At 68.8% G+C, this 48,580-nt stretch carries 44 protein-coding genes; 26 read left to right on the top strand and 18 right to left on the bottom strand.

Annotated features, from left to right (window positions below; translation table 11 throughout):
- Positions 1-50: 50 nt before the first annotated feature.
- From ACIRRA_RS38305 to ACIRRA_RS38280, 6 genes are all read right to left on the bottom strand, one after another.
- On the bottom strand, positions 51-266 hold the full coding sequence (locus ACIRRA_RS38305) for a hypothetical protein (protein ID WP_402778804.1): 216 nt from the start codon (positions 264-266) through the stop codon (positions 51-53).
- A gap of 603 nt (positions 267-869) precedes the next feature.
- Positions 870-1,172: a WXG100 family type VII secretion target gene (locus ACIRRA_RS38300; RefSeq protein WP_402778801.1), complete on the bottom strand. Its 303-nt coding sequence runs from the start codon at positions 1,170-1,172 to the stop codon at positions 870-872.
- Between the two features lie 48 nt (positions 1,173-1,220).
- Entirely contained in the window at positions 1,221-1,550 is a 330-nt protein-coding gene (locus ACIRRA_RS38295) for a WXG100 family type VII secretion target (RefSeq protein WP_402778798.1), read from the bottom strand.
- 102 nt (positions 1,551-1,652) lie between these two features.
- Positions 1,653-2,876, bottom strand: a complete 1,224-nt coding sequence (locus ACIRRA_RS38290; protein WP_402778795.1) for a hypothetical protein — start codon at positions 2,874-2,876, stop codon at positions 1,653-1,655.
- A 15-nt stretch (positions 2,877-2,891) separates the two neighbouring features.
- On the bottom strand, positions 2,892-4,127 hold the full coding sequence (locus ACIRRA_RS38285; protein ID WP_402778792.1) for a hypothetical protein: 1,236 nt from the start codon (positions 4,125-4,127) through the stop codon (positions 2,892-2,894).
- 34 nt (positions 4,128-4,161) lie between these two features.
- Positions 4,162-5,745 (bottom strand): serine/threonine-protein kinase, encoded by a 1,584-nt coding sequence (locus ACIRRA_RS38280; RefSeq protein ID WP_402778789.1) that lies wholly within the window; start codon positions 5,743-5,745, stop codon positions 4,162-4,164.
- A 278-nt stretch (positions 5,746-6,023) separates the two neighbouring features.
- On the opposite strand from ACIRRA_RS38280, the gene ACIRRA_RS38275 reads away from it, so the two are divergent.
- Positions 6,024-7,361 carry an FHA domain-containing protein gene (locus ACIRRA_RS38275; RefSeq protein WP_402778786.1) on the top strand — a complete coding sequence of 446 codons (1,338 nt, stop codon included), beginning with the start codon at positions 6,024-6,026 and terminating at the stop codon, positions 7,359-7,361.
- 213 nt (positions 7,362-7,574) lie between these two features.
- On the opposite strand, the gene ACIRRA_RS38270 is transcribed toward ACIRRA_RS38275, so the two are convergent.
- Positions 7,575-9,011, bottom strand: coding sequence for a metallopeptidase (locus tag ACIRRA_RS38270; protein WP_402778817.1), 1,437 nt, complete (start codon positions 9,009-9,011; stop codon positions 7,575-7,577).
- 148 nt (positions 9,012-9,159) lie between these two features.
- Between ACIRRA_RS38270 and ACIRRA_RS38265 the strand changes: the two genes are divergently transcribed.
- Together ACIRRA_RS38265 and ACIRRA_RS38260 are read left to right on the top strand one after the other, a co-directional pair.
- Complete coding sequence (locus ACIRRA_RS38265; protein WP_402778783.1) at positions 9,160-11,904, top strand: ATP-binding cassette domain-containing protein; 2,745 nt, start codon at positions 9,160-9,162, stop codon at positions 11,902-11,904.
- Positions 11,905-11,983: 79 nt separating this feature from the next.
- On the top strand, positions 11,984-14,581 hold the full coding sequence (locus ACIRRA_RS38260) for a hypothetical protein (protein ID WP_402778780.1): 2,598 nt from the start codon (positions 11,984-11,986) through the stop codon (positions 14,579-14,581).
- On the opposite strand, the gene ACIRRA_RS38255 is transcribed toward ACIRRA_RS38260, so the two are convergent.
- The gene (locus ACIRRA_RS38255) at positions 14,498-15,127 is read right to left on the bottom strand and encodes a hypothetical protein (RefSeq protein WP_402778777.1); all 630 of its coding nucleotides are present in this window, start codon (positions 15,125-15,127) and stop codon (positions 14,498-14,500) included. The two genes, ACIRRA_RS38260 and ACIRRA_RS38255, sit on opposite strands and share 84 nt — an antisense overlap.
- Positions 15,128-15,428: 301 nt before the next feature.
- Here ACIRRA_RS38255 and rplM point away from each other — a divergent pair, with 301 nt between their 5' ends.
- The 3 genes from rplM to glmM all read left to right on the top strand — a co-directional run bounded on the left by rplM (position 15,429) and on the right by glmM (position 17,927).
- Positions 15,429-15,872, top strand: a complete 444-nt coding sequence (gene rplM, locus ACIRRA_RS38250; protein WP_326309446.1) for a 50S ribosomal protein L13 — start codon at positions 15,429-15,431, stop codon at positions 15,870-15,872.
- Entirely contained in the window at positions 15,869-16,387 is a 519-nt protein-coding gene (gene rpsI, locus ACIRRA_RS38245; RefSeq protein WP_402778771.1) for a 30S ribosomal protein S9, read from the top strand. The genes rplM and rpsI overlap by 4 nt, the downstream gene beginning before the upstream one ends.
- Positions 16,388-16,550: 163 nt before the next feature.
- A complete protein-coding gene (gene glmM / locus ACIRRA_RS38240) occupies positions 16,551-17,927 on the top strand; it encodes a phosphoglucosamine mutase (RefSeq protein ID WP_402778768.1) in 1,377 nt (458 codons plus the stop codon).
- 49 nt (positions 17,928-17,976) lie between these two features.
- On the opposite strand, the gene ACIRRA_RS38235 is transcribed toward glmM, so the two are convergent.
- Positions 17,977-19,620, bottom strand: a complete 1,644-nt coding sequence (locus ACIRRA_RS38235) for an ABC-F family ATP-binding cassette domain-containing protein (protein WP_402778765.1) — start codon at positions 19,618-19,620, stop codon at positions 17,977-17,979.
- A 117-nt stretch (positions 19,621-19,737) separates the two neighbouring features.
- Between ACIRRA_RS38235 and ACIRRA_RS38230 the strand changes: the two genes are divergently transcribed.
- The 6 genes from ACIRRA_RS38230 to ACIRRA_RS38205 all read left to right on the top strand — a co-directional run bounded on the left by ACIRRA_RS38230 (position 19,738) and on the right by ACIRRA_RS38205 (position 24,783).
- Positions 19,738-19,944 carry a PspC domain-containing protein gene (locus tag ACIRRA_RS38230; protein ID WP_402778762.1) on the top strand — a complete coding sequence of 69 codons (207 nt, stop codon included), beginning with the start codon at positions 19,738-19,740 and terminating at the stop codon, positions 19,942-19,944.
- Positions 19,945-20,049: 105 nt separating this feature from the next.
- Positions 20,050-20,361, top strand: coding sequence for a DUF6802 family protein (locus ACIRRA_RS38225; protein ID WP_356997091.1), 312 nt, complete (start codon positions 20,050-20,052; stop codon positions 20,359-20,361).
- Positions 20,362-20,407: 46 nt separating this feature from the next.
- Positions 20,408-20,728, top strand: coding sequence for a hypothetical protein (locus tag ACIRRA_RS38220; RefSeq protein ID WP_402778757.1), 321 nt, complete (start codon positions 20,408-20,410; stop codon positions 20,726-20,728).
- A complete protein-coding gene (locus ACIRRA_RS38215) occupies positions 20,725-22,692 on the top strand; it encodes a hypothetical protein (RefSeq protein ID WP_402778754.1) in 1,968 nt (655 codons plus the stop codon). Before ACIRRA_RS38220 ends, ACIRRA_RS38215 begins: the two co-directional genes overlap by 4 nt.
- 421 nt (positions 22,693-23,113) lie before the next feature.
- Entirely contained in the window at positions 23,114-23,587 is a 474-nt protein-coding gene (locus ACIRRA_RS38210) for a GbsR/MarR family transcriptional regulator (protein ID WP_402778751.1), read from the top strand.
- A complete protein-coding gene (locus ACIRRA_RS38205; protein ID WP_402778748.1) occupies positions 23,584-24,783 on the top strand; it encodes an FAD-dependent monooxygenase in 1,200 nt (399 codons plus the stop codon). The genes ACIRRA_RS38210 and ACIRRA_RS38205 overlap by 4 nt, the downstream gene beginning before the upstream one ends.
- A 159-nt stretch (positions 24,784-24,942) precedes the next feature.
- Here ACIRRA_RS38205 and ACIRRA_RS38200 read toward each other — a convergent pair whose 3' ends face one another.
- Positions 24,943-25,806, bottom strand: a complete 864-nt coding sequence (locus ACIRRA_RS38200; RefSeq protein ID WP_402778745.1) for a dienelactone hydrolase family protein — start codon at positions 25,804-25,806, stop codon at positions 24,943-24,945.
- Positions 25,807-25,996: 190 nt separating this feature from the next.
- Here ACIRRA_RS38200 and glmS point away from each other — a divergent pair, with 190 nt between their 5' ends.
- Positions 25,997-27,865, top strand: coding sequence for a glutamine--fructose-6-phosphate transaminase (isomerizing) (gene glmS, locus ACIRRA_RS38195; RefSeq protein ID WP_402778743.1), 1,869 nt, complete (start codon positions 25,997-25,999; stop codon positions 27,863-27,865).
- Between the two features lie 8 nt (positions 27,866-27,873).
- Here the strand turns inward: glmS and ACIRRA_RS38190 are convergent, their stop codons facing one another.
- The gene (locus ACIRRA_RS38190) at positions 27,874-28,299 is read right to left on the bottom strand and encodes a plastocyanin/azurin family copper-binding protein (RefSeq protein WP_402778741.1); all 426 of its coding nucleotides are present in this window, start codon (positions 28,297-28,299) and stop codon (positions 27,874-27,876) included.
- A 117-nt stretch (positions 28,300-28,416) separates the two neighbouring features.
- Between ACIRRA_RS38190 and ACIRRA_RS38185 the strand changes: the two genes are divergently transcribed.
- Positions 28,417-29,964: an NAD(P)H-hydrate dehydratase gene (locus ACIRRA_RS38185; protein ID WP_402778738.1), complete on the top strand. Its 1,548-nt coding sequence runs from the start codon at positions 28,417-28,419 to the stop codon at positions 29,962-29,964.
- Between the two features lie 90 nt (positions 29,965-30,054).
- Here ACIRRA_RS38185 and ACIRRA_RS38180 read toward each other — a convergent pair whose 3' ends face one another.
- Entirely contained in the window at positions 30,055-30,930 is an 876-nt protein-coding gene (locus tag ACIRRA_RS38180) for a LysR substrate-binding domain-containing protein (protein ID WP_402778735.1), read from the bottom strand.
- Positions 30,931-31,000: 70 nt separating this feature from the next.
- On the opposite strand from ACIRRA_RS38180, the gene dapA reads away from it, so the two are divergent.
- From dapA to tsaD, 6 genes are all read left to right on the top strand, one after another.
- Positions 31,001-31,906, top strand: coding sequence for a 4-hydroxy-tetrahydrodipicolinate synthase (gene dapA / locus ACIRRA_RS38175; protein ID WP_402778731.1), 906 nt, complete (start codon positions 31,001-31,003; stop codon positions 31,904-31,906).
- Positions 31,907-32,029: 123 nt separating this feature from the next.
- Positions 32,030-33,166, top strand: a complete 1,137-nt coding sequence (gene alr, locus ACIRRA_RS38170) for an alanine racemase (protein ID WP_402778728.1) — start codon at positions 32,030-32,032, stop codon at positions 33,164-33,166.
- A gap of 11 nt (positions 33,167-33,177) precedes the next feature.
- Complete coding sequence (gene tsaE / locus ACIRRA_RS38165) at positions 33,178-33,609, top strand: tRNA (adenosine(37)-N6)-threonylcarbamoyltransferase complex ATPase subunit type 1 TsaE (protein WP_402778814.1); 432 nt, start codon at positions 33,178-33,180, stop codon at positions 33,607-33,609.
- A gap of 215 nt (positions 33,610-33,824) precedes the next feature.
- Complete coding sequence (tsaB, locus tag ACIRRA_RS38160) at positions 33,825-34,535, top strand: tRNA (adenosine(37)-N6)-threonylcarbamoyltransferase complex dimerization subunit type 1 TsaB (RefSeq protein ID WP_402778725.1); 711 nt, start codon at positions 33,825-33,827, stop codon at positions 34,533-34,535.
- Positions 34,532-35,041 carry a ribosomal protein S18-alanine N-acetyltransferase gene (gene rimI / locus ACIRRA_RS38155; protein ID WP_356997103.1) on the top strand — a complete coding sequence of 170 codons (510 nt, stop codon included), beginning with the start codon at positions 34,532-34,534 and terminating at the stop codon, positions 35,039-35,041. The genes tsaB and rimI overlap by 4 nt, the downstream gene beginning before the upstream one ends.
- Positions 35,038-36,069: a tRNA (adenosine(37)-N6)-threonylcarbamoyltransferase complex transferase subunit TsaD gene (gene tsaD, locus ACIRRA_RS38150; protein WP_402778720.1), complete on the top strand. Its 1,032-nt coding sequence runs from the start codon at positions 35,038-35,040 to the stop codon at positions 36,067-36,069. The genes rimI and tsaD overlap by 4 nt, the downstream gene beginning before the upstream one ends.
- 199 nt (positions 36,070-36,268) lie before the next feature.
- Here tsaD and ACIRRA_RS38145 read toward each other — a convergent pair whose 3' ends face one another.
- Entirely contained in the window at positions 36,269-37,666 is a 1,398-nt protein-coding gene (locus ACIRRA_RS38145; protein ID WP_402778717.1) for an Hsp70 family protein, read from the bottom strand.
- A 636-nt stretch (positions 37,667-38,302) separates the two neighbouring features.
- Here ACIRRA_RS38145 and groES point away from each other — a divergent pair.
- Both groES and groL read left to right on the top strand, forming a co-directional pair.
- Positions 38,303-38,605, top strand: coding sequence for a co-chaperone GroES (gene groES / locus ACIRRA_RS38140; protein WP_033086015.1), 303 nt, complete (start codon positions 38,303-38,305; stop codon positions 38,603-38,605).
- A gap of 152 nt (positions 38,606-38,757) precedes the next feature.
- On the top strand, positions 38,758-40,365 hold the full coding sequence (gene groL, locus ACIRRA_RS38135; protein ID WP_402778714.1) for a chaperonin GroEL: 1,608 nt from the start codon (positions 38,758-38,760) through the stop codon (positions 40,363-40,365).
- A gap of 332 nt (positions 40,366-40,697) precedes the next feature.
- Here groL and ACIRRA_RS38130 read toward each other — a convergent pair whose 3' ends face one another.
- The 4 genes from ACIRRA_RS38130 to ACIRRA_RS38115 form a co-directional block, all read right to left on the bottom strand.
- Positions 40,698-40,937 (bottom strand): hypothetical protein, encoded by a 240-nt coding sequence (locus tag ACIRRA_RS38130; protein WP_402778711.1) that lies wholly within the window; start codon positions 40,935-40,937, stop codon positions 40,698-40,700.
- A gap of 125 nt (positions 40,938-41,062) precedes the next feature.
- Positions 41,063-41,377, bottom strand: a complete 315-nt coding sequence (locus ACIRRA_RS38125) for a hypothetical protein (RefSeq protein WP_402778709.1) — start codon at positions 41,375-41,377, stop codon at positions 41,063-41,065.
- Position 41,378: 1 nt separating this feature from the next.
- Positions 41,379-41,954 (bottom strand): sigma-70 family RNA polymerase sigma factor, encoded by a 576-nt coding sequence (locus ACIRRA_RS38120; RefSeq protein WP_356997109.1) that lies wholly within the window; start codon positions 41,952-41,954, stop codon positions 41,379-41,381.
- Positions 41,955-42,342: 388 nt separating this feature from the next.
- Entirely contained in the window at positions 42,343-42,636 is a 294-nt protein-coding gene (locus ACIRRA_RS38115; RefSeq protein ID WP_040855647.1) for a WhiB family transcriptional regulator, read from the bottom strand.
- A gap of 610 nt (positions 42,637-43,246) precedes the next feature.
- On the opposite strand from ACIRRA_RS38115, the gene ACIRRA_RS38110 reads away from it, so the two are divergent.
- The 3 genes from ACIRRA_RS38110 (at position 43,247) to ACIRRA_RS38100 (ending at position 46,073) form a co-directional block, all read left to right on the top strand.
- Positions 43,247-44,191, top strand: coding sequence for a hypothetical protein (locus tag ACIRRA_RS38110; protein WP_402778704.1), 945 nt, complete (start codon positions 43,247-43,249; stop codon positions 44,189-44,191).
- A 159-nt stretch (positions 44,192-44,350) separates the two neighbouring features.
- On the top strand, positions 44,351-44,932 hold the full coding sequence (locus ACIRRA_RS38105; RefSeq protein ID WP_213557917.1) for a sigma-70 family RNA polymerase sigma factor: 582 nt from the start codon (positions 44,351-44,353) through the stop codon (positions 44,930-44,932).
- Complete coding sequence (locus ACIRRA_RS38100) at positions 44,925-46,073, top strand: anti-sigma-D factor RsdA (protein ID WP_402778699.1); 1,149 nt, start codon at positions 44,925-44,927, stop codon at positions 46,071-46,073. The genes ACIRRA_RS38105 and ACIRRA_RS38100 overlap by 8 nt, the downstream gene beginning before the upstream one ends.
- 124 nt (positions 46,074-46,197) lie before the next feature.
- Here ACIRRA_RS38100 and ACIRRA_RS38095 read toward each other — a convergent pair whose 3' ends face one another.
- Complete coding sequence (locus ACIRRA_RS38095) at positions 46,198-46,611, bottom strand: DUF5319 domain-containing protein (RefSeq protein ID WP_029923780.1); 414 nt, start codon at positions 46,609-46,611, stop codon at positions 46,198-46,200.
- A 391-nt stretch (positions 46,612-47,002) separates the two neighbouring features.
- On the opposite strand from ACIRRA_RS38095, the gene guaB reads away from it, so the two are divergent.
- Positions 47,003-48,547: an IMP dehydrogenase gene (guaB, locus tag ACIRRA_RS38090; RefSeq protein ID WP_402778694.1), complete on the top strand. Its 1,545-nt coding sequence runs from the start codon at positions 47,003-47,005 to the stop codon at positions 48,545-48,547.
- Positions 48,548-48,580 lie beyond the last annotated feature (33 nt).

The raw sequence follows: 48,580 nt of genomic DNA, 5'->3' as shown, positions 1-48,580 counted from the left end.
GTGCCGAGCCGCGCGCATGGTGGTAGTGCTCGGCCGGCGAGCGCCGACGATCATGACGCCCGCACCAGGGCGCTCGCGTCGACACCGCACTGACGCGCCCAGATGTAGTGGGATCTGAGCGAAGGTGATTCGAGCATGGCGTCCTGGTGATTTAAGGCGATCGTCGCCGTCAGGCTCTGTCGGCTTTTCTCCTGTGCCAACCGTTCGACGATCTCGACGGCATCAGTTGCGTCCAGGGCCTGGATCAATTCCACAAATTCGGTCACTGCCTCGCCTCTCGTGGAGTCCCTGCGGTCAGGGACACACTGTGATGACCGAATCGAACGGCAGAACGCTGCCGAGATCGAGGAGTCTGCTTATACGGGTATTGGCACCACCGGGGTACCACTAGTGTGATATCCGCGCAGGCTCCAGTGCTCGGCGACGCGGCCGAAATCGTTGCGTCACTGATCCCCGTGCCGTCGACCGCTGGCGACGCACTTGTCGTGGTCATGCCCTCAGTCTGTGCGACCGTTCTGGCAAAACGCTGTCAGCGCGCTGGCACCGGCGCGGGCCCGCGCCGCCGCTTTCCCACATCGGCTGCAGCGCAGGCTGATACGAGAAGTGGTGCAAATATCGAAACCGGACCGATCACTGCCCAGACAACAGCGATCATCCCAGCCTGAAGGACACTGTTCTCATTTATCGATCCACCGACGGGCACAGCCCGTCGGTGGATCGAGGATCAGCCGCTGCCGCAGGCATTCTCGGCCGCCTGGACCTCGCGGGCCGTCCAAAATGGGTTCGGTTCCGGACCGTCGGCATGGATGCGCGAAAGTCGACGGCTCTCGGCCGCCCGCCGCGCGGAGAGGCAGGCGCGGGGAGGCGGGTCAGAACAGGCCGGCCAAGGCGGTGTCTTTGGCCTGGAGCTCGGCGTTGCCGGTGCGGACGAGGGTGGCTGCGCCGTTGAGGGTGGTGTTGAGCTGGAGGACGTGTTGGTTCCACGTGCGCTGGAGGTCGGCGAACGCGTCGTTGGCGTCACCCTTCCAGCTGTTCTGCACGAACTCCTCCACACTGCGGTGGAAGGCCTCGAGTTCGTCGCGGATGACCTCCGCGCGGCGGATGATCGAATTCGCGCCGTCGGCGACGCCTTCGAAGTGGGCGGAGATGATCTGGCCGTCCACTGCTGCCATGGTGAATTCCTTTGCCACTGGTAGGAATAGAGGGGGAGGCCGAATCGGCTAGACGGCCGGGAGGTCCAGGCTGGAGATCTGCGCGTCGACCTTGGATTCGTAATTCCGGTCGTGCTCTTCGTAGTTGGAGCCGACCTTGATCAGGGTCTCGGCGGTGTGCATCAGCTTGTCGTTGAGCTTGTCGGCCTGGAAGTAGTACCGCTGCATGAACGCATTGAAGGCGTCGGCCGCGCCGCCCCTCCAGTTCGATCCGGCGACCATGCTGTCCTCGTCGCGCTTCAGATCGGTGATGGCGTGCATCAGCATGTCGTGGGTCTGCTGGAACTCCTGGGCCTTGGCCTGAATGAGCTCATTGCTGGCTTCGAATGCACCGGCCATGGTGTCTCCTCTCGATTCGCGGGCGGACGACCTCTCAGTGCTATTGGACGTAGGTCACGACCCGCCGGTTCCACCCCGCTCAGCTGTTCGCCACCAAACCGACTACCAGGTGCTGTTCGCCAGTAAGGCGTACTGTGCGGCCGCCCGCTGATGGGCGTCGGCGAGCTGATTCGACTCGACCGCACCCGTGTAGCGGCGGTAGCTGATCATGCACCGAAAGCGCTTGGCGCCACTGTTCCGGTTCTGGTCGCTGGTCTCACCGCATTTCGCGTTCGGCACCCCGGCGGGCGGATCCGCGACGCTGGAATAGCCGTGCCCGAGAATGGCGGCGGACAAACGCTCGGCGGCCTGCGCGTCCCGCGCGCGGAAGAGCATGCTGACGCCGTCGTACGACGCACCGGAGGTGGCGAATCGATCCATGCCGCTGTCGGCGATCAGCCGCCCCCAGAAATCCTGGTCACTCACCCGATTCAGGAATCCACGCGGTCCGGCGACCGCCTGGTTGGCGAAGTCGGGCGCGAAATAGACCTGTGTGGCGAGGGTCCGCCGCAGCATTCCGTCCGCGTCGAAGGGCAGCCGCAGGACGCCCTCGCGGTCCAGGGGCGGCAGTGAATCCAGCAGCGGCAGTTGCGCGTCGTAGACTTTTTCGGCGAGGGCTGTCAACTTCGACAGGTCCGGATCCTTCACCCCGAGATAGGTGTCCACGACATAGCTGCCGTGCGCCATGGTCGACCCGATGCTGGCCACACCGGGGCGCCAATGGCTGTGGGCGTCAGGGTATTTCGATAGCGACACGTGCTGATTCACATCGGCCGCCACCCCGAAATCGGCATTCTCCAAGTCCGTGGCCGCCTTCGATGCCGCCGCGGCATCGGGGAACTGCATCACCGTCACCGTGGTGAACGCGCTGTCGTCGGGCGCCTTGCCGTACTTGTCCGGCTGTTTCACGCTGTGCCCCACCGCGACACCGAACATCATCTTGCCGGCGTCGAGGATCGGCGCGGTGACCTTCGCCAGTATGCCAGTGGCCCCGTCCGAATCCTTGAAGGGCTGAACGCCGGTGCTGTACTTGAATTCCGGATCCACGTCTGCCGCGTTGACGACGTGGTCCGCCAGTCGTTGCTCGGCCAGTTCGAAACCCTTGGCCATGTCGGGGGAGTACTCGTAGCGCAATTCCAGCGGATCGGTGGAGTACTTGCCGACATCCAGTGTGCGGACGTCGATTTCCCCGGGTCGGGCGCCGCCCTGCACGGTCGTGCCACACCCCGCCACGGCGGCGGCGGTCAGCGCGAGCAGGGCGATCGCTCGAAGTTTGTGCGACAGCATGGTTTCCGTTCCCCCTCAGTGTTCCGCGTTGACCAGCAGGGCGTACTGCGCCGAGATGCGCTGCTGGGCATCGAGGAGCTGATTCGCCGAGACCTCGGCGGCGAAGCGACCGTGCCTGACGTAGCAGTAGTAGGAGATCGCGAAGTGCTCGGGACCGGTGTACTTGCGGCACTGGGCATTCGGCAGGTTCGCCGGAGACTCGGCGGGCCGGAAGGTGCGTGAGGTCTCGCTGCGCGCGGCGACGATCGCGTCGGCGCCTACGGCGTCGCGGGCGCGGAAGACGGTGCCGCCGTTGAACGCCACCCGGTCGACACCCGCCTTGTCGAACAGTGCCGCGTTGTCGTCGCCGGGGAACAGTTGCAGTCCGCCGTGCCGGTCGTAGACGCCGGGAATGCCGCGCTCGGATTCATCGTCGTACACGGTCGGCAGCGTGCGCCCGAGGACTCCGTCCATATCGACGGGCTGTTCGGTCAGCTGGTCCTGGGGGATGACCGGGACCTTGGCGAGGGCGGGCGGGATGGCATCGAGGCCGAGCTGCGCCCGGGCGGTGAGCTTGGCCGGATCGCTCACCCCCGTCTCGGCCATCACGTCGTCCCAGATGTAGGTGAAGAGGACGAATCTACCTGTGGCATACCAGGATCGGACGGTGGCATTGAAGTTGTACCGGGTGTCGAGGTAGACGAACGCGTCCGGATACTTCTCGATCCGCAGGCGCTGACTGCCCGGGACGGCGTCGAAGTCGGTCTGGCCGAGGGCCTTGGCGGCGGCGCTCGCCGCGGCGTCATCGGTGAACATCAGCACGACGTTCGAGTACTCGTAGGCCAGGGCACCCTGCTTGTCGGAGTCGCCGGTGGTGACGAAGCCCGATATGAAACCCGGGGCCGCGGCCTTCAGAGCATCGGCTTCGGCGTTGGCGCGCAGTTTCATCGCGCCCGAACCGAAATCTATGAACGGGTGGATGGCGCCGTTCACTGCGGCTGCCGGGTACCTGACCTGAGGATTCACCTCGGACGGCAGGGGAATGTAGTTGGCCAGCCGTTCGGCCTGTACAGCGCGCGCCAGGTCGGGATCGGCCGCCTTGTCGTAGTGCTTGGGCTGGGTGGGCAGATTGCCGGTGTCCAGCTTGGACAGGTCGATTGCGGGCTCGGCGGGCTCGACCGGGCCGGGCGCGGCATCGGAGCCGCAGGCGGCTGTGCCCGCCATCGTCGCGGCGACAACTACGGACACGACGGCGCGTGCGAGCTTGCGCATGGTTCCCCCGGCAAACGAACGATCGGTCGCCACCCTACTTGATCCTGTTGTGCAGCACCGGAACCAGCTTGCCGACCAGGGTCTGCGACGAATCCGGGGTCCAGCCGCGCAGCGCGGCCACTGCGGCCGGATCGTCGAGCGGAACGACGACGGCGCGCGAGCTGGTGATCTCGTTCGGCAGGCCGAGCAGCCCACCGCCACCGGCCTTTTCGTCGCTGCGCACCGCGATGATGTAGGAATCGTCGGGCACGGTCAGCGATCCGTAGCCCTCGGAGGGGCGGGGAGAGGATTCATCGCCCTTGGGCTGGTACTCGTTGTTATAGACGAAGCCGAGGCTCTCCAGGAACTTCGCCTGCGGGGTGCCGGCCAGATAGATGCTGTATTTGGTGTTGAACTGAGCTCCGGTCACGTCGACCATGGTGACGGTCTTGCCCGCGAAGGCGGGATTGTCCTTGCGCGCCTTGTCCACCGGGCTCAGATTGGGATCCACCGCGGTGGTTGCGGCGGGGCCGGCGCTGGAGGCCGTTGCGGCGGAGTTGGTCTCGCCGCCGCCTGTGGCAACGATCCCGATGCCCACGGCCAGCGCGACCGCCACCACCGCCGCGCCGATCCCGATGTAGAGCCGGTTGCGGTTGCGCGGGGCCTGCCCCGTCTCGGTCGACTCGGACGCGGAAAGCGGTATGCCGCCCGTGGTTTCGCCGCCAGGTAGCAGCATGCTCAATGGCGCGACCTGGATCGGATAGGTCGGCGAGGTGGTGGTGGAGACCGGGTTGTAGCCGGGCACCAGTGCGGCCGTGGCGGCCTCGGTGAACTCGCGGCAGGAGTTGAAGCGCTCGGCCGGGTTCTTCGCCATGGCCCGCGCGAAGACCTCGTCCAGCGTCGCGGGCAGGTGCGGGTTGGCCTCGGTGGCGCGCGGCGGCGGCTCGTGCAGGTGGCCCATCATGACCAGTGCCGGTTGCGTTGCGGGATAAGGGTTCCGGCCGGTCAGCAGCTTGAAGAAGGAGCAGCCGAGGCTGTAGATGTCGGCGCGGTGGTCCAGCGGCCGGCCGGAAAGCTGTTCCGGCGGCGCGTAGGCGATGGTGGCGACGAAGCTGCCGGTCTGGGTGAGCTCGGTGGTGTCCTCGGTGGACTTGGCGACGCCGAAGTCGGCGAGCAGGGCGCGCTCGTCCTCGCCGTCGACGCTGGAGAGCAGGAAGTTGGCGGGCTTCACATCCCGGTGCAGCAGGCCGCGGCGGTGCGCGTAGTCCAGGCCGCGGCCGATCTGGGTGACGATGGACAGCGCGCGCAGCGGGGGCACCGCGGCCGGATCACGCTTGAGCTCGGCCGAGGCGTCGGTGCCCTCGACATACTGCATGGCGATCCACAGCCGGCCGTTCTCCTCGCCGCGATTGTGGACCGAGACGATATTCGGGTGGTCCATGCCCGCAACCACATTCGCCTCGCGTTCGAAGCGGCCGCGGAACTCCTCGTTGGCGGTCAGATCGGAGGAGAGCACCTTGAGCGCGTCCATGCGTGGCAGTTTGGGATGCTTGGCCAGGTAGACCGTGCCCATGCCGCCGGATCCGAGCACGCGGACGATCCGATACCCGCCGACGATGGTGCCGGGACTCAGCGCCATTCCGCCTCCCCGTGACTGCCGCTCCGCCTCTCCGCGCGGCGGGCCGCTGAGAGCTGTGGGCTGTCGCGTACCTGTGCCGGCGGCCCGGTGCCGAACCGATTTTGGACGTACCCGGGAGTTACCCCATCGGTACGAGATCATTGGCCACTTTGGCATACGACGACTCGTCAGTCGAATGGACCGAGGGATGGGCGGCCATGTGGTCCGGGGCCGGGACGTAACCTGGGTGCTGTGCTGAACAATCCCCGCCATGTGCTCTCCGGGAGCCGGTTCCCTTGATGGATCGGCAGGTCGAGGTGGTCGCGGGCGGCCATGTGGTGAGCCGGGTGGCGGGCGCGGTCATCCTGGTGGCGCATCGGGAGCCGGGGGCGCTCACGCCGCGATCGCGGGCCGTGGTGGCGGCGCGGGCGCTGGGCGAGCTGGTCGCGGACGCGACGGACCAGGCCCCGGACGGGCCGGGCCGGCTGGTCGCGCGGCACGCCACCCGCTGGCTGATGAAGGACGCCGAGCGCATCTCGCCCGGTGCGCCCATCGAATTCGGCATCCTGACCGCCGCCGACACCGGTGGCCTGGCGATCTTCCTGCACGGGTCGGTAACGGCGCTGCTGGCCGGATCCGCGGTCGAGTACTACCGCGGCAGCGACGCCGCCTTCACCGTGGACCGGGTGGCCGAGCCGCCCGCGCGGGCGGCCGCCCTGTTCATCGATGGGAACCGGCCGCCGGAGCTACCCGGGCGCGGAATCGGTTCGCTCATCGAGGGACTCGCACCGGCTGCGGGCGCGGTGGTGTGGTTCGAGGGCGAGCCGGTGGTGTCGCGACGGCCCGGGCGCCCGGCCGGGGCGCGGCAGCGGGTCGTGGAACCGCCGCCGCCGACCGCGGCGTTCGACGCGGAGCGGGAGCCGGAGCCGGAGGCGACTCCCCTGGACCCCAACCTGATTCCGACCCGCACCTCCAATCGCATTCCGGCGAGCCTGGACCCGGAACCCGCCCCGGTGGATCCGGACACCGAGGGCATCGACCTGCACCGTGCGCCGACCGAGATGGGCGGCGCCCGGGAGGCGAACGGCACCAACCCCGCGCCCAAACCCGACCCGGATCTGCAGCGCCGCCTGGAGGCCACCGCCAAGGCCACCGCGCTCACCGTGAAGGTGCTCGGATTCAAATGCGCGCGTGCCCATCCCAGCGATCCGCGGGCGGCCTTCTGCACCGTGTGCGGCATGCCCGTGGATCAGACCCAGCAGACCGCCGAGGTGATCCGGCCGCCGCTGGGCATGCTGGTGCTCGATGACGGCATGACCTACATGGTGGCCGCCGACGCCGTGGTCGGCCGCGACCCCGAGCACTCCGATCCGGTGCGAGCGGGCCTGCTGCCCTTGCGAGTCGACGACAATTCCGGCGGCATGTCCCGCGTCCACGCCGAGATCCGCTTGGTGAACTGGGACATCACGATCATCGACCACGGCTCCACCAACGGCACCCGGGTCCGCCCGCACGGCTACCGGGATTGGATTCGGCTACAACCGAATCAGCCTTTCACCCTGACCGCCGGCACCGAGATCATGCTCGGCAACCGGGTGCTGCGGCTCGAGCCGGTAGCGCCCCCACCCTTCGGATGAGGGTTCTTCGTATGCAACGGGACAACTGATTTCGCACCGTCCGGGTAACTCACCGGGTACGCCCAGAATCGGTTCGGCTCCCAACCGCCGGCACGGGTGCACGACTGTTCACGGCACTCGGCCGTCCGCTGAAGGCGCGGAGAGGCGGGACTGCGAGGCGGGACTGCGAGGCGGGACTGCGAGGCGGGACTGCGAGGCGGGACTGCGGGACAGTTATGTGTAGCGGGAGTAGCAGGTGTCCTGGGTGCCGAGGACACCGGCGCGGAAGGCGTCGACCCGGGAGAAGCCGCTGGGCACCGTCTTGCCGTCGGTGTCGCTGGCGGCCAGGCCGTCGGAGAGCAGACCGGAGACCGCCTCGTCGATATCGCCCGAGGTGAGTGTGATGGTTCCCTGCGACTTGTTTCGGCTCGGGTCGGCCAGTTTCGCGGTGATCACACCCGACAGACAGGCCGCCCGCAGGCCCGTCTTGGCGCCGGTGAGCGCCTGCCCAGCCGCGTGCTGCACGGCCAGGGCGTACCGGGAGATGAAGACGATATAGGCGGTGTAACTGCCGGTCACATTGGCGGGCAGGCCATCCTGGTCGTCGGCGTTGGAGACACCGCGGTCGTGCAGCGCGGGCACGTCGGTGCCGATCAGATTGGTGGCCGGACAGTACGTGACCGGTGCGGTGTCGGCGGCGTTGCGGCAGTTCAGTTTCGCGGTCTGATAGTTGTATTTCGGTTCGTCCGGGATGGGCAGGATCGAGGCCATCGCCTTGGCCAGGTCCTCCAGATTGGCCTGGTTCACCTCGGGTTCGGCCTGTGTGGCATCGCCGTTGCCCTGCGGCAGATTGACACTGCGACGGTCGATCTCGTTCTGATCGATCGCCTTGCATCCCCTGGGCCCTTCGGTGAAGCCGATCTGCACCGCCGTCACCCGCTGGAACGCCGAACCGTGCACGCTTTGCGGATCGTCCGGATTCTCGTCGCGGAAGGCCACCGTGGCGGCCAGCACCGCGTTCAATCCGTCGGAGGTGTTGATGGTGAAGTGCTCGGCCTTCCCCTCGGCCACATTCCGGATGAACGCCCCCGCGAAACAGTCCGCCTGCTGCTCCTTGACGATGGTCGGGGTGCGGCGGCCGACGAGCTTGGCCATCTCCTGGATGGCGTGCCCGTACTCGTGGGCCAGCACCATCACCACCGACATCTTTCCGAACTCGTCGGCCACCGCGGGCAGCAGCGCGCCGCGATCCCAGCCGATGGATCCGTCCAGGCGGCAGTAGGCGGCATTGACGAGCCGGTAGCTGGACTCCCCGCAGAACTGCCCGGCCTGCGAGCGCGGCGTCTTGGCGCTCCACGAGATGAACTTGCCGACCGGGGTGAAGACGCCGGCGAACTCGAGCGGGAACTCGCCCTGCCAATAGGTCTGGATATCGTCGAGGGCGTTGAGAACCAGCCGGTCGATCTGGCCGCCGTCGGAATCCTGCGCGGTCAGCGTCGAATCCGGGGCGCCCGCGCGCGGACCGCTGGGGCCGCTGGTGGTGGGCAGACCGGCCACCTTGAACGGGTCGTCGTAGATTGAAACCGCGCGACCGTGAACAGTTCGTGTACATCCGGACACGAGTGCGACCGCGAGCACCAGTACCCCCGCCACCACGACCATGCGGTGCATCCCCCCGGACCGGCGCGTGCGCACCGCCTCCCCCTGGCGTCTCGCCACGTGCACTCCCTCGCAGGCCGATTCGATCTTCGTCCCGTTATCGGGCGGGCGGCCGATGAGCGCAACGCCGGACTCCGGGGGCTTCGCTTATTATCCAGCCATGTCTTCACCGGGGGCGCAGCAGATCACTGTGCGTCATGAAGGAACCGAGCGGGTCTTCGACGCGACCCAGCAGATCACCATGGGCAGGGCGCCGGAGGTGACGCTGTTCGTCGACAGCCCGCTGGTGTCCCGGCTGCACGCGACCCTCAGCTACGAGGCCGGGTCGTGGATGCTCAGCGACAACGGCAGCACCAATGGCGTCTTCGTGGACGCCCGCCGCCTGACCACGCCATTGGTCATCAACCGGCCCACCCAGGTGCGGCTCGGCGATGCCATCACCGGGCCGCTGCTGCACCTGCTGCCGCAGACCAGCCGGGGCGGTGGCACGCCGCAGCCGCAGCAGCGCCCGGGCATGATGCCGCCGCCGAATCGGCCACCGTCGCGGCCGATGCCGCAGGCGGGTCAGCCGCAGCAGGCTCAGCAGCCGCCGGTGCCGCTCTACGCGCAGCGCCCGCCGGTGCAGCAGCGGCCCAATCCGCAACAGCCCTGGCCCAACCCGGCCCAGCCCAACCCGGCCCAGCCCAACCCGAATCTCGCGCAGCGGCCGCCGGTGAACCGGCCGGCGTCCGGGCCGCAGCATCAGCTGCCGCACCCGGCACTGCACCAGCAGCCGAATCCCCCGCAGCAGCGGCAGACTCCGCCTCCGGTCACCTCGGCGACGCCGAATGTGCCGCGCCCGCCGGTGAATACGCTGCCCCCGGCCTCCGGTGACAACATCAACATGACCACCAAGGCGGACACCTCCGCGCTGCCGCCGATCCGCGCCCGCGCCTCCACCGCGGCCATCGCGCGCGCCGACCGGATTCCGCGCGACGGCCTCAACATCGGCCGCACCAGCGACAACCAGATCGTGGTCAACGACCCGATGGCCTCCCGCCGGCACGCCCGCCTGGTGCCGGACCGGCAGGGCCTGGCGATCGAGGACCTGGGCTCGGCCAACGGCACCTTCGTCAACGGCCGCCGCGAACAGCGGGCGCTGCTGCGGGAACGCGACATTGTCACCATCGGTAACGTCGACTTCGTCGTGCAGGAGGGCACGCTGGTCCATCGCCAGCGGCCGGTCGCCGAGCAGGGCCTGCATGTGCACGGCGTCTCGTTCACGGTCGAGGGCAACAAGCAGCTGCTCATCGACGTGAACATGCAGGCCGGGCGCGGCTCGCTGACCGCGCTGATCGGCCCCTCCGGCGCGGGCAAGTCGACCCTGTCGAAACTCATTGCGGGAACGACGCATCCGTCCGCGGGCGTGGTCACCTTCGAGGGCCGCAACCTGCACGCCGAGTACGAAGCGCTGCGCTCCCGGATCGGCATGGTGCCGCAGGACGACGTGCTGCACCGGCAGCTGACGGTCAAGCAGGCGCTCAACTTCGCCGCCCAGCTGCGCCTGCCCCCGGACACCAGCAAGGCCGATCGCCAGCAGGTGATCGCCGATGTGCTGAAGGAACTTTCGCTCACCCAGCACGCCGACACCCGCGTGGACCGGCTGTCCGGCGGTCAGCGCAAACGCGCCTCGGTGGCCATGGAACTGCTCACCGGTCCCTCGCTGCTCATCCTGGACGAGCCCACCTCGGGCCTGGACCCGGCGCTGGACCGGCAGGTCATGACCATGCTGCGGGAACTGGCCGATGCCGGGCGCACCGTCATCGTGGTCACGCACTCGGTGGCCTGCCTGGACATGTGCGATCAGGTGCTGTTGCTCGCGCCCGGCGGCAAGACCGCCTTCTGCGGGCACCCGGGCAGCGTCGGGCACGTCATGGGCACCAGCGACTGGGCCGAGATCTTCGGCCGCGTCGCCGCCGATCCGGACGGGGCCTTCGCGAATTTCCGCTCCCGCCAAGCCTTCGCGGAGCCGCCCGCGCCGGTCAAACCGGTGGAACGGGCGAAGGCGCCGAAATCGAGTCCGCTCAAACAGTTCTCGACGCTGTCGCGGCGGCAGCTGCGGCTCATCTTCGCCGACCGCGGCTATCTGGCGTTCCTCGCGATCCTGCCGTTCGTACTGGGCGGCCTGTCCCTGGTTGTGCAGGGCAAGAGCGGATTCGAGTCCGTCGGCTTCGTGCAGGCGCCCGACGGCAGTTTCGTGCGCGCCAACAATGGCGAGGCCCAGCAGCTGCTGGTGGTGCTCATCCTGGGCGCCTGCTTCATGGGCGCCACGCTCACGGTGCGTGACCTGGTCGGCGAGCGGGCCATCTACTACCGGGAGCGCGCGGTCGGATTGCGTTCCGGCGCATACCTGATGTCGAAGGTCGTCGTCTTCAGCCTTGCGGCACTGCTGCAGTCGGCCGTGATGATCGGCATCGTGCTGGCTGTGAAGAAGCCGCCGAGCAAGGGCGCGGTGATTCCCTACGGCCCCGCGGAGCTCTACCTCGATGTCGCCCTGACCGCGGTGACCTGCGTGGTGCTGGGGCTGGCGCTGTCCGCGCTGGCCAAGTCCAACGAGCAGGTGATGCCGCTGCTGGTGGTGATCATCATGGCGCAGCTGGTGATGGCGGGCGGCATGATCCCGGTGACGGGCCGCGTTGTGCTGGACCAGCTTTCCTGGCTGTTCCCCTCGCGCTGGGGCTATTCCGCGGGGGCGTCCACGGTCGATCTGCCCAACCTGTCGGCCTCGGCGGCGGCGCAGCAGGACCACTTCTGGAAGCACACCGTCGGCGCGTGGGCAATGGATGTCTCCGTGCTCGCCGTAATCGCCGTGCTGCTCGCCCTGTTCACCTGGTCGCGCCTGCGCTTGAAGAAGTCGGCAGCGTGATCGGCCATTCGCACGATCCGGGGTGCGAAGTGTGGATTCGGTCGCGCATGCGTCGGGGCGAGCAGGCAGACTGATGACTGTGACGGCTCGAGTTGGGGCAGTGCATCTCGGCTGGGACGTGGTGTCGGTGGCCGCCGGTGGCGGCGGTTCGCCCATTCGCCCGGTCCAGGTCGAAAGCACATACACACCGCCCGCATACCTGCTGGCGGATTCGTCCGGCCGGCTGCACACCGCCGGCGTGGACCGGCGTCCCGACGTCGGCATCGCCATCTCCGATGTGCGCGACATCATCGGGCACCCGCAGATCGTGGTGGCCGGGGCGACCTGGCCGGCCGAGCTGGTCTTCCGGGCCCGCATGCACAATCCGCTCGCGGCCATCGTCGAGCACCTGGGCGGTGCGCCGGATGTGCTCGCGCTGCCCTTCCCCGATGAATGGCCCGACCCCAAGGTCGACGAATTCGTGCGCCTGGTCGAGCAACTCGGCGTGCCCGCCGAGCCGCTGCCCGAATCGGTCGCGCTCTCCGGCTATGTGCGCGCCCTGGGCCTGGTGCGCGCGCCCGGTCGCGGTCCGGCGGTCGGCGCGGTCGGCGTCTACTCCGACGGCCGCGAATGCCTGGTCGTCGCAGTACACGGCAATGACGATCAGCCCACCGAGTCGGTCAGCGTCGCCATCACCGCCGAGGCCCTGCACGAGGCCCACGCCGCCGACAATGTGGTCATCGAGGTGATGGCCGCGGCCCGCGCCATCAATGCCGACACCTCGACGGTGCTGCTCACCGGCAATGTGTGCTTCAACGACGCACTGCGCCTGGCCTTCCAGAACCACTTGGGCCACCGCTTCCAGGTCGCCGATCACCCGATGCACGCCCTGGTCCTGGGCGCGACCCATCTGCTGGTCGCCGACAGCGAGGGCGACCCGGCCTACGACCGGCCCGCTGCCGCCGTGCCGCAGCCGGCGGGCGCCGATGCGCGCCCGATCGAACAGGGTCCGCGTCATGTCACCGGCGGCCCGGCCGCCGGGCAGCCACTGCAACGTCAGCCCGAGCCGCTGGCCCACCAGCCGGAATTGATTCCCCGGCACATGGATTCACCGCCCGCACCCGAATCCACCCCGAAGCGAACGGATTCCGCGCGCGGCACCGGCCCGCAGCCCACCGTCGATCCCGCCGCCGCGTCCGATCGCTCGGGTGACGACCCGGCGGGCGCGACCGTTCGCCTCACTGCCGAGGAGGCCGCGGCCATCACCGCCGGCGCCGAGGCGAAACGGGCAGCCGGGACTGGCCCGCAGGCCGTGGCCGATCCCGCCGCGGAAGGACTCACCAGGCGAATCACCGCGCAGGAGGCCGCATCTCAGAGCGGCGGCGCGGGCCCGGCGACCGGACCCGGCGGCCTGACCCAGCGGATGACGGCCGAGGAGGTCGCGCGGCTGACCGCGCAGGCTGCGGCCGGCACCGCGCAGGGGGCGGCTCCGGCGGCGGGGCAGTCGCCGAGTGGCGATGCGGGCCAAGGGGTTCCGCGTGGCACCGAGAACCCGAGCACCGAGCCGCAGCCGGTGGCCGGTGGCCGCGGCACGCTGCCGCCCGGGCTGGAGGGCGTGGGCGGCCGGTTCATGCGGCCGCCCGGGTCGCCGGCCGATGATCAGCTGACCACGGTCATGGGCCAGGGTGGCGTCGGGGCGGGTCAGCAGGGATTCGGTCAGCCGGGTACGCCCGCCGCCGATGCCGGGCCGGGCTCGGGTGCAGGCGCGCAACAGGGTTCGGGTGGTGCGCCCGCCGGATCGTACGGTTACGGCCCGGCCGGCGGCTACGGCCAGCCGGCCGGGCAACCGGGCTACGGCCAGTCCGGTGGGCAGCCCGCCGGCCAATACGGACCCGGTGGTTCCTACGGTTCCGGTCAATCCGGTTCGGGCGCCGGGGCCTCCGGCTACTCGGCCGGTACGGGCTACGGTTCGGCGAATGCCCCGGGCTCCGAGGCGGCCGCCCAGGGCGGCTACGGCCCGGGCGGTGCGCAGCCGAATGCGGGTGGCCGGTACGCCTCGCAGCAGGGTGCCGCCGGGCAGTACGGTCAGGGCGGATACGGCTCGGGTGGCTATGGGCAGCAGGGTGGGTACAACACGGGCGGCTACCCGGTCGGTCCCTATGGGCCGGAGGGAGATACGTCCGGTTCAGGTCGCGGAAGTTTTGCTGGATCCGGTGGAAACGCTCCTGGTCAGTCCGGCGGGATGTACGGTGGACCGATGTCGACGGGGGCGCATGGGGCGAATCCGCAAACGCCGGAAGATGCGGCTGGGCAGTTGGATTCGGAATCCGGCTCCGAGGGCGAGCGCAAACAGCGCAAGGGCAAACTGTGGGACAAGATGCGCAAGCCCTTCGGCGCTCCGATCATCATCGGCGCGGCGGCGCTGTCGCTCCTGGGCGCGCACTCCGACCAGCGGTCCGACCCGGTCGCGTCAACCACGCCCTCCGACACCGTGATTCGGGTCGCTGGCGGGACTGTGCGCCCGGTCAACGAATCCTGTGCCGTGACGCCGTTCGTGTCCGGCCTCCCGCACGCGGGCATCGCCACCGTCGGTGATCCCAGGGATCAGGACTGTCTACGCTTCGGCATCGACACGCTGCGCTACACCATTCCCGGCCCCGTGCGCGGCGCCGATCCGGGCCCGCCCCTGCACATCTGATCCGTCCGCGGCGAGATCGTCGAGCCGCAGCCGGCTGGTGGCGGTCAGCAGCTCGACCCGGGAGACCCGGGGCGCGGGTCCGGTGTGACCGGTCAGCGCCCAGGCGCGTTCGATGGTGAGTCGCAGCACCCGCCGGGCCGCGTAGAACAGCAGCGCGGCCAGCGGCAGTTCGCCGATACCGGCGGAGAGCACGGCGAACCACAGATCCGGGCTGTTCCAGTCGAGCACGATGTCGAACCAGGCATCGCAGATCAGCAGCGTCCCGGTGATCATCGCCCACGGAATGAAGACCTGCCGGCGCCGCCAGGCGTGCCAGGCGGTCATGCCGATCGCGCCGACCAGCACGAAATCGAAGCCCACCCACGCGATGTCCCACTGGCTGACCTGCCGTTCGGAGGGCAGGCTGACCGAGAGGTACGCGATCCAGGGGATCAGGAAGACCAGACTGCCGGTCACCACCGTCAGCAGGATCCGGCGCATGGCGGCCGCATGCGGGTGGGGCATCGCCGCTGTGTGCGAATGGGTCGGCTGGATGCTGATCGCCATGGCGGCCTCCATTGGCAGGACGGCTGCACCAACCGTCGCGATGGTTCCCGTCCTCCTTACAATGCCCGTAACGGAGGAACTCATTCCGCTTATGCTGTGAGATAGGTCACTCTTCGTCGGGTGTTCCCTGCCCGCCGGGACCGATTCGGGAGACGGCCACCCCCGCTGGTAAGGTGGCTCGTTGGCGTGCGGTACGGCCGGGCAACCGGTTGTCGCGCGAGCCCCGGGTCTCCACCGGCCGCCGGGAATCAGCTCGACCTCACGCTTGGCTGGCAAAACCTACGACAGACAGGGATGCACTGTGCCTACGTACAGCCCCAAGGGCGGTGACGTGACCCGCAAGTGGTACGTCATCGACGCCACTGACGTAGTGCTCGGCCGTCTTTCCGTGCAGGCTGCCAACCTGCTGCGCGGCAAGACCAAGCCGACCTACGCCCCGAACGTGGATGGTGGCGACTTCGTCATCATCATCAACGCGGACAAGGTCGCCGTCTCCGGCAACAAGCGCGAGGACAAGGTCCTCTACACCCACTCCGGCCACCCCGGTGGTCTGAAGGGTCGTACCGTGGGCCAGATCCTGGACACCCGCCCCGACCGTCTGGTCGAGCGTGCCGTCAAGGGCATGATCCCGAAGAACAAGCTGGGCAACCAGATCATTCGCAAGCTGAAGGTCTACGCGGGCCCGAACCACCCGCACGCCGCCCAGCAGCCCATCCCCTTCGAGATCAAGCAGGTGGCCCAGTGACCGCTCCTGAGGAATTCAACGACGACTACGTCGTCGAGGACACCGCCGTGGAGGTCGTCGACGAGGGTGGCTACGAGGCCGAGGCCGAGGCCGAGTACACCGAGACCTTCGTTGCCCCGGTCGTCATCGACCGTCCGGTTCAGACTGTCGGCCGCCGCAAGGAGGCCGTGGTCCGCGTGCGCCTGGTGCCGGGTTCCGGCAACTTCGTGCTGAATGGCCGCACCATCGAGGATTACTTCCCGAACAAGGTGCACCAGCAGCTGGTGAAGTCCCCGCTGGTCACCGTCGAGCGCACCGAGACCTTCGACGTGCACGCCCGCCTGGTCGGCGGCGGCCCATCCGGTCAGGCCGGCGCCCTGCGCCTCGCCATCGCGCGTGCCCTCATCGAGGTCACCCCGGAGGACCGTCCCGCCCTCAAGCGTGCCGGCTTCCTGACCCGTGACCCGCGTGCCACCGAGCGTAAGAAGTACGGCCTCAAGAAGGCCCGCAAGGCGCCTCAGTACTCGAAGCGCTGATATTGCGCCGTCGGGCTCTACCGTGCCCGGTCCTTCCGGGGGCCGGGCACGGTACGGTCTACACGGCAACCTGTACGAGAGCAGGCTCCCCGCAACAGTTTTCGGACTGGCTGGGCGTCTGCTCTCGTGCTGTATCGACCGAACCAGCAGGGGTGTTGAGGTAATGGGACGTTTGTTCGGCACCGATGGTGTGCGCGGGCTCGCCAACGATTCTTTGAGTCCGGAACTGGCGCTGCAGGTTTCGGCCGCCGCCGCTCAGGTTCTGAGTCGGGGGAAGAAGCGCGCGCTGGCCGTCGTCGGCCGCGACCCCCGCGCCAGCGGCGAGATGCTGGAGGCCGCCGTCACCGCGGGACTCACCGCCGCCGGTGTCGACGTGCTGTCGGTCGGCGTGCTGCCGACGCCCGCCGTCGCCTACCTGACCGGCCTGTACGACGCCTGCCTGGGCGTCATGATCTCCGCCTCGCACAACCCCATGCCGGACAACGGCATCAAGATCTTCGCCGCGGGTGGGCACAAGCTGGACGACGCCATCGAGGACCGCATCGAGGCGCTCATCGCCGAGGGCGCCTTCACCCGCCCCACCGGGGCCGCGATCGGACGGGTGCTCGGCCGGCCCGGACTCGGCGGGCACGTCTACGACGTGCACGACCGCTTCAGCCTGGAAGGCACCCACGAGCGCTACGTCGAGCACCTGGTCCAGGCCACCGGCCGCGATCTGCGCGGGCTCACCGTGGTGGTGGACTGCGCGAACGGCGCGGCCTCCGAGGTCGGGCCCACCGCCTACCGCGAGGCGGGCGCGACGGTCATCGCCATCAATGCCGAACCCGACGGCCTGAACATCAATGACGGCTGTGGCTCCACGCATCTGGAGCAGGTCCAGCGCGCCGTCCGCGAGCACGGCGCGGATCTGGGCCTCGCTCACGACGGCGACGCCGACCGCTGCCTGGCCGTGGACGCCACCGGCGCCGTGGTCGACGGCGACGCCATCATGGCCATCCTCGCCCTGGCCATGCGGGACTCCGGCGACCTGGTACAGAACACGCTGGTCGCCACCGTCATGAGCAATCTCGGCCTGCACATCGCCATGCGCGAGGCCGGAATCACCATGCGCACCACCGCCGTCGGCGACCGTTACGTCCTCGAGGATCTGCGTGCGGGCGGCTACACCCTGGGCGGCGAGCAGTCCGGCCACGTGGTCTTCCCCCGCTTCGGCACCACCGGCGATGGCGTCCTGACCGGCCTGAAGCTGATGGCTCGGATGGCCGAAACCGGCCGCGGCCTGGCGGAGTTGGCGAGCGTCGTGCAGACCGTCCCGCAGGTACTGGTGAACGTCCCGGTCTCCGACAAGGCGGCGGTCGCGGTCGCGCCGTCGGTACTGGAAGCCGTCGCCGAAGCCGAGCGCCTGCTGGGCGACACGGGACGAATCCTGCTGCGCCCCAGCGGAACCGAACAGCTGGTCCGCGTCATGGTGGAGGCGACCGACCCCACCCAGGCGCATCACCTGGCCGACAATCTCGCCAAGCTGGTCGCCGCCGTCTGAGTAGCCCCTGCCGTCCCGGCATGTCGAATCACATGCCGGGAGAACGGGGTCAGAGGGTTTCGGTGAGCTGCCCGGCGTCCATCTGCCAGCGGCGGGTCGCCCGGACGTTGTCGAGCATGCGACGGTCGTGGGTGACCAGGAGGACTGTGCCCTCGAAGGATTCGACGGCCTGTTCCAGCTGCTCGATGGCGGGTAGGTCCAGATGGTTGGTGGGCTCGTCCAGGACCAGCAGGTTCACGCCGCGGGCCTGGAGCAGGGCCAGTGCGGCGCGGGTGCGCTCGCCCGGGGAGAGAGTGTCGTTGGAGCGCAGCACATGTGGGCCGCGCAGGCCGAACTTGGCGAGCAGGGTGCGGACGTCGGACTCGTTCCAGTCGGGCACCTGGGCGCTGAAAGTGTCGGCCAGGGTGGCGGTTCCGCGGAACAGGCCGCGCGCCTGATCGACCTCACCGATGGCGACACCCGAGCCGAGGGCGGAGGATCCGCTGTCCGGCTTCGTCTTTCCGAGCAGCAGGGACAGCAGCGTGGACTTGCCGGAACCGTTGGCGCCGGTCAGCACGATGCGGTCGCCCCAATCCACCTGCACCGTCACCGGTCCGAGGGTGAAGTCGCCACGGCTCACGGTGGCGCCCGACACGGTAGCCACCACCGAGCCGCTGCGCGGGGCGGCGGCGATGGACATGCGCAGCTCCCACTCCTTGCGCGGTTCCTCCACCGTGTCCAGGCGTTCGATGCGTTTGAGGGTTTGCTTGACCTTGGCGGCCTGCTTCTCGGTGGATTCCGCGCGGGCCTTGCGGCCCATCTTGTCGGAGTCCACCTTCGATTTGCGCCGGGCATTGCGGACACCGTGTTCCATCCAGTTGCGCTGCATGGTGGCGCGCGCTTCCAGACCGGACCTGGTGTCGGCGTACTCGTCGTAGGCATCGCGCGCATGCCGGCGCGCGATCGCCCGCTCCTCCAGGTAGGACTCGTAACTGCCGTCGTAGACGCCGACCTGCTGCTGGGCCAGATCCAGTTCCACGATGCGATTCACGGTGCGCGCCAGGAACTCCCGGTCGTGGCTGATCACCATGAGGGGCTCGCAGACGCCGGTCACGAACTGCTCGAGCCGGGCCAGGCCGTCGAGATCCAGATCATTGGTCGGCTCGTCGAGCAGCAGGATGTCGAAGCGCGACAACAGGACCGAGGCCAGCCCGGCACGCGCGGCCTGACCACCGGAGAGCACGGACATGGGGGTGTCCAGGCCGTGCGGGAGGCTCTCGGCCAGGCCGAGATCGGCGGCCACCTCCTCGGCGCGCTGCTCGAGGTCCGCACCGCCGAGGGCGAGCCAGCGCTCCAGGGCGGGGGAGTACTCGTCTTCTCCGCCGTCGGCGAGGCGTTCGGCGGCGGCATCCATGAGCTGCTGGGCGGCGGCCACACCGGTGCGGCGGCGCAGGAATTCGAGGACGGTCTCGCCGGCCAGGCGCTCGGGTTCCTGGGCCAGGTAACCGACGGTGGCGTCGGGCGGGCTCAGCACGATCTCGCCCTCGGGGGTGTGACCGTCGGCGAGCATGCGCAGCAGGGTGGACTTCCCGGCCCCGTTCACCCCGACCAGCCCGATCACATCGCCCGGGGCGAGGATCAGGTCCAGGTCGGAGAACAGGATCCGCTCACCGTGTCCGGCGGCCAGGCCGCGCGCATGCAGAGTGGTGCTCACCAGGGCGATTCTGCCGTGTTCGGGGTGGCACCCTGACTCCGGCCCTCGGAAAGTTCAGGGTCGTATTGGGGCGAGCGACCGATGTGCGCCGAGATCGAGCTGGGCACAGTGGGAGACATGACGACACAGTTTCCGACTCCGGCCCCCAAGCGACTGACCCGCTCCGGCACCGACAAGTGGATCGGCGGCGTGTGCGGCGGCCTCGCCCAGTACTTCGGCTGGAACGCCAACCTCATCCGCGCCCTGTTCGTGCTGTCCTGTCTGCTGCCCGGCCCGCAGTTCCTCGTCTACATCGCGCTGTGGATCGTGATCCCGAAGCAGTGAGTTGTCCACAGGCCGCGAGTTGTCCACATTCGTGATCGAGGGTGATGCGGGTGCCACGGCAAAGTGACAGGATGAGAGTCACGTCACAGCGAAGGAGCGCACATCATGGTCACATCGGGTGATCTGCCCGGACTGGAGCTGCCGGATCTCGACGCGCACACGGAACTCGGCGGGCTCGGCGCGGTCGAGTTATCGCACCCCACACAGGATCTCGACGGTGACGGCCTGCTGGACACCGTGACCACCAACACCGATCACGCCATGCAGGTATGGACGGATCTGGATCACGACGGCTACGCCGATCATGTGACCGTGGTGGACAGCGGCGGGGACTTCTCGGCCTGGGAGTTCCACCACAATCCGGACGGCACCACCGAGTGGGTGCGCATGGACGTAGGACACCTCGGCGGCACATAGCCGGGGCGGCGGGGGTTTTCACGGCATCGCGATTCGAGGGGGACCAATGAGTGAATCCGGCGATTTCGGCGTGCGCATCGCGGCCCTGCACGACGGGGCCACCACGTTGCGCGACAATGCGGCGGCCCTTGGGCGGCATGCCCGTACGGTCGGCGATCATGCCTTCGGCATCGGCAGGGACGAAGCCGGGCGCAACTATTCCGCGCAGGGCATAGCCGTGCGCCAGGGCTTCGAGCGCGCGGCCGCCTGCCTGCGCTACTGGGGCGCGGCCGCCTCCGCCACCGCCGAGGTATTCGACCGCGCCGCCACCGAATACGCGCGCCTGGACCGTGAACACGCGACCGCGCTCACGAGGGTGGGCCGATGAGCTTCGACCCCACCGGCAAGAGCGTCGACCAGATTCTCGATTACGGTGCGCCCGGCCTCCAGTACTGGGAACACTTTCTGCCCCTGTACACCAAGGCATTCGGTGCGCCGGAGGGGCTCGGCCTCGCCGATCTCTATGCCCGCTACGACGAGCAACGAGGCGCGGATCTCGTCGAATTCGATACCGCCCGAACCGAACTGGACAGAGTGCTCACGGACGGCGAGGCGCGTTGGTCGTCGCATCAGGCTGTCGCGCAAACCCTGCCCGCCGCCTGGACCGGCGCCACCGGCACCGAGGCGCTCACCATCGTGAATTCCCAACTGCGCCAGGCCCGCGACGATCTCGACACCATTCGCACCGCTTCCACCGCCATCGCCGCCGCCCTGGACCCGCTCCGCGAATCAGTCCTCACCAAGGCCGAACACACCCTCGCCCTGCTCGAACCCACCCCGGACGGCGAAGGTCGCCTCGCCATCGACGGCAAGACCCCGGACGACATCGAAGCCCTCGACCCCATCGACCCCTGGCTCACCAGTACGTTCCGCGCCGACGTCGATCACAAACTCGCTGCCTTCGCCGCTGCCTGCGCCACCACCAACGAGACCTTCGAATCCCACTACCGCACCATCATCACGGCCCTGGCCCAGGTCATCGACCATCCCTACCCGCAACCCGCCCAGGCCCTGCTGCCCGAGCCCGAGGAGATCGCGGCCCCGAGTATTCCTACGCCTCAGCCTCTTCCAGCGCCACAGTCGTACCCAGCGGCAACGCCGCCGACGTCGCACCCTCGGCTGCCGCAGCCGGCCGTCCCGCCGGGATACTCGCCCCCGTCGGGCGGGGCGACCACATCCGACCCGACCCAGCCGCAGTCTCCGGATCGAGCCCAGCCGTCGGCCGTCCCGCCGGAATCCCTGCCCGGCCGAGTGGGTTCCGACGCACCGGCCGCCGAGACGCAAACGGCCGGCGTCGCGGACCCCGGTGGTGCGGAGTCCGGTGGCGCCGTGGGATCGGCGGACACCGGAACCGGAGCGTTCCCGGAGCTGGTCCAGCCGCGATCCGACCAGTTCAGCAGGACTCTGAAAGACGCCCTCACCCAACTCGAAACCGGCCTCCAACGAGGTATTTCCGCCGCCGTGGAGAAGCTCGGCTCCCTGGCTGGCCAGACGTCGCCATCGCCCGGTGAATCGGAGTCTGCAAACGAGCCCAAGCCCGACCCGGATCACCCAGAGGGCCAGGCACTCCCGTCCGATCGGCTCGAATTCGACCTGTCCGGAAAGCATTTCGTCCTCGAACGCACGCCTCCGGGTGACCTGACCCTCACCGCGACCGACGAATCCGGCCGAATCCACACCTACACGCTGTCTTTCGATCAGAACGGCATCCCCGTCCTCGCCACCGACGACCCGGCCCACACCCCCACCGCGCCCGCCGGTGATGCCAGCACGACCCCGGACCCACTCGCTACAGGGAGTGGTGGCGGAACGCTGGGTACGCCGAAAAACACCGAGCCCATAGACCCCGGCGAGGTTGGACCCACCCCGGACCAACTCCTCCACCCAGACTGCGTACCCCGCACCTGCACAGTTCCCGACCCGCCGATCGCTCCACCGAACCCCTGCCCCGATCACACCCCGGATCAGGCTGCGCCGCCAGAGGTTCCGGCCCCGCCACACGCCGCCGAGGACGGTGAACTGCCGGGCTGCACCCAGCCGTCCACCCCTGATTGCACTCTGGACCGGGCCGCGGGCGATTGCGTGCCGTCGACCTCGCCCGTGCCGACCGACCCACCGCCCGTGCCCGCGCACCCGCTCGAAAACCCCGTGCCGCCAACAGCTACGGGTCAACCCGGATTCGACGCGCCACTCACCGCTGCCACGCCCTGGTCGGCAGAGCCGCGCGCGCCGATGGAGATCCCGGAGGAAGGTCTCGAAATCCCCGAGACCACCGAACCTCTCGCGCCGTAATGGGGTCCGGTAGTAGTCGCCGAAGTTTCAACGACGTTCGGCACAGCCACTGATCGGGAGACGCAGAGTCGCCTCCAGTCACTCGCATCCGACGCGAGGAAGTCGCATCTGATGCGAGCCCGCCAGCGGCGATGTCCACGGACCAGCGTTCGGGAGACGACCTCTGGGGCAATGCGTTTCCGCAGTTCGAACCTGTAACGCATGCCGTTTACGTGGCAACGTCCAACGGTCGGGGATTGGTGATACACCCGCTGGAAGTGCTCAGGGTCATCATGCCGAGCGACCGGGAGCGACGTCCATATCCGTTGTTCCTTCGCGATTACTACTGGAACCCAAACCCGGTCGCCCTCATCAGGCCTATGTTCTTCTAGAAGTTTCTGTATATACTGAAACTTCTAGAAGAACATGAGAGGACGGTGGGATGAGTAGGTCGGATTCCGAGCGTGAGCGGGTGTTGGAGTGGGTCGAGCAGGTGGCGATGTTCTGCACCGCTGAGTACGGGGTGCCGCCTATCGCGGGTCGGATCCTGGGGTGGTTGATGATCTGCGATCCAGCGGAGCAGTCGGCTGAGCAGATTGCGGCGGCGGTCGGTGCGAGCCGGGCGTCGCTTGCGACCAATATGCGGGTACTGACCGACGCCGGTTTCATACGGCGACGCACGAAACCCGGCGAGCGCACCAACTATTACCGAATGGACGACGACGCCTGGGAAACCGTGGTTCGGCGGCGCGTGGCCAGCCTGGCGGCATTCCGCGATGTCACCGCCGCCGGAATGGAATTGGCGGGGACCGACACCACCCGTGTCCGGCGACTGCGGACCGCACATGAGGTCTACGACTGGATGACCAAGCGTCTCACCGAGGAACCTCTTCCCTTCCGAAAGGACGAAAAGTGACGACCTCATCGACTCGCTATGAGCGGACGGCGATAGTGGCCGGTGGCGGTATCGGCGGGCTCGCCGCCGCGATCGGGCTGCGGCGGGCAGGGTGGTCGGTCACCGTGCTGGAACGACGCCCCGATCTGCACGAGATCGGGGCCGGCTGGTCGTTCGCACCCAATGCCGTGCGAGCGGCGGACGCACTGGGCGTCGGCGACGAGTTGCGCGCCGTGTCGGTCCCGACGCAGGCCGGAGCGACATTGCGCACACCCGCCGGTAGCTATCTCATGCGATTCCGCCCGGGACGCGACACGGCGCTGCTGGCCAACCATCGCGCCGATCTGCACGACGCACTGCTTGCGCACCTTCCTGCCGAATGTGTGCGCGCCGCAGCCGAAGTCACCGGTATCGAGCAATCCGACAGCGGGGCCGTGGTCGCCTACCGCACACCGGATGGTCAAGGGCAGGTCACGGCCGACATTGTCGTCGGAGCCGACGGGATTCACAGTGCGGTCCGCCGATCGGTCTTCCCGAATGCTTCCGGGCCGGTCTTCCAGCGTGTCCTGTGCTGGCGCGGCGTCTCCACGCCGGGGTCGGTGTGGCCGGTCGACGGATTCCAGACCTGGGGTCGTGGTGCGCGATTCGGCGCCCACCCGTTGCCCGGACAGCGCGTGTTCTGGTTCCTCACGGTCCGCCAGGACCGGCCCGACACCCGATACGACGACGATCTCGCCGAGATCCGCCACCGGATCGGCGATTGGCACGACCCGATACCCGCCCTTCTGGATGCGACACCACCGGAATCGGTACTACGGCACGATATTTACGACCTGGATCCGCTGGACACCTACACCCGCCATCGGGTGGCGCTGCTCGGCGATGCCGCCCATGCCATGACGCCATTCCTCGCCCAGGGCGCCTGCCAGGCGTTCGAAGACGCGACGGTGCTCGCTGCGCAGCTCTCGGGCGATACCGACATCCCCACCGCCCTGGCGCATTACGACCGACTCCGCCGACCCCGCAGCCAACGGGTACAACGCCTGGCTCGCCAGGACCCGAAAATCAGTCTGTCCACCAACCCGCTCACGTACGGGCTCATGACCCGGCTCACACAGATGGCCGGCGCTGCTGTCGCTGCCCGTAAGTCTGCTCCCCTGTGGAACTGGACCCCACCCGCCCTCGACACCCACTCCACGCCGGTGAACCGTGAATGACGTGGCCGCCGAACAGATTACGTTCCGGAGCGGCGAGGTGCGATGCGCCGCAGACCACTAACTCCCTGACGAGGCCTGCCATTCAGGCCCGGCGATCGTCGTGGGCCACAGCGTCCACATGGTCAAGGGGGTTGCGGGGATATCCGTGCGAGAAGCGGGCTACTTGCGCAGGGCTTGGATGAGTTGGAGGACAGGGAGTTTCTGGGGCTGCTCGGGCTCTTCCTCGATGGCGTTGGGGTCCACGAGCTGGGTGTGGGGGAGGGCGGCTTCGGGGTCGGCGAAGGGCTTGTACTTCTTGTCGCCGAGGACGGTGTAGTTGAGGTAGCCGACGAGGAGGGCTCGGGTGAGGCGTTCGGTTCTGGGTTCGTGTTTGCCGGCACCGAGGGCGGCCAGGGCGCGGCGGCCCTCGATCATGCCGTTGTGCCCGGCCTTGTCGAGCGAGCGCAGGATCGCACCCTCGGCCCAGGCGGCGGCCAGCGGGATGGCATTGGAGCTGACCGAGTCGATATCGGTGGCGCCGGCCAGGATCAGGGCCGGGGCGTCGATCTTGGGGGCCAGGGCCTCGGCGGAGGGCGCGGTGGGGGACGGGTACAGGGCCGCGACGGCGGCGACGTCGCGCTGGGAGGCGGCGATGACGGCCGCGCCCGCGCCCATGCCGTGCCCGGCCAGGGTCAGCCGCTTCGGATCGACGCTGACATTGCCCGCGCCCAGCCGCACCCCGGCGCAGATGTCGAGGGTGGTCAGCAGATCCGTCGCGAGGTTCAGGTGCGAGGGAATGGGTCCGCGCTCGGTGTCGGGCGCCGCGGCGACATAGCCCCAGGAGGCCAGATGCTCCAGCAGCCTGCGGTAGTTGCCGACTCCGGTGAGCCACCCGTGCCCGAACGCCACCGCGGGCAGATTGAGTCCCTTCCCCGGCGTGTACACCACGCCGGGCAGCCCGGCGATGCCGAGATTCCCGCGCAGCACCTCGTGCGGGCCACGCAGGGTCAGAGTGCTCAGGAGCGATTTCACAGACGCCGACACGCTGTAGAACTTAGCTGGAATTCCGACGAGATGCTTTGACCCCACCCAAAGGCTCGCGGCCAAGCGCGGGGAGCGAAGCGCTCGATTCTGGACTGCGCGCCGCCTCCCCGCGCTTGCAGCGGGGAGCGAAGCGGAGGGCAGATTGGCCACAGCTTCGTCCGGCGCGCCTACCCCGTTAGGCTAGGGGGCCATGTGCGGAATCGTGGGGTATGTGGGGTACCGGGATGCGCTCGGCGTGGTGGTCGATGCGTTGCGCCGCATGGAATATCGAGGTTACGACTCTGCGGGAGTGGCGATCCTGAACGGCGCGGGCGGTCTCGCGGTGGAGCGCAAGGCCGGGCGCCTGGCCAATCTGGAGGCGGAGCTCGCCGAGACGGGACGGGACCGTTTCGCCGGATCGACGGGCATGGGCCACACCCGCTGGGCCACGCACGGCGCGCCGACCGATCGCAATGCCCACCCGCATCGCGATGGCACGGGCCGGGTCGCGGTGGTGCACAACGGCATCATCGAGAACTTCGCCCCGCTGCGCCGCGAGCTGGAGGCTGCGGGCGTCGAGCTGAGCAGCGACACCGACACCGAGGTGGCGGTGCACCTGGTGGCTCGCGCCTACGCGGCCGGGGACACCGCGGGTGATTTCGTCGCCTCCGCACTCGCGGTGGTGTGCCGTCTGGAGGGCGCGTTCACGCTGGTCTTCTCGCACGCCGACCACCCGGGCACCATAGTGGCCGCCCGCCGTTCCACCCCGCTGGTGGTAGGTGTCGGCCAGGGCGAGATGTTCATCGCGTCCGATGTGACCGCTTTCATCGAACACACCCGGGAGGCAGTCGAACTCGGCCAGGACCAGGCCGTGGTCATCACCGCCGACGGCTACCGGGTCACCGATTTCACCGGCGCGACCGACGGCGTCCGGTTCCGTCCGTTCACCATCGACTGGGATCTGGCCGCCGCCGAGAAGGGCGGCCACGACTACTTCATGCTCAAGGAGATCCAGGAGCAGCCCGCCGGCGTCGCCGACACCCTGATCGGCCACTACGCGGGCGGCCGGATCATTCTGGACGAGCAGCGGCTGGCCGATCAGGAGCTGCGCGAGTTCGACAAGGTCTTCGTGGTCGCCTGCGGCAGTTCGTATCACGCGGGCCTGCTGGCCAAGTACGCCATCGAGCACTGGACCCGGCTGCCGGTGGAGGTCGAGCTGGCCAGCGAATTCCGTTACCGTGACCCGGTTCTGGACCGTTCCACCCTGGTGGTCGCCATCTCGCAGTCCGGCGAGACCGCCGACACGCTGGAGGCCGTGCGTCACGCGAAGGAGCAGAAGGCGCGAGTCCTGGCCATCTGCAATACCAATGGCGCGCAGATCCCGCGCGAATCCGATGCCGTGCTCTACACCCGCACCGGCCCGGAGATCGGCGTGGCCTCGACCAAGGCGTTCCTGGCCCAGATCACCGCCAACTATCTGGTCGGCCTGGCGTTGGCGCAGGCGCGCGGCACCAAGTATCCGGACGAGGTGGCGCGCGAGTTCGCCGAACTGGAGTCCATGCCGAAACTCGTTGCCCAGGTGCTGGAGTCGGCCGACCGGGTGCGGGAGATCGCCCGCCGGTTCGCGCACGTGCCGACGGTGTTGTTCCTGGGCCGCCATGTCGGCTACCCGGTCGCCCTGGAGGGCGCGCTGAAGCTCAAGGAACTGGCGTACATGCACGCCGAGGGTTTCGCGGCGGGCGAGCTCAAGCACGGCCCGATCGCCCTCATCGAGGACGGGCTGCCGGTCTTCGTGGTCATGCCCTCCCCGAAGGGCCGCGCGGTGCTGCACTCCAAGCTGCTCAGCAATATCCGGGAGATCCAGGCTCGCGGCGCGCGCACCATCGTCATCGCCGAGGAGGGCGATGACACCGTGCGCCCGTTCGCCGACCACCTGATCGAAATCCCGTCGGCCCCAACGCTGTACCAGCCGCTGCTGTCGACGGTTCCGTTGCAGATCTTCGCCGCCGAGGTGGCGCAGGCCCGCGGCTACGACGTCGACAAGCCGCGCAACCTGGCCAAGTCCGTCACGGTCGAATAGCCGCGCGGCTACTGGACGGTGACCGTGCCCTTCATGTCCGGGTGCAGCGGGCACAGATAGCGGTAGGTGCCGGGCGTGGTGAAGGTGTGGCTCCACTCGCCCTTGTGGATGATCGGGCTGTTGATGCCGAGTGCGACATCGCCGATGCCCTGCACGGCGTGCGGGGCGCGGTCGTCGAACTTCCAGGTCACGGTGTCCCCAGCCTTGACGGTGATGTCGGCCGGGGAGAACTTCATGTCCTTCACCTCGACGGTCACCGCGGCGGCAACCGCCGGACCGGTCGAGGTGACCGTCGCGGAAGCGGCCGGAGCAGCCGTTGTCGAGGTGGCCGCGCTCTTCGAGCCTTCCGACGAGCAGCCCCCGGCCACCAGCGCTCCGGCCACGACGGCGACGAGAAGCAGGACACGCGAAGACGACTGGCGACGGATCGACATGCCAGCCAGGTTAGTACCCGGCGATAGCGCGCCATGCGCGGGCACCGCGCTGACCTGCGCCGCGATCCGCCAGGCGTAGTCTCCTTCAACGCAGGCAATCACATCCGGGAGGCGACCATGACCGCACCGGCGGTGCGCGGGTACTACACGGCCGACGAGGTCCGGGCCGCGGAGGCCGAGCTGTTCACCAGGGTTCCCGAGGGAATGCCCATGCGGCGGGCCGCCTTCGGCCTCGCCGACGTGGTGGCGCGGGAACTGCGGGAACGTACCGGGGGTGTGGCCGGTCGCGCGGTGACCCTGCTGGTCGGGTCGGGCGACAATGGCGGCGACGCGCTGTGGGCGGGCTCGTTCCTGCGGCGGCGCGGGGTCGCGGTGCGGGCGGTCCTGCTGGTACCGGAACGCGCCCACGCGGCCGGCCTGGCGGCCCTGCGCCGAGCGGGCGGGCGGATTCTCGCCGTCTCCGCCACCGTGGAGGAACTGCGGGAAACGGATCCGCGCCGGCTCGGGCTGCCGCAACTCGTCTACACCAGCACCGCCGTGCCCTACCGGGTCGGTCAGCTGCTCGGCGCGCCGGATCTGGTGGTGGACGGGATCGTCGGCATCTCCGGTCGTGGCCCGTTGCGCCCGGTGGCAGCCGAACTGGTTGCGGGCGTGCGCTGTCCGATCATCGCCGCCGACCTCCCCTCCGGCGTCGATTGCGACACCGGAGCCGTGACCGGTCCGGCCGTCCGCGCGGACGTCACCGTCACCTTCGGCGCCTGCAAGCCGGTGCACGCGCTCGCCGCACCGCACTGCGGCCGAATCGAGCTGGTGCCCATCGGATTACGACTGCCCGAGGCGAATTTGATCGCGCTGGAACCGCGGGCGGTCGGCGCGGGCTGGCCGGTCCCCGGTCCCTCGGACGACAAGTACACACAGGGCGTCACCGGCGTCTGCGCGGGCAGCGGCACCTATCCGGGCGCGGCCGTGCTGTGCACGGGCGGCGCGGTCGCCGCCACCTCGGGCATGGTGCGCTATGCGGGCACCGGCGCGGGACAGGTCCTCGCCCACTTCCCGGAAGTGATTGCCGCCGAGACCATTTCCGCGACCGGACGGGTCCAGTCCTGGGTCTTCGGCCCGGGCGCGGGCACCGACTCCGCCGCCCGCGACCGGCTGGCCGAGATCCTGGCCACCGACCTGCCCGTGGTGGTGGACGCCGACGGCCTCACCCTGCTCGCCGCCGAACCCGGTCTGGTGACCGGCCGCGCCGCCCCGACCGTCGTGACGCCCCACGCCGGCGAATTCGCCCGTCTGACCGGTTCCGAACCCGGCTCCGACCGCGTCGCGGCGGTACGCAAACTCGCCGAATCCTGGCAGGTCACAGTGCTTTTGAAGGGCCGCGCCACCCTCGTCGCGGGCCCCGGCGTCCCGGTCTTCGTCAATGAGGCTGGTGGCTCCTGGGCCGCCACGGCCGGTTCCGGTGACGTCCTCTCCGGCATCATCGCCGCCCTGCTGGCCTGTGGGCTGGACCCGTCCTGGGCCGCCGCGGCCGCCGCCCGCGCCCACTCTCTCGCCGCCAACCTCGCCGCCCACGCCGCTACTTCCGCCGGGGCCCCGATCTCGGCTTCCCCCTTGCTCTCCCACATCCGCGCGGCCATCGGCACGCTCCGGGAGCTCGCCTCCTGATCCCTGGCGGCCGCGCATGCCGGGGGTGTGGCTGCTCCGGCTCCAGCTCGTCCTGCTCCCCGGCGCCGTGCTTGTTCTATCCGGAGGATTTCACTCGCGAGTACTGGCAGCGGCCGCGCGGAGTGCGGTGCGCGCGGCCGTGACGATCGGATGGGCACCGGTGCCGCTGCGGTAGGCGAGGTGGGTGCGGCGGCGGGTCGGCAGCGCGGTGAGGGTGACGCCCGGGGGTGTCGAGAGCGCGCCCAGATCCGGAACGAGTGCCACGCCCTGGCCCGCGGCGACGAGCGCCAGCACGGTGCCGAAGTCGTCGGCGTGGTGGCGGATACGCGGGGTGAATCCGGCGGCGAGACAGGCTCGGACGGTCATCTCGTAGCAGAGGGTCCCGGGCGTGCCCGCGATCCACGGCGAATCAGCCTGTGCGGCAAGCGGTCCGGGTTCGCGGGCGGCCAGGTGGATGGTTTCCTCGAACAGCGGCTCGGTGTCGAGACCGGGTTCGGGTGCGAGGGGAACGTAGTCGTACTCCTGCAGCAGCGCGATATCCAGGGTCTCGGCGCGCAGGGCGGCGGGGGCGGCGGCCGGATCCAGTTCGGTGACAAGCAGTTCCAGCCGCGGATGGTCTCGGCTCAGCGACACCAGCGCGGGAGAGAGGATGGCGTGTACGGCGGTCGGGAATGCGCCGATGCGCAGGGTGCCGGTGAGTTCGGTTCGGGCCGAGGCGAGTTCGGCGATCGCCTGTTCCAGCACTGCCAGAATGGTCTCGGTGTGCTCGACCAGCCGCAGCGCGGCCGGTGTCAGGGTGACGCTGCGCCCGGTGCGTTCCAGCAGCGGCACCCCGGCCTCCCGTTCCAGTGCGGTGAGCTGCTGGGACACCGCCGACGGCGTGTAGGTCAGGGCCTCGGCGACCGCGGCGATGGTCTTGCGGTGCGCGAGCTCGCGGAGCAGGCGCAGACGGCGGACATCCAGCATCAGCTGATCTTATTCTCGGGCGAAGAAACGTGAAATAGACCTGAAGCCCAGTATCGATCACGCTGGTCACATGACATTCACCGGCCTGTATGTGCCCTTGGTCACGCCCTTCACCGCCGATGGCGACCTGGCCGCTGACGCCCTGGAAGCCCTCGCCCACGAAGTCCTCGACGCGGGCGCGGCGGGCCTGGTCGCGCTCGGCACCACCGGAGAACCCGCCACCCTGACCGCGGACGAGCAGGCCCGGGTCATCGACATCTGCGCGAACGTCTGCCGCGAGCGCGCCGCCGCCCTCATCATCGGCGCGGGCTCCAACGCCACCGTCGACTCCGCCCGCTCCCTCACCGCCCTCGACCCGCGCGCCACCGCCGCCCTCGCGGTCGTTCCCTATTACACGCGGCCCTCGGAAGCCGGTGTGGTGGAACACTTCCGGACCCTCGCCGCCGCCAGCCCCGTGCCGCTGCTGATCTACCACATCCCATACCGCACCGCCCTTACCCTCGGTGCCGACACCCTGCTCCGCCTCGCCGAACTGCCGAATGTCGCGGGCTTCAAATACACCGCGGGCGGCATCGACGACACCACGATCGCCTTCATGTCCCGCCTGCCCGACCACACATCCGTGCTCGCGGGCGACGATCTGTATGCCGCCCCACTGCTCGCCCTGGGTGCGTCGGGCGCGATTCTCTCCTGCGCCAATGTCGCCCCCGCCGCCTACGCCGACCTGATCGCCGCCTGGCGCAGGGGCGAACTGGCATCCGGCCGCGAACTCGGCAACCGCCTGGCTCCGCTGGCCGCCGCCCTGTTCACCGAACCCAATCCCGTTGTGGTGAAGGCGGTTCTGGCCGCCCAGGGCCGCATCCCCACCTCGGCAGTCCGGCTGCCGCTGCTCCCGGCAAGCGATGGGTCGCTGTCCGCCGCGTCAGCGGCGATTGCCGCTGCGAAGGTGACAACTGATTTCGTAAGAGCCGGGTAACTCGCCGGGTAGGTCCAAAATCGGTTCGGCACCCAACCGCCGGTACGGGTGCGCGACGGTCAACGGCCCTCAGCCGCCCGCTGCAGGTTCGGAGCGGCAGCGGAGCGTGGCAGTATCGAGGGCGTGAAGAAGCCCGACCCGCAGGTGGAGATCGTCGTCGACCTGGATGCCATTGCCCACAATGTGCGAATCCTGGCCGAGCACGCCGGAGACGCCGCGGTCATGGTCGTGATCAAGGCGGACGGGTACAACCACGGTGCGGTCGAGGTCGCGCGGGCGGCTCTGGCGGCGGGCGCGCGGGAACTCGGCACCACCACGGTCGGCGAGGCGGTGGAGCTGCGGGCCGCGGGGATCACCGCACCGATCCTGTGCTGGCTCAACACCTCCGACACCGACTACGCGAGGGCCATCGCCGCCGATATCGAAATCGGCGTCTCCGCGCTCGCGCAGCTCGAGGACGTGGCGCAGGCGGCGCGGCAGCTCGGCCGGACCGCCACCGTGAGTCTCAAGGTGGACACCGGGCTCAACCGCAACGGCATCCCCACCGCCGAATTCCCCGAGGTGCTCGACCTGCTCGGGCGGCTGGTCGCCGAGGAGACGGTGCGCTTCCGCGCCATCTTCTCCCACCTCGCGCTCGCCGACGAGCCGCAGCATCCGGTCAATGACATGCAGCGCGAACGGTTCCTGGAATTCATCGCCACCGCCAAGGAGCACGGCCTGCAGCCGGAACTGGCGCACCTGGCGAATTCCGCTGCCGCACTGACCCGTCCGGACCTCGCCTTCGACATGGTGCGCCCCGGCATCGCCGTGTACGGCCTGTCGCCGATCCCGGAGCTATCCGATTTCGGCCTGCGCCCGGCCATGACCTTTCGCGCCAGGGTGCTCCGGGTGAAGCGGGTCGCGGCGGGGGAGGGCGTGTCCTACGGCCACGAGTGGATCGCCGGCCGCGACACCACGGTCGCCCTCGTTCCGGTCGGCTACGCCGATGGCGTGCCGCGCCTGCTGGGCGGCCGATTCTCGGTGGCGCTGGGCGGCGTCCGCTACCCGCAGATCGGCCGGGTGTGCATGGACCAGATCGTGGTGGACCTGGGCGAGAACGAAGCCGGGGTCCGGGCGGGTGACACCGCGGTGCTGTTCGGTGGTGAGCCCGGTCACCCGCACGCCCAGGAGTGGGCCGACACGCTCGGCACCATCAACTACGAGATCGTCTGCTACCCCCGCGGCCGCGTGGTCCGTACCCACGTCGGCGGTGACCGGTGACCGATCACCGCATGCTCGCCACCGTCGAGGACACCGAGGCGCTGGGCCGCGAGCTCGCCGAACAGCTGCAGGCCGGGGATCTGGTCATCCTCGACGGCCCGCTGGGCGCGGGTAAGACCGCGCTCACTCGCGGCATCGCCGCCGGGCTGGGTGTCGAAGGACGCGTCAGCTCACCGACTTTCATCATCGCCCGCCAGCACCGCGCCGGAACCCACCCGGGTGCGGTGGCGCTCGTGCACGTGGACGCCTACCGGCTCGGCGGTGACCTCGACGAACTCGACGCCCTCGATCTGGACACCGATCTCGACCACGCCGTGGTTGTGGTCGAATGGGGTCTGGGCGTGGCTGAACACCTGGCCGATCGCCATCTGCGCGTGCAGCTGCGCCGCGAACCCGAGTCCGACGTGCGCACCGCCGAATGGGAGTGGGTGTCGGGAAAATGACTTCGCGGTTTTGATTGTGCCGAGTGTCACAGCCCGAGACCATTGCGATGAGGTTCGCGGCCCGTCTCGTTCTGGACCGAGTGGAGCGGGGGAGCGAACGGCTCCATAGACCTGCGCCTTGGAGGAGCGGAGGGAGGGAAGAGCGAGACCTCCAGGGCCGCGAACCCCGCCGGAGCGAAGCGGAGGCAATTAGACGCAGTATCGTAAAGACAATCATGCTGATATTGGCTGTCGACACCGCGACCCCCGCCGTCACAGCGGGACTGGTGGAACTGGAACCGGCGCAACCCGGGTCGAACGCACCGCAGATCACCACGATCACCGCCAAGGTGACCGTGGACGCTCGCGCGCACAACGAGGTGCTCACCCCGCAGATCCTGGCCTGCCTCGCCGGATCCGGGCGTTCCCGTGCCGATATCGCCGCTGTCGTGGCCGGTGTCGGGCCTGGACCGTTCACCGGACTGCGCGTCGGCATGGCCACCGCGGCCGCCTTCGGTGACGCACTGGGTGTTCCGGTGTATGGGGTGTGCAGCCTGGACGCCATCGCTGCCGACACCGAGAGCTATCTGCGTGAGAGCGCCGACCCGATCGAGCTGTTGGTCGTCACCGACGCCCGCCGTCGCGAGGTTTACTGGGCGCGCTACCGCACCGCGGCCGAGGGCCGGACACTGACGCGGTCCGAGGGGCCCGAGGTCAGCAAGCCCGCCGATCTGGATCAGGCCGCCGCCACCGTGATCGCCGGATCCGCTTCGCACGTCGACTATTTCGATCTGCCGGTGCTGCCGGTCGAGACGCCGTCCCCGGCGGGCCTGGTGCGTTGCGCCGCCGCCGAGATTCTGGCCGGCGTCGTGCCCGCGCCGCTGGTGCCGCTGTACCTGCGCCGCCCCGATGCCGTCGAGAAGAGTTACGCGCAGGTGGGCCGATGACCATCCGCATCGAACCGATGCGGCCTGCCGACGTCTCCCGCTGTGCCGAACTCGAGCAGGTGCTGTTCCCGGAGGACGATCCCTGGCACGAGGTTTCGTTCCTGTCGGAGCTGGCCGGACCGCACAACCGCTACATCACCGCGCGCGACTCCGACGGCCGCATGATCGGCTACGCGGGCATCGCACTGCTCGGCACCGCCGAACATCCCGAGGCCGAGGTCCACACCATCGGCGTCGATCCCGCCGAGCACCGGCGCGGCATCGGCACTTTGCTGCTGGAGGCGCTGCTGCTGGAGGCCGGCCGCCGCGGCGGGCCGGTGTTCCTCGAGGTCCGCACCGACAACGCGCCCGCCATCACGCTGTACGAGAAGCACGGCTTCCACATCATCGGGTTGCGCAAGAACTACTACCAGCCCAGCGGGGCCGACGCGTACACCATGCGGCGACCCGCCATGGCCGGCTTCCCGCAGGACGGATTCACCACCGACGCCGAGGTCTCGTCATGATCGTCATGGGTATCGAAAGCTCCTGCGACGAAACGGGAGTCGGCATCGTGCGCCGACGGCCCGACGGCAGCTGCGAACTGCTCGCCGACGAGGTCGCCTCCAGCGTGGACCAGCACGCCCGCTTCGGCGGCGTGGTGCCCGAGATCGCCTCCCGCGCACACCTCGAGGCCATCGTGCCCGCCATGCGCCGGGCGCTGGCCACGGCCGGCATCAGCAAGCCCGACGCCCTCGCCGTCACCATCGGCCCCGGTCTCGCGGGCGCGCTGCTGGTGGGCGTCGCGGCGGCGAAAGCCTATGCGGCGGCCTGGGATATCCCGTTCTACGCGCTCAACCACCTGGGCGGGCACGTGGCCGTGGACACCCTCGAACACGGTCCCATGCCCCCGGCGGTCGCGCTGCTCGTGTCCGGCGGGCACACCCACCTGCTGCAGGTCACCGATCTCGCCCACCCCATCACGGAATTGGGCAGCACGGTCGACGACGCCGCGGGCGAGGCCTTCGACAAGGTGGCCCGCCTGCTCGGCCTCGGCTACCCGGGCGGGCCGGTGCTGGATTCCATTGCCACCGAGGGCGATCCGAACGCCATCGCCTTCCCGCGCGGCATGACCGGCCCCCGCGACCCGCGGTACGACTTCTCCTTCTCCGGCCTGAAGACCGCCGTCGCCCGCTATGTCGAAGCGGCGCAACGGGAAGGCCGCGAGCTGCCCATCCCGGATATCGCGGCGTCCTTCCAGGAGGCCGTGGCGGATGTGCTCACCATGAAGGCGGTGCGCGCGGTCCAGGACACCGGCGTCGACACCCTGGTGCTGGGCGGCGGCGCGACCGCCAACTCCCGCATCCGTTCGATGGCCGAAGAACGCTGCACCGCAGCCGGTATCACCCTGCGCGTCCCCAAGCCGCGCCTGTGCACCGACAACGGCGTCATGATCGCCACCCTCGGCGCCCACGTGATCGCCGGTGGCGCAGAGCCTTCCGAACTCACCGTCGCCACCGACCCCGGCCTCCCCGTCTCCACCAGCCACCTGTGAATGCCGCCCGCAACCGGTCGTGAGCGGGCTGGCGAATGCCGAGGCGGCAACTGATTTCGTAACGCTCGGGGTAACTCATACGTCCGAACTGGGTTCGGCACCCAACCGCCGGCACGGGTACGCGACCGTCAACGGTTTCACGTGGCCGCTGAAGTCTCGGGGAGGGGGGAGTGTGCCACCGCCGTTCGCGGAGCCCGAATCAGTGGGCGTGCGCGGGCGTGACCGAGATATGCGGCTCCGATTCGGCCGACGGCAGGGTGGTGCCGAGCAGCGGGCCGAGCAGGCGGGAGAGATCCGCTGGGAACGGGATCTGGGGTAAGTCGGGATCCGGGCGCAGCGGCGGCTGCTGGGCGGTGCTGCTGGGCGCGACGGGGGCTCCGCCGGCCGAACCGGTCAGGGGCAGCGGAACGGCGGCCGTGGTGCGGCGCGGGGTGGTCGTGGTGGAGCCGCCCGACGGGCCCGTCGACAGGGTGGTCTGTGGGACCGACTGCTGCGGGCCGGTCGTGGAAGGCGAGTAGTGGGTGTTCTGCGGCTCGGGCACGACGAATTCCTTGACCCCGTACCCGACGATCAGACCGACCACCACGATCGCGCCGGCCAGCGTGCCCGCCACCTTGGTAAAGGTGCCGATCGGCGCGTCCGAGCCCAGGCCGATCACCGGGAAGGCGCTGCTCGGCGTGGTCGAATCCGCCACCAGCGCCGCGCCTTTCGCGATCGCGGCCTCCGGCTCCGGCACGGTGACGACCGGCACGTCGAGCTGGCGCTCCAGCCCCACCACCATGATCGGCACATTGGCGCCGCCGCCGATCACGGCGACCGCCTCCGGGAACTTCGGGGCGCGTGCGAACACGGCGCGCGTGAATACCGTCAGCTCGCGTAGCAGGTCGGCGACGATCTCCTCGAAGTCCACCCGGGTCAGCTTGAGCGGCTGCCCGGCCACGTGGTCGATGGTGACCGCCGGAACCACCGACAGGTGCTCCTTGGCGGCGCGGCTGCGGTTGAGCAGAATGCCCCGGTTGGGCCGGATGCCGCGGCGGGACAGGTGGCAGTCCAGCAGGTGCCGCAGGATCAGCTCGTCGATGGCGTTGCCGCTGATGGCGGCGGTGCGCTCGGTGCGCAGCACGGTGTCGTCAGCGTGGTCGGCCACGGTGACCGTGGTGCCGGTTGCCCCGATGTCGATGATCGCCACCGTGTTCCAGCGGTCCAGCAGGCCGGTGTGCCGCAGATAGGCCAGGGCCGCCGTGCTCTCCGGGATGAGCTGTACGCCGTGCCGCTGCCGACCGATCGCCGAGCGGATGATCTGGGCCTGCTCCCGGTCGCGGTAGGCGACCGCGATGTCACCGGGCGGGGCCGAGCCGGGCTCGCGGTGGCCGTTGCCGCGGGCGACCGGATGGGCGCCGACCGGATGCACGCTGTCGCGCGGAATCTGGGTGGTCATCAATTCGATCGAGGACGCCACCAGATCACCGAGGTCGGAGTGGGCGGTATCGGCCGTCACGACCCGGTAGTCGAAGTTCTGGGCGCCGTTGGGTGCGGTGGCGACCGTCGCCGAGCACACCACCTCGCTCCCGGCGGAGATACCGAGGGATGTTCGCATGTTCACCTCCCTTCGAGCGGATGGTCCGGGTGGAGACGACCATCTCGAACGGACTCCGGACGCGCCCAACGGGTGGCGGACGTCTCCGAGCTTCGGATCGCGGCGGGCCCTTGTCCGATGGGGCATCCGGACCTGCCACTGATCACTTGCGGTCTTGCTCTCTTCTCGAGCCCGCGCGCAGGGTTGCCACGCGGTTGGCGGGGTGAAGCAGTTGTGAAACTCTCGACGGTGCACGTGGCGGGACCGATTCGGTCTCGTCGCGTGGCCGACGTCAATGGTGTCACAATCCGTTATCCGAACGTTACAGATTTTCGGATTTCTTTGGAAGACCTCAGATTCCCGGGCCGTCGTGTCGGCGAGTCGCGCTGTCCAGCGGTGTTGCCGTGCTGTCCAGCGGCGTTACAGGTAACGCCGGGTACGGAGTAGCAGTGCCCGGCCTTGAGCGCTGGCACTCCCGTGTATAGAGTGCTAGTTGGCACTGGGTTAGTGCTGAGGTGCCAGCTGATGACTACTGGGCAGGGGTCCCGGCACCCGCGACGACGGGGCTGATTGCGCAGGGTCACACACATGACCGAAACCGTGAGTCCGGGGAACAGCCCCGGACGCGACGAATCCCCTGAAAGTGGAGGGCTCAACGTGGCGAGCGTGAACATCAAGCCGCTCGAGGACAAGATCCTCGTCCAGGCCAACGAGGCTGAGACGACGACCGCCTCCGGCCTGGTTATCCCCGACACGGCGAAGGAGAAGCCCCAGGAGGGCACCGTCATCGCCGTGGGCCCGGGTCGCTGGGACGAAGACGGCGAGAAGCGGATTCCGCTGGACGTCAAGGAAGGCGACGTCGTCATCTACAGCAAGTACGGCGGCACCGAGATCAAGTACAACGGCTCGGAGTACCTGATCCTGTCGGCTCGCGACCTGCTGGCCGTCGTCACCAAGTAGGAACGCTCCAACTCTCGGGGCTCGGGCCTCCGCCTCCCCGCGGCCGGGCTTCCCAGAGCACCGAGAGACACCGCCCCGAGTCGCAGCTGCCAATACAGCAACCGGCCCGGGGCGGAGTGCGTTCCGACCCAACTCATTTCAGGAGTAGGTACATGGCAAAGCAGATCGAGTTCGACGAGAAGGCTCGCCGGGCGATGGAGCGCGGCGTCGACAAGCTCGCCGACGCAGTCAAGGTCACCCTGGGCCCGCGCGGCCGGCACGTGGTGCTGGCCAAGGCGTTCGGTGGCCCGACCGTCACCAACGACGGCGTGACCATCGCCCGCGACATCGACCTCGAGGACCCGTTCGAGAACCTGGGCGCGCAGCTGGTCAAGAGCGTCGCCACCAAGACCAACGACGTCGCCGGCGACGGCACCACCACCGCCACCGTGCTGGCGCAGGCTCTCATCAAGGGTGGCCTGAAGAACATCGCCGCAGGCGCCAACCCGATGACCCTGGGCAAGGGCATGAGCAAGGCCGCCGAGGCGGTCGCCGCCGCCCTGCACGCCGCCGCGACCCCGGTCAACGGCGAGAAGTCCATCGCGCAGGTCGCCACCGTGTCCTCGCGGGACGAGGAGATCGGCGCGCTGGTCGCCGAGGCGCTGACCAAGGTCGGCAAGGACGGCGTCGTCACCATCGAGGAGTCCTCGGGTCTGCAGACCGAGGTCGCCATCACCGAGGGCGTGCAGTTCGACAAGGGCTACCTGTCCCCGTACTTCGTCACCGACCCGGAGACCATGCAGGCGGTCTACGAGGACGTGTGGATCCTGCTGAACCGCGAGAAGATCAGCTCCCTGCCGGACCTGCTGCCGCTGCTGGAGAAGATCGCGGAGTCGGGCAAGCCGGTCGTCATCATCGCCGAGGACGTCGACGGCGAGGCGCTGTCCACCCTGGTGGTCAACGCGATTCGCAAGACCCTCAAGGTCGTCTCGGTGAAGGCCCCGTTCTTCGGTGACCGCCGCAAGGCGTTTCTGGACGACCTGGCCATCGTCACCGGCGGCACCGTGGTCAACCCGGACCTGGGCATCACCCTGCGTGAGGCCGGCCTGGACGTGCTGGGCAAGGCCCGCCGCGTCGTGGTCACCAAGGACGAGACCACCATCGTCGAGGGTGCCGGCTCGCAGGCCGACATCGACGGGCGAGTTGCCCAGCTGCGCAAGGAGATCGAGAACACCGACTCCGACTGGGACCGCGAGAAGCTGGAAGAGCGCCTGGCCAAGCTGGCCGGCGGCGTCGCCGTCATCAAGGTCGGCGCGGCCACCGAGACCGAGCTCAAGGAGCGCAAGTACCGCGTCGAGGACGCCGTCGCGTCCGCCAAGGCCGCGGTCGCCGAGGGCATCGTCCCCGGCGGTGGCACCGCCCTGGTGCAGGCCGCTTCCACGCTGAACGCCCTGCGCGACTCGCTCTCCGGTGACGAGGCCGTCGGCGTCGAGGTCGTGCGTCAGGCCCTTGTGTCGCCGCTGTTCTGGATCGCCAGCAACGCCGGCGTCGACGGCGCGGTCGTCGTGTCCAAGGTGTCCGACGGCAAGGATGGCTTCAACGCCGCCACCCTCACCTACGGCGACCTGGTCGCCGAGGGTGTCATCGACCCGGTGAAGGTCACCCGTTCCGCGGTGGAGAACGCCACCTCGGTGGCCCGCATGGTCCTCACCACGGAGTCCGCGATCGTCGACAAGCCGGTCGACGAGCCCGCCGCCGCCCACCACGGTCACGCCCACTGACCCAGCTCAGCTGACGTCAACTCAGGCCCCCGGACAGCCCGCTGTCCGGGGGCCTCGCCGTCTCCGAATCCCAACCGCGCCACTCACTATCGTCCGGCGCGATCCGGCCGTCGGCGTGACTGCGCCACGCCCCGCATTGCCATGATGACGCCCGGAGGGCAATGGTCGCGTCCGGACTACATTGCGCCACTGTCATTTTCGGGCCGCGTGCCCTCTTCGCCGAGGCGAGCGCCTCGTTCCATGAAAGTTCCAATGCCCGAACCGAATCCGACTGTCGCGCGCTACCGGTCCGGGCATGCCGGCCCGCAGCGGTTTTCGGGTCCGGGCGGCTGTCAGCGCGCCGGGGAGATCGTCACCGTAGGCCCGGGGTAGGTGTCTGTCGGTGACGGCGTCAGCCAATTCGGGCCCAGTGGCACGGAGACGGGCGGGAGCGGGACGGCGGGGGATGGGTCCCGGAGATCGCCGGCGTGCGGGTCGGCGAAGACGTAGAGGCCCGCGAGTATCAGGGTGAGAGCGGCCACGCCCGCGAGGGCACGGCGGTAGGAGCGAATGAGGATGCTGAGGAGTCGCATACAAATCGGGTTTTACCGGCAAAGCATCCAGCCGAAACCGGTCAGGCGACCTGAATCGGCGGCATGCAAAAAGGACCTCGCGGGCGTGACGGGTATCTGGACCTCTTACTTCGGGAAATGAGCTCTCAGTCGTGGATCGGACTGGCGGAGCGGCCGTTTCCGTGGTGGAGACCGTGGTGGGAGCGGTGAATCGTGTTCGGCGGTGCCTGGTCTGTGGCTATCGCGGCGAGAAGGCGATCGCGGAGCGCGGGCGGTGGCGGTACGGCCACCGCGGACGCGGCCAGCATGATGGCTTCTCGGGTCTGCTGCACTTCCTGGGTGAAGGCCGCGCGCAGTACGGCGTCGTCGGTATCCAAAAGGTCCGCCACTGCGCGCTGATCTTCGTCGCCGATCGATCCGAGCGCGACAGTGTGCGCGAGATCGATCTGGCTTTCTTTCATCTCACGTCACTCCCAAACTTTTCTTGAGTCGTGTCAATCCATCCCGTATACGGGACTTAACGGTGGGCAACCCTACGCCCAGATGGGCCGCGACCTCGGCGTACGTGCGTCCGCCGAAGTACGCGAGGGAGATGGCTTCCCGTTGCGTCTCAGTCAACGTCGCCAGGCCGGCGAGCACCGCCTGCTGTTCCAGCCGACGCCCGACCTCCTCGGTGACCTCGTCGAACTCGTTGCCGAGAGTGCTGGTGCCGTACGCGACCTCGCGCAGGGCGTGCGCCTGCTCGGCCCGAACCCGGTCGACCGCGCGCCGATGGGCCAGCGTCATCAACCAGGTGACGGCCGAACCCTTGGACGGGTCGAAGTTGGCTGCCGTGCGCCAGATCTGGAGGTAGACCTCCTGGGTGGTCTCCTCCGCGTAGCCCGGATCATGTAGCACGCGTAGGACCAGGCCGAACACTCGCGCGCTGGTGCGGTCGTACAGCTCGGCGAACGCCTGCTGATTCGACTGCCCGCAACGCTCGAGGAGTGCGGCTAGTTCGAGACTTTCGGCTGCGCGCGCCGTCACCGCAGAGTCCACGCTGGGCGTTTCCGCCCCTCCGTCCCTCGAGCTCTGGAACGAGTTGCCCTCTGCGGCCGGCGGCCGCGCTGTCACAACGCTCCGTTCTGTGTCATCGGCCACGAGGGTAGCGTGCCGCTATAATCTCCTCTCGCGTGGGGGTATCGGCAAAGAGACTGTGGCAGAGTGGCTTTCCAGTTGCGCCGAAACGTCGCATACGTGACATTCGAGACACGACGCGACCTGCCGACGTCGCCGACCCCTGGAGCGGTGCCGGGTGTTTGCTAGACATTCGGCACGCCATCGCTGTCGGATGGGAGGCATCTCGAGCCCACTCGGTCGTCGGTCTCAGCGACAGCGCTGGTGAACACCAGTCACGCGAGTTTGCCCGGAGCGCGGAACGGGTGCGTCAGGCGACGATGCGCCGGCGGTTGCGGCGGGCGTGTAGCTCGCGCTCGGTCTCGGACATTCCGCCCCAGATGCCGTAGGGCTCACTGACCTTCAGCGCGTGCGACCGGCACTGCAGCAGCACCGGGCAGGACTTGCAGATCTCCTTGGCGCGCAGCTCGCGCTGGGCCCGGGCGCGGCCGCGTTCGCCGTCCGGGTGGAAGAACACCGCGGAGTCCTGACCGCGGCAGGATCCGCGCATCTGCCAATCCCAGACATCGGCGTTCGGGCCTGGGAGGTGGGTCGGCATAGGCATGGTGAACTCCTCATGGTGCGAGCTCGTCGGCATTGTCGAGCGGTGCTGGTGGCAAACAGGTGGCCGCATCGCCGTGGCCCGGCGATCGCACTTCGTCGGCTACGCAATTCGACACGACGCCAACGACGGCGATGACGTACGTTAGGTCGGACAACGAATTCGAGTCAATAGCTTCATTCGACTCGAGCCGAATACGTGCACATTAGAGAATTAACATCCTAGCTATTTACAAAACCGCCTGCCTGTGGTGATACTGATCGGTTGCCCAGTGCCGTGACCAACCTGTGATAGCCCATCCGACTGGCAGAAATGCCTGGTAGCAGCGGATTTTCGAGGGTCGATACCCGTCACCTGATCTATGCAAGACTCTCGATCAGAGTGATCTCAGCCATTGGACATCTCGCGCCGAGTAGGGTAGAGATGGCCGATTCGCGGCCGTCAGGTTAATAGCGCGAAACGCTATACGAATTCCTTACGGGCGTGCTGGGCGATAGCGAGAACAGATTTACGGAGTGGAAACACAAAGGCGCTTGCGAATGCTGATCGATAGCTGGGGTGCTGTGGTATGGCAGCTGCCCTCACTTGCCCCGGCACTGGTTACAGTGCGGCTGTGCCTGTGCTCGAAGTGAACTCCGAACTCGCCGACGCCGCTTTCGGCGCCAACCCCGAACGCGCTGCCATCGGGTTGCCGGCCGCCGCCGACGCCGCCGGATACTGGCTGCGGGCAGTCTCGCTCAGTGGAATCGGACACTACGCCGCCGCGCGCGCCGAGCTCGGCCGCGCCCGCCGCGCGACCACCGACCCCGCGCTGCTGTCGCTCACCCACAGCACCGAGGCCTCGTTGCTGCGCCAGCTCGGCTGGCACGGCGACGCCGCCGTCGCCGACGGCCGCGCGGCCGCCCTGGCCCTGCCCGCCGTTGCCGGCGATATCCAGCACGCGACCGCCCCCGCCGCGACCCCGACGGAAATCAGGCGCGCCGAAGCGGTTTGCGATGCGTTGACCGGACTCGCCGCCGATGCTCTCGGCACCCTCCGCCCGGCGCTTGCCGCCCGGCTGCTGGATCGTTGCCACAAATATCTCGACGTTCATCTGACCGATGCCGCGAGTGCGTGGCGCCCGCGTGTCCGACTGCACTGGGTTGCTGCCGAGACGGCGCTGTCGGCCCCCGGCTCCGGTTTGATCTCCGCCCCCGTGGCCGACCTCACTGCCGGCGATCGCCCGGCCCAGGTCGATCCCGCCCTGGCACACGCCGAGGCCGCCCTCGTCCTGGCGGAAAACTCGCCCTCGCTGCGGCATCGAGTGAAATCCCGGCTACTTCTGGCCGCCGCCAGCGCCGCCGCGGGTGACCTCGAGCGATCCCGGGCTCTCGCAACCGAAGTCGATCGTGCCTGCGCCGAACATGAGCTGCTGCCGCTGCGCTGGGCCTGCGCCATGCTCCGCTCCGGTGTCGAACCCGGAGGTGACGGCGCGATCCTGGCAGCCGAGTGCGCGCGGTTGCTGGACGCTCGCGGTGGGCGATTGCGTTCGGCCAGCGGCCTTCTCGGCCATCCCTGAGTGTCCCCCGGGACTTCCCTGAGTCGTCCCCGAGAACCACCCCGTAACGCCTGGCATGAATGCGCCAGCCGCTATTGTTGGACCGTTCCGCCCCTCCGCGGAAGCACGGGCTCTCCCGCCGCCGTGCCACTCTCGAAAACGCCAGGAACAGCTCTGACGATGAACAACACGGGTGAGGAGTTGGATCCCGCAGTCGTCGCTGCCGCAGCGCAGGGCGACCGGGCGGCCCTTTCCCAGGTACTGGTGAGCATCCGCCCCCTCGTGGTGCGGTATTGCCGTGCGCGCATCGGATCGGCCGAACGTGGCCAGCTCTCCGCTGACGACGTCGCGCAGGAGGTTTGTCTGGCCGTCATGACCGCCCTCCCCCGGTACCAGGATCAGGGTCGGCCGTTCATGGCTTTCGTCTACGGCATCGCCTCGCACAAGGTCGCAGACGCCCACAGAAATTCCGCCCGTAACAAGGCGGACGCCATGGCCGAAGTACCGGATGTCATATCCACCGACCAGGGACCGGAGCAGCGAGCTCTCGAATCCGAAACGAGCCGGCAGATGAACGCTCTGCTGGCGACCTTGCCGGAAAAGCATCGAGAAATCCTGATCCTTCGCCTGGTCATGGGTCTGTCGGCTGAAGAAACCGCAGTCGCCGTGGGCAGTACGGCGGGTGCTATACGAGTCGCCCAGCACCGGGCACTCGCGAAACTCAAGTCTCAAGTGGCGAGGGCAGGTGAAATGTATGGCTAGGGATGGCGAGCGCGGTCGGGGCGACTGGAAGGCGCGACCTGGATCGCAGAACAGCGGTCCCTACGCCGAGGCGTCCGGTGATACCGGGCCGGTGGACATTGCCGCGGTGCGACGCGACGATGCACTGATCGACGCCATCTCCGGCGATGGCCCCGTGCAGACGGGTACTTCGGAGGAGTATCAGCTCGCCGCCTTGCTGGCGGACTGGCGCGCGGAGATCGTGGCCGAGCCTTTGCCGGCCGGACCGGACCTGGATGCCATTGTCGCCGCGGTCAACCAGGAGATCGGCGCACGACAGGCCAGAATCGGCGCGTCGAATCGCGGGCGACTACGGCTCGTCCGGCCCATCCTGGGTGCGGCGGCGGCCATGGCACTCGTCATCGGCGGTCTGACGGCGTTCTCCTACAACGCGAGCCCCGGTGATCCGCTCTGGCGGGTCAAGGAGGTCGTGTTCAGTGAACAGGCGCAATCCACGGTCGTCTCGCGGGCGGACAGTGATCTGCAGCAGGCGCAGCAGCTCATCGCGCAGGGCAAGGCCGACGAGGCCAAGCCGCTGATGGAGCGTGCCGCCGACAATGCCTCCCAGGTCAACGACTCCGGCAAGAAGGACAACCTGACCGACCGCTGGCAGCAGCTGTACGCGGTGCTGCAGCAGAAGGCGCCCGAGGTGGCCAGTTCCCTGGCGTCGATCGCCCCGACCAGCAGCACCACCAAGGTGCCGGTCGTGACGACCACGCCGAATGAGCCGGTGCCGCCGGTGAATCCGCCGACCAAGACGGACGGCACTCCGTCGACGACCATCGATTCGCGGGCGGCCGAGACCGCGCCGAGCCCGAATCCGGGCGCCGGAGGCGGAGTTTCGACGGTGCCGGTCGTTCCGCCGATGACCACCCTGCCGTCTCTGCCGCAGGAATCCGAACCGCCGGTGGTGCCGCCGACCGGCGGTGGCGGGAACTCGACGTCGGTCGCGGTTCCGGGCGGAGGCACCACCGGAGGCGGTACGACGGGTGGTGGCGTACAGCCGACGCCACAGCCGCCGGTCGAAAAGCCCTCGGCCGTCGTGCCTATCCTCCCGTCCACGATCATCGTGCCGTCCGGCGGCGGCGTGCTGCCGCCGGTTCCGATGCCGGGGACGCGCTAGAACACCACCCGCTTCACCCGATCGTCGTGCGCCGATCGGGTTTTCACATCAGCGGGGCGGAGCGGTCTTCGCAGGACATGCGAAAAGGGCCTGCATCCTTGGGATGCAGGCCCTTTTCGATGAATCAGACGTCGAACCCGTCGAATCCGTCGCCGTGCAGTGCCTCGTTCATGGAAGCGTCCGCGTAACCGCGGCAGTAGTCCCAGGTGACGTAGGCCTCGGGCGTCGGGTCGTAGGCGGGCTCGTGCGGTCGCACCGTGCCGTCCACCAGTAGCTGGAGGAGATTGGCGCGCAACATGTCCCAGTCGTGGTAGTGATCCTGTCGGCAGTCCTCGCAGCTGACCACGAGACCGCGGATGCCACGGTGGGCCAGCAGCGCCTCGTAGACCGCGAGGTCGGCGAGATCCTCTTCGACCGCTAGGCGCTCGTGAGGATCCAGCGGCTCCCCCGGCTCGATGGCATCGAGCGCGGCCGACGGGTCGGAGGGGTCTCCGGCGAACGGATCCGGCGGCAAGCCAGGTGGTAGATGGTCACGCACAGTCCCACGGTACGCAGAACCACCCCATGTGCGCCAGCGCTGAAGGGGATTTGCCCTCACTTCGCTGGTGGTGCGGCGCACAGTCCTCTCCCGGCGCGGCGCACTGTCTTGTTCTGCGGCGGGCTCGGGTGTTTGTCCCGAGCAGACGCCGTGATGTCGTGGCAGCCGACACATTAATGGCACAGCCGACAAACCGCAGCGGTTGTGGCCGTCGATACGGCGCTGTCAGGCCCACCGGCGCGGGGTCGGGCGGGGTGCGGCGTGGAATTGTCGAGCCGATACCATGGTTGACCAAAGGCCGGGTAGCAAACGCCGGCATTGCCATTCATCCATGCGTTCACCGGTGCCCGGTCCGGTGGATGTTGCCGAGGTCCAGGAGGGGTCGATCCGAATGAGCAGTCCCGTGACGGGCGAACGAAACGCTGGCCGCCCCCATACGGGCGGCGACGATCCCGACAAGATCGCCATGCTCGGCCTCACCTTCGACGATGTGCTGTTGTTGCCCGCGGCCTCGGATCTGATTCCGAGCTCGGTCGACACCTCGAGCACGCTGACGCGTGAGATCTCGCTGCGCACCCCACTGGTGAGTTCGGCCATGGACACCGTCACCGAGGCGCGTATGGCCATCGCCATGGCGCGCGCGGGTGGTATGGGCGTGCTGCATCGCAATCTGTCGGTGGAGGCGCAGGCCGCGCAGGCCGAGACGGTGAAGCGGTCGGAGGCGGGCATGGTGACCGATCCGGTGACCTGCCGTCCCGATGACACGCTGGCCGAGGTCGACGCCATGTGTGCTCGCTTCCGCATCTCCGGTCTGCCGGTGGTGGACGAGCGCGGCATGCTGGTCGGCATCATCACCAACCGCGATATGCGGTTCGAGGTCGATCAGGACCGCAAGGTCGCCGAGGTGATGACCAAGGCGCCGCTGATCACCGCCCAGGAGGGCGTCACGGCCGAGGCCGCGCTGGGCCTGCTGCGCCGCCACAAGATCGAGAAGCTCCCGATCGTGGACGGCAGCGGCAAGCTGCGCGGCCTGATCACGGTCAAGGACTTCGTCAAGACCGAGCAGTACCCGAACGCCACCAAGGATCGCGACGGCCGCCTGCTGGTCGGTGCCGCGGTCGGTGTCGGCGAGGACGCCTGGGTCCGGGCCATGACCCTGGCCGAGGTCGGCGTGGACGTGCTGGTGGTCGACACCGCGCACGGTCACCAGTCGGGCGTGCTGCAGATGGTCTCCAAGGTCAAGGCCGAGGTCGGCGACCGGGTGCAGATCGTCGGCGGCAATATCGCCACCCGTGCGGGCGCCCTGGCGCTGGTCGAGGCGGGCGTGGACGCGGTGAAGGTGGGTGTGGGCCCCGGCTCCATCTGCACCACCCGCGTGGTCGCCGGTGTCGGCGCGCCGCAGATCACCGCGATCCTCGAGGCCGTGGCGGCGTGCAAGCCGCACGGTGTGCCGGTCATCGCCGACGGTGGTGTGCAGTACTCCGGCGACATCGCCAAGGCCATCGCGGCAGGCGCCTCGACCGTCATGCTCGGTTCGCTGCTGGCCGGTACCGCCGAGTCGCCCGGTGATCTGATCCTGGTGGGCGGCAAGCAGTTCAAGAGCTACCGCGGCATGGGTTCGCTGGGCGCCATGCAGGGTCGCGGCGAGGCCAAGTCGTACTCCAAGGACCGCTACTTCCAGGACGACGTGCTCTCGGAGAAGAAGCTGGTGCCCGAGGGCATCGAGGGCCGGGTGCCGTTCCGCGGCCCGCTGGATCAGGTCATCCACCAGCTGGTGGGCGGTCTGCGCGCGGCCATGGGCTACACCGGTTCGCAGAGCATCACCGATCTGCAGGCCGCGCAGTTCGTGCAGATCACGGCGGCGGGCCTGAAGGAGTCGCACCCACACGACATCACCATGACCGTCGAAGCTCCCAACTACACCACCCGTTCGTAGCCGGACATAACCGGCAAATGCCAACGCCCACAA

Origin of the sequence: Nocardia sp. NPDC101769 (assembly GCF_044766925.1) — a bacterium.
In the GTDB taxonomy this organism is placed as follows: domain Bacteria; phylum Actinomycetota; class Actinomycetes; order Mycobacteriales; family Mycobacteriaceae; genus Nocardia.
Note: the sequence above shows the minus strand (reverse complement) of the source record. Positions and strands in the feature narration are given on the sequence as shown.

Bases quoted from the DNA above. Each gene is read 5' to 3' on its own strand.
- ACIRRA_RS38300 (WP_402778801.1), bottom strand. From the start codon at position 1,172: ATGGCAGCAGTGGACGGCCAGATCATCTCCGCCCACTTCGAAGGCGTC.
- ACIRRA_RS38295 (WP_402778798.1), bottom strand. From the start codon at position 1,550: ATGGCCGGTGCATTCGAAGCCAGCAATGAGCTCATTCAGGCCAAGGCC.
- ACIRRA_RS38290 (WP_402778795.1), bottom strand. From the start codon at position 2,876: ATGCTGTCGCACAAACTTCGAGCGATCGCCCTGCTCGCGCTGACCGCC.
- ACIRRA_RS38285 (WP_402778792.1), bottom strand. From the start codon at position 4,127: ATGCGCAAGCTCGCACGCGCCGTCGTGTCCGTAGTTGTCGCCGCGACG.
- ACIRRA_RS38280 (WP_402778789.1), bottom strand. From the start codon at position 5,745: ATGGCGCTGAGTCCCGGCACCATCGTCGGCGGGTATCGGATCGTCCGC.
- ACIRRA_RS38275 (WP_402778786.1), top strand. From the start codon at position 6,024: ATGGATCGGCAGGTCGAGGTGGTCGCGGGCGGCCATGTGGTGAGCCGG.
- ACIRRA_RS38270 (WP_402778817.1), bottom strand. From the start codon at position 9,011: ATGCACCGCATGGTCGTGGTGGCGGGGGTACTGGTGCTCGCGGTCGCA.
- ACIRRA_RS38265 (WP_402778783.1), top strand. From the start codon at position 9,160: ATGTCTTCACCGGGGGCGCAGCAGATCACTGTGCGTCATGAAGGAACC.
- ACIRRA_RS38255 (WP_402778777.1), bottom strand. From the start codon at position 15,127: ATGGCGATCAGCATCCAGCCGACCCATTCGCACACAGCGGCGATGCCC.
- glmM (WP_402778768.1), top strand. From the start codon at position 16,551: ATGGGACGTTTGTTCGGCACCGATGGTGTGCGCGGGCTCGCCAACGAT.
- ACIRRA_RS38230 (WP_402778762.1), top strand. From the start codon at position 19,738: ATGACGACACAGTTTCCGACTCCGGCCCCCAAGCGACTGACCCGCTCC.
- ACIRRA_RS38225 (WP_356997091.1), top strand. From the start codon at position 20,050: ATGGTCACATCGGGTGATCTGCCCGGACTGGAGCTGCCGGATCTCGAC.
- ACIRRA_RS38220 (WP_402778757.1), top strand. From the start codon at position 20,408: ATGAGTGAATCCGGCGATTTCGGCGTGCGCATCGCGGCCCTGCACGAC.
- ACIRRA_RS38215 (WP_402778754.1), top strand. From the start codon at position 20,725: ATGAGCTTCGACCCCACCGGCAAGAGCGTCGACCAGATTCTCGATTAC.
- ACIRRA_RS38210 (WP_402778751.1), top strand. From the start codon at position 23,114: ATGAGTAGGTCGGATTCCGAGCGTGAGCGGGTGTTGGAGTGGGTCGAG.
- glmS (WP_402778743.1), top strand. From the start codon at position 25,997: ATGTGCGGAATCGTGGGGTATGTGGGGTACCGGGATGCGCTCGGCGTG.
- ACIRRA_RS38190 (WP_402778741.1), bottom strand. From the start codon at position 28,299: ATGTCGATCCGTCGCCAGTCGTCTTCGCGTGTCCTGCTTCTCGTCGCC.
- ACIRRA_RS38185 (WP_402778738.1), top strand. From the start codon at position 28,417: ATGACCGCACCGGCGGTGCGCGGGTACTACACGGCCGACGAGGTCCGG.
- ACIRRA_RS38180 (WP_402778735.1), bottom strand. From the start codon at position 30,930: ATGCTGGATGTCCGCCGTCTGCGCCTGCTCCGCGAGCTCGCGCACCGC.
- dapA (WP_402778731.1), top strand. From the start codon at position 31,001: ATGACATTCACCGGCCTGTATGTGCCCTTGGTCACGCCCTTCACCGCC.
- tsaE (WP_402778814.1), top strand. From the start codon at position 33,178: ATGCTCGCCACCGTCGAGGACACCGAGGCGCTGGGCCGCGAGCTCGCC.
- tsaB (WP_402778725.1), top strand. From the start codon at position 33,825: ATGCTGATATTGGCTGTCGACACCGCGACCCCCGCCGTCACAGCGGGA.
- rimI (WP_356997103.1), top strand. From the start codon at position 34,532: ATGACCATCCGCATCGAACCGATGCGGCCTGCCGACGTCTCCCGCTGT.
- tsaD (WP_402778720.1), top strand. From the start codon at position 35,038: ATGATCGTCATGGGTATCGAAAGCTCCTGCGACGAAACGGGAGTCGGC.
- ACIRRA_RS38145 (WP_402778717.1), bottom strand. From the start codon at position 37,666: ATGCGAACATCCCTCGGTATCTCCGCCGGGAGCGAGGTGGTGTGCTCG.
- groL (WP_402778714.1), top strand. From the start codon at position 38,758: ATGGCAAAGCAGATCGAGTTCGACGAGAAGGCTCGCCGGGCGATGGAG.
- ACIRRA_RS38130 (WP_402778711.1), bottom strand. From the start codon at position 40,937: ATGCGACTCCTCAGCATCCTCATTCGCTCCTACCGCCGTGCCCTCGCG.
- ACIRRA_RS38125 (WP_402778709.1), bottom strand. From the start codon at position 41,377: ATGAAAGAAAGCCAGATCGATCTCGCGCACACTGTCGCGCTCGGATCG.
- ACIRRA_RS38115 (WP_040855647.1), bottom strand. From the start codon at position 42,636: ATGCCTATGCCGACCCACCTCCCAGGCCCGAACGCCGATGTCTGGGAT.
- ACIRRA_RS38105 (WP_213557917.1), top strand. From the start codon at position 44,351: ATGAACAACACGGGTGAGGAGTTGGATCCCGCAGTCGTCGCTGCCGCA.
- ACIRRA_RS38100 (WP_402778699.1), top strand. From the start codon at position 44,925: ATGGCTAGGGATGGCGAGCGCGGTCGGGGCGACTGGAAGGCGCGACCT.
- guaB (WP_402778694.1), top strand. From the start codon at position 47,003: ATGAGCAGTCCCGTGACGGGCGAACGAAACGCTGGCCGCCCCCATACG.